This is a genomic window from Streptomyces sp. NRRL F-525, from assembly GCF_000716605.1.
In the GTDB taxonomy this organism is placed as follows: Bacteria; Actinomycetota; Actinomycetes; order Streptomycetales; family Streptomycetaceae; genus Streptomyces.
Map to the genome: position 1 here is coordinate 1 of NZ_JNXE01000048.1, position 56,125 is coordinate 56,125.

At 70.9% G+C, this 56,125-nt stretch carries 56 protein-coding genes (1 of these 56 cut by a window edge); 33 read left to right on the forward strand and 23 right to left on the reverse strand.

From position 1 onward, the window contains the following. Positions 1-460 precede the first annotated feature (460 nt). Together OO69_RS42710 and OO69_RS42715 are read left to right on the forward strand one after the other, a co-directional pair. Entirely contained in the window at positions 461-1,588 is a 1,128-nt protein-coding gene (locus OO69_RS42710; protein WP_033286374.1) for an alpha/beta hydrolase family protein, read from the forward strand. Positions 1,589-1,851: 263 nt separating this feature from the next. Then, positions 1,852-3,261 carry a hypothetical protein gene (locus OO69_RS42715; protein ID WP_078652825.1) on the forward strand — a complete coding sequence of 470 codons (1,410 nt, stop codon included), beginning with the start codon at positions 1,852-1,854 and terminating at the stop codon, positions 3,259-3,261. A 6-nt stretch (positions 3,262-3,267) separates the two neighbouring features. On the opposite strand, the gene OO69_RS42720 is transcribed toward OO69_RS42715, so the two are convergent. Together OO69_RS42720 and OO69_RS42725 are read right to left on the reverse strand one after the other, a co-directional pair. Then, positions 3,268-3,699 carry a VOC family protein gene (locus OO69_RS42720; protein WP_033286376.1) on the reverse strand — a complete coding sequence of 144 codons (432 nt, stop codon included), beginning with the start codon at positions 3,697-3,699 and terminating at the stop codon, positions 3,268-3,270. Between the two features lie 155 nt (positions 3,700-3,854). After that, positions 3,855-4,745 carry a neutral zinc metallopeptidase gene (locus OO69_RS42725; protein ID WP_033286377.1) on the reverse strand — a complete coding sequence of 297 codons (891 nt, stop codon included), beginning with the start codon at positions 4,743-4,745 and terminating at the stop codon, positions 3,855-3,857. 402 nt (positions 4,746-5,147) lie between these two features. Here OO69_RS42725 and OO69_RS42730 point away from each other — a divergent pair, with 402 nt between their 5' ends. The 3 genes from OO69_RS42730 (at position 5,148) to OO69_RS42740 (ending at position 8,263) form a co-directional block, all read left to right on the forward strand. Beyond that, positions 5,148-6,746, forward strand: coding sequence for an ABC-F family ATP-binding cassette domain-containing protein (locus tag OO69_RS42730; RefSeq protein ID WP_033286378.1), 1,599 nt, complete (start codon positions 5,148-5,150; stop codon positions 6,744-6,746). 368 nt (positions 6,747-7,114) lie between these two features. Continuing rightward, positions 7,115-7,333, forward strand: a complete 219-nt coding sequence (locus OO69_RS42735) for a helix-turn-helix domain-containing protein (protein WP_019060653.1) — start codon at positions 7,115-7,117, stop codon at positions 7,331-7,333. Between the two features lie 117 nt (positions 7,334-7,450). Beyond that, positions 7,451-8,263 carry an enoyl-CoA hydratase/isomerase family protein gene (locus OO69_RS42740; RefSeq protein WP_033286379.1) on the forward strand — a complete coding sequence of 271 codons (813 nt, stop codon included), beginning with the start codon at positions 7,451-7,453 and terminating at the stop codon, positions 8,261-8,263. Between the two features lie 21 nt (positions 8,264-8,284). On the opposite strand, the gene OO69_RS42745 is transcribed toward OO69_RS42740, so the two are convergent. Next, positions 8,285-9,079, reverse strand: coding sequence for a hypothetical protein (locus tag OO69_RS42745; RefSeq protein ID WP_033286380.1), 795 nt, complete (start codon positions 9,077-9,079; stop codon positions 8,285-8,287). An 87-nt stretch (positions 9,080-9,166) separates the two neighbouring features. Here OO69_RS42745 and OO69_RS42750 point away from each other — a divergent pair, with 87 nt between their 5' ends. From OO69_RS42750 to amaP, 5 genes are read left to right on the forward strand one after another with little or no spacing between them, the layout of a single operon-like run. Beyond that, on the forward strand, positions 9,167-9,652 hold the full coding sequence (locus OO69_RS42750; protein WP_033286381.1) for an Asp23/Gls24 family envelope stress response protein: 486 nt from the start codon (positions 9,167-9,169) through the stop codon (positions 9,650-9,652). A 55-nt stretch (positions 9,653-9,707) separates the two neighbouring features. Then, positions 9,708-9,893, forward strand: a complete 186-nt coding sequence (locus tag OO69_RS42755; RefSeq protein ID WP_019060657.1) for a hypothetical protein — start codon at positions 9,708-9,710, stop codon at positions 9,891-9,893. Continuing rightward, positions 9,890-10,276 (forward strand): Asp23/Gls24 family envelope stress response protein, encoded by a 387-nt coding sequence (locus tag OO69_RS42760; RefSeq protein ID WP_033286382.1) that lies wholly within the window; start codon positions 9,890-9,892, stop codon positions 10,274-10,276. The genes OO69_RS42755 and OO69_RS42760 overlap by 4 nt, the downstream gene beginning before the upstream one ends. Continuing rightward, positions 10,273-10,950 (forward strand): DUF6286 domain-containing protein, encoded by a 678-nt coding sequence (locus OO69_RS42765; protein WP_033286383.1) that lies wholly within the window; start codon positions 10,273-10,275, stop codon positions 10,948-10,950. The genes OO69_RS42760 and OO69_RS42765 overlap by 4 nt, the downstream gene beginning before the upstream one ends. Before the next feature lie 5 nt (positions 10,951-10,955). Further along, positions 10,956-11,534, forward strand: a complete 579-nt coding sequence (gene amaP / locus OO69_RS42770; protein ID WP_033286384.1) for an alkaline shock response membrane anchor protein AmaP — start codon at positions 10,956-10,958, stop codon at positions 11,532-11,534. A 62-nt stretch (positions 11,535-11,596) separates the two neighbouring features. Here the strand turns inward: amaP and OO69_RS42775 are convergent, their stop codons facing one another. The 5 genes from OO69_RS42775 to OO69_RS42795 form a co-directional block, all read right to left on the reverse strand. After that, on the reverse strand, positions 11,597-12,352 hold the full coding sequence (locus OO69_RS42775) for an SDR family oxidoreductase (RefSeq protein ID WP_033286385.1): 756 nt from the start codon (positions 12,350-12,352) through the stop codon (positions 11,597-11,599). Positions 12,353-12,357: 5 nt separating this feature from the next. Next, positions 12,358-14,145 (reverse strand): glycoside hydrolase family 15 protein, encoded by a 1,788-nt coding sequence (locus tag OO69_RS42780; protein WP_033286386.1) that lies wholly within the window; start codon positions 14,143-14,145, stop codon positions 12,358-12,360. A 71-nt stretch (positions 14,146-14,216) separates the two neighbouring features. Then, positions 14,217-15,011 carry an SURF1 family protein gene (locus OO69_RS42785; protein ID WP_324604584.1) on the reverse strand — a complete coding sequence of 265 codons (795 nt, stop codon included), beginning with the start codon at positions 15,009-15,011 and terminating at the stop codon, positions 14,217-14,219. A gap of 84 nt (positions 15,012-15,095) precedes the next feature. Next, on the reverse strand, positions 15,096-15,329 hold the full coding sequence (locus tag OO69_RS42790) for a hypothetical protein (RefSeq protein WP_033286388.1): 234 nt from the start codon (positions 15,327-15,329) through the stop codon (positions 15,096-15,098). A 93-nt stretch (positions 15,330-15,422) separates the two neighbouring features. After that, positions 15,423-16,406: a DEDDh family exonuclease gene (locus tag OO69_RS42795; RefSeq protein WP_033286389.1), complete on the reverse strand. Its 984-nt coding sequence runs from the start codon at positions 16,404-16,406 to the stop codon at positions 15,423-15,425. A 172-nt stretch (positions 16,407-16,578) separates the two neighbouring features. Between OO69_RS42795 and OO69_RS42800 the strand changes: the two genes are divergently transcribed. The 8 genes from OO69_RS42800 (at position 16,579) to OO69_RS42835 (ending at position 24,350) form a co-directional block, all read left to right on the forward strand. Continuing rightward, the gene (locus tag OO69_RS42800) at positions 16,579-17,376 is read left to right on the forward strand and encodes an acetoacetate decarboxylase family protein (RefSeq protein WP_033286390.1); all 798 of its coding nucleotides are present in this window, start codon (positions 16,579-16,581) and stop codon (positions 17,374-17,376) included. Further along, positions 17,376-18,260, forward strand: a complete 885-nt coding sequence (locus tag OO69_RS42805; protein WP_033286391.1) for an SDR family NAD(P)-dependent oxidoreductase — start codon at positions 17,376-17,378, stop codon at positions 18,258-18,260. Before OO69_RS42800 ends, OO69_RS42805 begins: the two co-directional genes overlap by 1 nt. Before the next feature lie 10 nt (positions 18,261-18,270). Further along, a complete protein-coding gene (locus OO69_RS42810; RefSeq protein ID WP_033286392.1) occupies positions 18,271-19,554 on the forward strand; it encodes an amidohydrolase family protein in 1,284 nt (427 codons plus the stop codon). Further along, on the forward strand, positions 19,551-20,798 hold the full coding sequence (locus OO69_RS42815) for an amidohydrolase family protein (RefSeq protein WP_033286393.1): 1,248 nt from the start codon (positions 19,551-19,553) through the stop codon (positions 20,796-20,798). The genes OO69_RS42810 and OO69_RS42815 overlap by 4 nt, the downstream gene beginning before the upstream one ends. A 25-nt stretch (positions 20,799-20,823) precedes the next feature. Further along, a complete protein-coding gene (locus tag OO69_RS42820; protein WP_033286394.1) occupies positions 20,824-21,558 on the forward strand; it encodes a VIT1/CCC1 transporter family protein in 735 nt (244 codons plus the stop codon). 125 nt (positions 21,559-21,683) lie between these two features. After that, the gene (locus tag OO69_RS42825; RefSeq protein ID WP_033286395.1) at positions 21,684-22,562 is read left to right on the forward strand and encodes a sterol desaturase family protein; all 879 of its coding nucleotides are present in this window, start codon (positions 21,684-21,686) and stop codon (positions 22,560-22,562) included. After that, entirely contained in the window at positions 22,559-23,266 is a 708-nt protein-coding gene (locus OO69_RS42830) for a lysoplasmalogenase (protein WP_033286396.1), read from the forward strand. Before OO69_RS42825 ends, OO69_RS42830 begins: the two co-directional genes overlap by 4 nt. A 37-nt stretch (positions 23,267-23,303) precedes the next feature. After that, positions 23,304-24,350, forward strand: coding sequence for a zinc-dependent alcohol dehydrogenase family protein (locus OO69_RS42835; protein WP_033286397.1), 1,047 nt, complete (start codon positions 23,304-23,306; stop codon positions 24,348-24,350). 56 nt (positions 24,351-24,406) lie between these two features. Here the strand turns inward: OO69_RS42835 and OO69_RS42840 are convergent, their stop codons facing one another. The 3 genes from OO69_RS42840 to OO69_RS42850 form a co-directional block, all read right to left on the reverse strand. Next, positions 24,407-25,417: a CopD family protein gene (locus OO69_RS42840; protein ID WP_033286398.1), complete on the reverse strand. Its 1,011-nt coding sequence runs from the start codon at positions 25,415-25,417 to the stop codon at positions 24,407-24,409. Positions 25,418-25,517: 100 nt separating this feature from the next. Continuing rightward, positions 25,518-26,972: a CoA transferase gene (locus OO69_RS42845; RefSeq protein ID WP_033286399.1), complete on the reverse strand. Its 1,455-nt coding sequence runs from the start codon at positions 26,970-26,972 to the stop codon at positions 25,518-25,520. 109 nt (positions 26,973-27,081) lie between these two features. After that, entirely contained in the window at positions 27,082-28,620 is a 1,539-nt protein-coding gene (locus tag OO69_RS42850; protein ID WP_033286400.1) for a S8 family serine peptidase, read from the reverse strand. A 242-nt stretch (positions 28,621-28,862) separates the two neighbouring features. On the opposite strand from OO69_RS42850, the gene OO69_RS42855 reads away from it, so the two are divergent. The 3 genes from OO69_RS42855 (at position 28,863) to moaA (ending at position 32,006) form a co-directional block, all read left to right on the forward strand. Then, complete coding sequence (locus tag OO69_RS42855) at positions 28,863-29,219, forward strand: DUF485 domain-containing protein (RefSeq protein ID WP_033286401.1); 357 nt, start codon at positions 28,863-28,865, stop codon at positions 29,217-29,219. Further along, on the forward strand, positions 29,216-30,835 hold the full coding sequence (locus OO69_RS42860; RefSeq protein WP_033286402.1) for a cation acetate symporter: 1,620 nt from the start codon (positions 29,216-29,218) through the stop codon (positions 30,833-30,835). Before OO69_RS42855 ends, OO69_RS42860 begins: the two co-directional genes overlap by 4 nt. Before the next feature lie 181 nt (positions 30,836-31,016). Next, the gene (gene moaA / locus OO69_RS42865) at positions 31,017-32,006 is read left to right on the forward strand and encodes a GTP 3',8-cyclase MoaA (RefSeq protein ID WP_033286403.1); all 990 of its coding nucleotides are present in this window, start codon (positions 31,017-31,019) and stop codon (positions 32,004-32,006) included. Between the two features lie 24 nt (positions 32,007-32,030). Here moaA and OO69_RS42870 read toward each other — a convergent pair whose 3' ends face one another. The 3 genes from OO69_RS42870 to OO69_RS42880 form a co-directional block, all read right to left on the reverse strand. After that, positions 32,031-32,270 carry a hypothetical protein gene (locus OO69_RS42870; RefSeq protein ID WP_033286404.1) on the reverse strand — a complete coding sequence of 80 codons (240 nt, stop codon included), beginning with the start codon at positions 32,268-32,270 and terminating at the stop codon, positions 32,031-32,033. Between the two features lie 10 nt (positions 32,271-32,280). After that, positions 32,281-32,511, reverse strand: a complete 231-nt coding sequence (locus tag OO69_RS42875; RefSeq protein ID WP_033286405.1) for a hypothetical protein — start codon at positions 32,509-32,511, stop codon at positions 32,281-32,283. 257 nt (positions 32,512-32,768) lie between these two features. After that, positions 32,769-33,167: a DUF3099 domain-containing protein gene (locus OO69_RS42880; protein ID WP_033286406.1), complete on the reverse strand. Its 399-nt coding sequence runs from the start codon at positions 33,165-33,167 to the stop codon at positions 32,769-32,771. Positions 33,168-33,421: 254 nt separating this feature from the next. On the opposite strand from OO69_RS42880, the gene OO69_RS42885 reads away from it, so the two are divergent. Beyond that, on the forward strand, positions 33,422-33,700 hold the full coding sequence (locus OO69_RS42885; protein ID WP_033286407.1) for a GlsB/YeaQ/YmgE family stress response membrane protein: 279 nt from the start codon (positions 33,422-33,424) through the stop codon (positions 33,698-33,700). A gap of 88 nt (positions 33,701-33,788) precedes the next feature. Here the strand turns inward: OO69_RS42885 and tyrS are convergent, their stop codons facing one another. The 3 genes from tyrS to OO69_RS42900 are packed head-to-tail and all read right to left on the reverse strand — an operon-like array spanning position 33,789 to position 38,017. Then, entirely contained in the window at positions 33,789-35,057 is a 1,269-nt protein-coding gene (gene tyrS, locus OO69_RS42890) for a tyrosine--tRNA ligase (protein WP_033286408.1), read from the reverse strand. Between the two features lie 45 nt (positions 35,058-35,102). Further along, the gene (locus OO69_RS42895; RefSeq protein WP_033286409.1) at positions 35,103-36,497 is read right to left on the reverse strand and encodes a TldD/PmbA family protein; all 1,395 of its coding nucleotides are present in this window, start codon (positions 36,495-36,497) and stop codon (positions 35,103-35,105) included. Beyond that, entirely contained in the window at positions 36,494-38,017 is a 1,524-nt protein-coding gene (locus OO69_RS42900; protein WP_033286410.1) for a TldD/PmbA family protein, read from the reverse strand. Before OO69_RS42900 ends, OO69_RS42895 begins: the two co-directional genes overlap by 4 nt. A 240-nt stretch (positions 38,018-38,257) precedes the next feature. Between OO69_RS42900 and fabG the strand changes: the two genes are divergently transcribed. The 3 genes from fabG (at position 38,258) to OO69_RS42915 (ending at position 40,263) form a co-directional block, all read left to right on the forward strand. Further along, the gene (gene fabG / locus OO69_RS42905) at positions 38,258-38,962 is read left to right on the forward strand and encodes a 3-oxoacyl-[acyl-carrier-protein] reductase (protein WP_033286434.1); all 705 of its coding nucleotides are present in this window, start codon (positions 38,258-38,260) and stop codon (positions 38,960-38,962) included. Positions 38,963-38,967: 5 nt separating this feature from the next. Further along, positions 38,968-39,735, forward strand: a complete 768-nt coding sequence (gene fabI / locus OO69_RS42910; protein WP_033286411.1) for an enoyl-ACP reductase FabI — start codon at positions 38,968-38,970, stop codon at positions 39,733-39,735. 174 nt (positions 39,736-39,909) lie between these two features. Continuing rightward, a complete protein-coding gene (locus tag OO69_RS42915; RefSeq protein WP_033286412.1) occupies positions 39,910-40,263 on the forward strand; it encodes a hypothetical protein in 354 nt (117 codons plus the stop codon). Here the strand turns inward: OO69_RS42915 and OO69_RS42920 are convergent. Then, a complete protein-coding gene (locus OO69_RS42920) occupies positions 40,238-40,933 on the reverse strand; it encodes a FadR/GntR family transcriptional regulator (RefSeq protein WP_033286413.1) in 696 nt (231 codons plus the stop codon). The two genes, OO69_RS42915 and OO69_RS42920, sit on opposite strands and share 26 nt — an antisense overlap. 82 nt (positions 40,934-41,015) lie before the next feature. On the opposite strand from OO69_RS42920, the gene OO69_RS42925 reads away from it, so the two are divergent. The 4 genes from OO69_RS42925 to OO69_RS42935 all read left to right on the forward strand — a co-directional run bounded on the left by OO69_RS42925 (position 41,016) and on the right by OO69_RS42935 (position 43,542). Then, entirely contained in the window at positions 41,016-42,329 is a 1,314-nt protein-coding gene (locus tag OO69_RS42925) for a CynX/NimT family MFS transporter (RefSeq protein WP_420707957.1), read from the forward strand. A 48-nt stretch (positions 42,330-42,377) separates the two neighbouring features. Continuing rightward, the gene (locus OO69_RS53655; RefSeq protein WP_019060691.1) at positions 42,378-42,494 is read left to right on the forward strand and encodes an SGM_5486 family transporter-associated protein; all 117 of its coding nucleotides are present in this window, start codon (positions 42,378-42,380) and stop codon (positions 42,492-42,494) included. A 185-nt stretch (positions 42,495-42,679) separates the two neighbouring features. After that, positions 42,680-42,886 carry a hypothetical protein gene (locus OO69_RS42930; protein ID WP_033286415.1) on the forward strand — a complete coding sequence of 69 codons (207 nt, stop codon included), beginning with the start codon at positions 42,680-42,682 and terminating at the stop codon, positions 42,884-42,886. A 77-nt stretch (positions 42,887-42,963) separates the two neighbouring features. Beyond that, on the forward strand, positions 42,964-43,542 hold the full coding sequence (locus OO69_RS42935; protein ID WP_033286416.1) for a SixA phosphatase family protein: 579 nt from the start codon (positions 42,964-42,966) through the stop codon (positions 43,540-43,542). Between the two features lie 103 nt (positions 43,543-43,645). Here OO69_RS42935 and serB read toward each other — a convergent pair whose 3' ends face one another. Both serB and OO69_RS50910 read right to left on the reverse strand, forming a co-directional pair. Next, positions 43,646-44,854, reverse strand: coding sequence for a phosphoserine phosphatase SerB (serB, locus tag OO69_RS42940; RefSeq protein ID WP_033286417.1), 1,209 nt, complete (start codon positions 44,852-44,854; stop codon positions 43,646-43,648). Positions 44,855-45,394: 540 nt separating this feature from the next. Further along, the gene (locus OO69_RS50910) at positions 45,395-47,740 is read right to left on the reverse strand and encodes a streptophobe family protein (protein WP_078652829.1); all 2,346 of its coding nucleotides are present in this window, start codon (positions 47,738-47,740) and stop codon (positions 45,395-45,397) included. 240 nt (positions 47,741-47,980) lie between these two features. Here OO69_RS50910 and OO69_RS42950 point away from each other — a divergent pair, with 240 nt between their 5' ends. Next, entirely contained in the window at positions 47,981-50,503 is a 2,523-nt protein-coding gene (locus OO69_RS42950) for an FHA domain-containing protein (RefSeq protein WP_033286419.1), read from the forward strand. Positions 50,504-50,622: 119 nt separating this feature from the next. On the opposite strand, the gene OO69_RS42955 is transcribed toward OO69_RS42950, so the two are convergent. The 3 genes from OO69_RS42955 to OO69_RS42965 form a co-directional block, all read right to left on the reverse strand. Continuing rightward, a complete protein-coding gene (locus tag OO69_RS42955) occupies positions 50,623-51,375 on the reverse strand; it encodes a transglycosylase SLT domain-containing protein (RefSeq protein WP_033286420.1) in 753 nt (250 codons plus the stop codon). A 299-nt stretch (positions 51,376-51,674) separates the two neighbouring features. Then, positions 51,675-53,069 (reverse strand): S-adenosylmethionine:tRNA ribosyltransferase-isomerase, encoded by a 1,395-nt coding sequence (locus tag OO69_RS50915; RefSeq protein WP_033286421.1) that lies wholly within the window; start codon positions 53,067-53,069, stop codon positions 51,675-51,677. Then, entirely contained in the window at positions 53,066-53,761 is a 696-nt protein-coding gene (locus OO69_RS42965) for an SDR family NAD(P)-dependent oxidoreductase (RefSeq protein ID WP_033286435.1), read from the reverse strand. Before OO69_RS42965 ends, OO69_RS50915 begins: the two co-directional genes overlap by 4 nt. A 183-nt stretch (positions 53,762-53,944) precedes the next feature. On the opposite strand from OO69_RS42965, the gene OO69_RS42970 reads away from it, so the two are divergent. The 3 genes from OO69_RS42970 to OO69_RS42980 form a co-directional block, all read left to right on the forward strand. Continuing rightward, complete coding sequence (locus OO69_RS42970) at positions 53,945-55,090, forward strand: GAF domain-containing sensor histidine kinase (RefSeq protein WP_033286422.1); 1,146 nt, start codon at positions 53,945-53,947, stop codon at positions 55,088-55,090. Next, positions 55,083-55,724, forward strand: coding sequence for a response regulator (locus OO69_RS42975; RefSeq protein WP_033286423.1), 642 nt, complete (start codon positions 55,083-55,085; stop codon positions 55,722-55,724). Before OO69_RS42970 ends, OO69_RS42975 begins: the two co-directional genes overlap by 8 nt. A 166-nt stretch (positions 55,725-55,890) precedes the next feature. Then, a protein-coding gene (locus OO69_RS42980; RefSeq protein ID WP_033286424.1) for a chaplin crosses the window boundary here: on the forward strand, positions 55,891-56,125 show its 5' portion. 5 nt of this gene lie beyond the right edge of the window; 235 of the gene's 240 nt are visible here — the first part of the coding sequence; it begins with the start codon at positions 55,891-55,893; the stop codon falls past the right edge of the window.

Below are 56,125 nucleotides of genomic sequence, written 5' to 3' on the forward strand. Positions count from 1 at the left end.
CGGAGATGTGTATAAGAGACAGGGGTGACGGAGAGGGGGCGGGGTGGCTGGGGTGAGGGTGACGGAGAGGGGGCGAGGTTGGCTGGGGTGAGGGTGACGGGGTGAGCGGATCGGATGGCGAGGGTGAGCGCGGTGAGGGTCGGGCGGGCGCTGTCGCCGACTCGCTTCCTTCGGGTCCTGCCGGGGTGTGTCTCCGGCGAAGCCCCTTCCGACGGCGCCGAACTGCCTCGCACCACCCGGATCACCTGCACGGCATCGAGCCGGCGGCCCGCCTCGCGTCGCCCTCGCGCTTCTCGCCACCGCTCCGTCTCCAACGCCATCACCGAGGCATCCCGGCCCGTGCATACCTCCTCCCCCATGCAGCGGCCGCCCTGCCGGCACCGCCACCGAGACACCCCGCCCGCGATACCCCCCGCCGCTCCGGCTGGCCGCCACCCCCTTCCCCCGGGACACTGGACCCGTGCGCACAGTCAAAGCGACGGCCGCGGCCGTCTCCGTGGCCCTCGCGGCCGGTGTCGCCGGTGTTGCCGCCGGGCGGTATGCCAGTGACGCCGCGCTGAAGGCGCCGCCCGGGCGTCCCCTGCCGACCGAACCCCGGCTCACGGTGCACTCCACCGCCGCCGGGCAGATCGCGCTCACCCGGGACCTCGCCTCCCTGCGCCCCGGCACCTACGGCCTCGCAGGCGACGGCTCCCACGCGGTCGTCGGGCCTGTCGTCGAGACCGCGTCCACCTCGGCCGACGCCGTCGTACGCCGCCTCGAACGTGTCACCCACGGCACCCTCCGCCCCGGCGACAAGGTGTGGCTCACCCCGAACGTCCACGTCGGCAACCCGAGCGCCGCCCTCGGCCTGGACCACGCCGACATCGACATCCCCGGTGAACTCGGCTCCCTTCCCGCGTGGTTCGTGCCCGGAGCGCGCAGCACCTGGGTGATTGCGGTGCACGGACTGGCGGCGACCCGCGAACTCCCCCTGAACGTCATGGAGTTCCTGCACCGCAACAGCTTCCCGGTGCTCGCCCTCGCCTACCGCGGCGACCTGGGCGCACCCCGCAACCCCGACGGCCTGAACCACCTCGGCGAGACCGAGTGGCGCGACCTGGACGCGGCGATCCGCTACGCCGTGCGCTACGGCGCCGAGCACGTCGTCCTGTACGGCTGGTCCACCGGCGCCACCATGGCGCTGCGCGCCGCCGCCCACTCCGCGCTGCGCGACCGCGTCTCAGGCCTGGTGCTGGACTCCCCGGTGCTGGACTGGGAGACGACGCTGCGCGCCCTCGCCACCGCCCGCCACACCCCGGGCGCGCTGCTGCCGCTGGCGGTCCGCGCCGCCCAGGGCCGCACCGGTCTGCACGGCGACCGCATCGCCGAGGCCGCCGACCCGACCCGGCTCCGGGTCCCGACCCTGATCTTCCACGGTCCGGACGACACCGTGGCCCCCTGGACCCTCTCCCGCCGCTTCGCCGCGCACCGCCCCGACCTGATCACCCTCCAGCCGGTCGCCCACGCCCCGCACAGCGCGATGTGGAACGCCGACCCGGCCGGCTACGAGGAGATCCTGCGCCGCTTCCTGACGCCGCTGATGTGATCCCGCCTGCCGCCGGTGTGGTCCGCACCCCGCCGATGCCATTCGCTCACCGCCGATGTGATCCACCGGCCCGTACCGGACGCCCCTCTTCACCACCCCGGCCTTCCACCCCCGCCACACCCCGCCGACCTTCCGTTTAGCCCTGTACCACTGGCCTGATCCCGGTCCCCAGCTGCCCGCGGGACCCCGTGCCTTGGCCCTCCCCGTCGCCCGCCGTGACATTCCGTTTGGGTTTTCGGACCGTCAACCGGAAGACTGCACCCGTGACGTCCCGTATCCCGCGCGACTCCAGGCTTCGACTCGTCCGCCCGCGACCCCTGGCCGCCGCCCCCCGAGCGATGAACCAGCGGCGCTCGCGCCGCCCCGCACCCCGCCCTCCGGAGGGCACACCGGCCCCCGCGGAACTGGCCAGAATGGCTCGCTCCGGCCTGGCCGGAGCAGCCCGCGTCGCCCACTGGGCCGACGCCGCACTACGCCCCGGCCGTGACAGCGCGAGCCCCGACGGCAAGGGCACCCTCTCCGACGCGACCGCCGAACTCGCGGCCGAGGATCTGGGCCTGACCCCGGCTCAGGTCCGCGCCGACTGGGACACCGCCCGCCTCGCCGGCCTCGTCGAGGTGCACGGCGACGAGGCCCGCCCCGGCTGGCGGCTGCGCGCCTGGGACCGCGACGACAGCGCCGTACTGCGCGGCTGGGTCGCCCTCTTCGACGCCTGGTCGCTCGCCCACCCGGAACCCCGGGAGCACGAGCCCTCAGCCGTCGCCGAGGTCGTCTCGGCCATGCCCCAGGTGCTCTCCTTCCTCCAGCTGTCCGCCGGGCCCGTCCCCGTCGAACAGCTCCTCGACCTCCTCGGCCAACGGGTCACCGAACTGCGCACCGAGCGCTGCGAGATCCCCTACGGTCCCCAGCCCGAACCCGTCCAGCAGCCTCCGGCCGCCGACACCCTCGACACTCCCCTCGACCCCCTTCTCGACTGGGCCCTGCACGCCCTCGCCTCCGTCGGCGCCCTCACCTACGGCGATGCCCAGGCCACCCTCACCCCGCTCGGCAGCTGGGCGGTCTGGGTCAAGCTGGAGCAGATCTGCGTGGCCGCGCAGAGCCCCGCCGGGAACATCGAGCAGTCCGCCGAGGACATGCTCCGCGGCTGCTCCCAGCTCCGCCCGAACGCCGCCCGCGCCGAGTACCGCGCCTGGCTCGCCGCCCGCACCGTGGGCACCGCCGTCGGCCAGCTGATCGACGCAGCCCGCGGCGAGGACGCCCTGCTGCGCGGCCTCGCCTTCGAGGCGCTGCGCGTCGTAGGCGCCCCGGCAGAGCCCGACGTCCGCGCCGTCGCCGACGAGGCGACCCTGCGGCCGTACGCCCTGCTGTGGCTCGCGGAGCACGACGGGATCGACCCGGAGGACGCCCACGAGGTGCTCACCCGCGAAGAGGCCACCTGGTTGTGGGTCGACAGCGCCGCCGCCGTCGCCGACCACGGGGAGGCCCCGCTGCTGGTGCGGCACCTGGAGTCCGCGATCCAGCCGACCGTCCCGATGCTCCTCGACGAGGTGCGCGCCGTGGGTCATCCCCGCACCGTGCAGGTCCTCGTCGCGCTCGCCGCCGCCCACCCGGACCCGGCCCTCGCCAAGGCCGTACGCCGGGCGGCATTCCAGGTGCACACGGGGGGAAGCTAGGCGCGGTCAGGTCCCTGTCTTCGGTATCTCCGGCAGCTCCGGAGCGTACGTACCGAAGCTCCAGATGTTGCCCTCGGCGTCCCGGGCCATGTAGTCCCGCGAGCCGTACTCCTGGTCCGTCGGGGGCATCAGGATCTCCGCGCCGTGCTCCACGGCCCGCCGGTGATGGGCGTCGACGTCGTCCACGACGATGTACACACCGGTGGGACCCGCGCTCTTCATCGCCTCGTCGAAACGGCCGCCGTGGCCCTTCGAGCCGAGCATCACCGCGCCGTTGCCCTGCACCAGCTCCGCGTGCATGACCGAGCCGTCCTCGCCCTCGTACACCGCCAGCTCGGTGAAGCCGAAGGCCTCCGTGAGCTGCCGGATCGCCGCCTTCGCGTCCGCGTACAGCAGGGACGGGTAGATGCTCGGACGCCCGCTGTCCTTGTCTGCCATGCCGATCACTTCCTTGTGCATCGGGTGTTTGAGCCCGTCGGGTGTTCTGTGATGTACCCATCGGGTGTTTTTCGATGGTCTGAGCGCTTTCGACGAGTCTTGCACCCGCCACTGACAACGCCCCCCGAACCGGGCACAGCGGCCGCCGGCCACGGTCAGCGGAAGGTGTTGCACTGCGCCATGTCCCCGGTCCGGTAGCCCGTGTAGAACCACTGCTGCCGCTGCGCCGCCGACCCGTGCGTCCAGCTCTCCGGCGTCACCCGGCCCTGGAACCGCTCCTGGATCCGGTCGTCGCCCACGGCCGCCGCCGCGTCCAGTCCGTCGCGGATGTCGGCGTCCGTGAGGCTGGTGATCAACGGCCGCCCGGTCGACTCGTCCTTCGTGGTGGTCGCGTGGTGCGCCCAGACCCCGGCGTAGCAGTCGGCCTGCAGCTCCACCTTCACCGCGTTGCTATTCGCGCCGGTCCGCCCGTCCTGCGACCTGCCGAGCGTGCCCATCAGGTCCTGCACGTGGTGCCCGTACTCGTGCGCCACGACATACGCCTGCGCGAACGGCCCGCCGCTGGAGCCGAACTTCGTCCGCAGCTCGTCGAAGAACCCCAGGTCCAGATAGACCTTCCGGTCCCCGGGACAGTAGAACGGCCCCACCGCCGAGGTCGCCGTCCCGCACGCGGTGGCGACCTGCCCGCCGAAGAAAACGGTGGGCGACCGCGTGTACGTACCGCTGCGCCGCCGGAACTCCTGCGCCCAGAAGTCCTGCACGCTGTTGACCACCGCGACGATGCGGCAGTCCTCCTTGGTGTTCGCGTCCTGCCCGGTACGGCAGGTCGACTGCACCTGGGCCAGCGAGGACGCGGTCGCCGCCGGTGAGTCGCTGCCCGACGACAACCCCAGGTTGTCGGGACCGACACCGAAGAAGAGCCCGAGCAGCAGCGCGATCAGCCCCGCGAGGCCACCGCCCACGGTCGCCCGGCCACCGGGAATCCGGCTGCCGCGCACGTCCTGCACTTCGGAGGTGTCCAGATTCGCGTCGTCGTCGAACTGCATGGCGTCATCCTCGCCCGCCGTTCCCGGCGGGGCGCCGGACGAGGGGCCGAACGGGGGACGTCCTCCGACCCTGCCCGTCGAGCCACGCGCGCGTGTGCCGTGCTGAAGGGGATCGCGGAGGCACCGGTCGTCCTACCCAGCCTGCACACGCACGTGCAGTACGTCACGCGCGTGTGCCGCCCGTTCTCCAGGCACCGGCCCGGACCGCCCAGCTCATGGCTGTGGACGACCGGTACCGGATCACCCCGGGCCGCCCGCCCCAGGGCGATGACCCGCCGCGCACAGGAAAAGCGCTTGCATGTCCCCGTTAGACTTGGCCCATGGCCATTCTCCTCGCGCATTAGACGGCGGGAACGTCCTCAGCCGCCCCTTCCGCCTACGACCCCGCTCTGGAGTCTGACCGTGATCTCCGCCTCCGGTATCGAGCTGCGCGCCGGTGCCCGCGTCCTCATCGAGTCCGCCACCTTCCGTGTCGCCAAGGGCGACCGCATCGGTCTGGTCGGGCGCAACGGCGCCGGCAAGACCACCCTGACCAAGGTCCTGGCCGGCGAGGGCCAGCCCGCCGCCGGCACCGTCACCCGCTCCGGCGAGGTCGGCTACCTCCCGCAGGACCCCCGCACCGGCGACCTGGACGTGCTCGCCAGCGACCGCATCCTCTCCGCGCGCGGCCTGGACACCCTGATCCGCAAGATGCGCGAGAACGAGCAGCGCATCGCCAACGGCAGCGGCGCCACCCGCGACAAGGCCATGCGGCAGTACGAGCGCCAGGAGACGGAGTTCCTCACCAAGGGCGGCTACTCCGCCGAGGCCGAGGCCGCCACCATCGCCGCCGCGCTGAACCTCCCGGACCGCGTGCTCGGCCAGCCGCTCCATACGCTCTCCGGCGGTCAGCGCCGCCGTATCGAGCTGGCCCGCATCCTGTTCTCGGACGCGGACACGCTGCTCCTGGACGAGCCCACGAACCACCTCGACGCCGACTCGATCGTCTGGCTGCGCGACTACCTGAAGACGTACCGCGGCGGCTTCATCGTGATCTCCCACGACACCGACCTCGTCGAGACGGTCGTCAACAAGGTGTTCTATCTGGACGCCAACCGCTCCCAGATCGACTACTACAACATGGGCTGGAAGCTCTACCAGCAGCAGCGCGAGGCCGACGAGAAGCGCCGCAAGCGCGAGCGGCAGAACGCCGAGAAGAAGGCCGCTGCCCTGCACTCGCAGGCCGACAAGATGCGCGCCAAGGCCACCAAGACGGTCGCCGCGCAGAACATGGCCAAGCGCGCCGACCGCCTGCTCGCCGGGCTCGACGCGGTCCGAGTCTCCGACAAGGTCGCCAAGCTGCGCTTCCCGGAGCCCTCGCCCTGCGGCAAGACGCCGCTCATGGCGGAGGGCCTGTCGAAGTCGTACGGCTCCCTGGAGATCTTCACCGACGTCGATCTGGCCATCGACAAGGGTTCGCGCGTCGTCATCCTCGGCCTGAACGGCGCGGGCAAGACGACCCTCCTGAAGCTCCTCGGCGGTGCCGAGAAGCCGGACACCGGGGAGGTCATCGAGGGCCACGGCCTCAAGCTCGGCTACTACGCGCAGGAGCACGAGACCCTCGACCCGGAGCGCACGGTCCTGGAGAACATGCGCTCCGCCGCCCCCGACCTGGACCTGGTCGAGGTCCGCAAGACGCTCGGCTCGTTCCTGTTCTCCGGGGACGACGTCGACAAGCCGGCCGGGGTCCTCTCCGGCGGCGAGAAGACCCGCCTCGCGCTCGCCACCCTGGTCGTGTCGTCCGCGAACGTCCTCCTCCTGGATGAGCCGACGAACAACCTGGACCCCGCCAGCCGCGAGGAGATCCTCGGCGCACTGCGCACCTACAAGGGCGCCGTCGTTCTCGTCACCCACGACGAGGGCGCCGTGGAAGCGCTCCAGCCGGAGCGCATCATCCTGCTGCCGGACGGCGTCGAGGACCTGTGGGGCGCGGACTACGCGGATCTCGTCGCGCTCGCCTGACAGACGGCTGCCTGACGGTCAGCGCCGCGTGACCGAATGCTTGATCCACGGCGTATGGATCATTCGGCCTACCGGTGATCCACCATCTGTGTGAGATCTCCTCGTACCGAGGTGTGTCGTACACCGATTTCCCGGCCGAGCCCTTTATCGACAAGGGCTCGGCCGTCCTGCGTCTCTGACCAGGTACTTCACGGAACAACTCGTTCGGCCGTACGGACACACCCCTCAGGAATTCCACATTCCACTTGTGGGGACGCGCTCCTGTCGTCAAAACCTTGTCTTACGGACCTTGCCGAATGGGTGGCCATGAACGCTTGGAGGGGTGATCATGAGGAGACCAAGAGCGCACTTCCCATGAGGAGGCACGGGTGGCCGAGACTCTGAAGAAGGGCAGCCGGGTAACCGGCGCCGCGCGCGACAAGCTCGCGGCAGACCTGAAGAAGAAGTACGACTCCGGTGCGAGCATCCGAGCGCTGGCCGAGGAGACCGGCCGCTCGTATGGCTTCGTCCACCGGATGCTCAGTGAGTCGGGCGTCACGCTTCGTGGGCGTGGCGGGGCGACGCGGGGCAAGAAGGCTTCGGCCTGACCCCGGGTGGCTCATCGGCTTCGATGGTGGCCACCCGGTCGGACGACTGACCGACCGGGTGGTTACTGTGCAGTCACTTAGCTCTGCTCTGCTGACCGCACACATCGGAGGCGCCCCATGGCTTCGCCCGAACAGGACGACAAGGACCTCGGTCCCGTACTCGACAAGGACGGCGTACGGCTCACCGTCGACGACGCGATCGCCACGGTGACGCTGACCAACCCGGCCAAACGCAACGCTCAAAGTCCTGCTCTCTGGCGGGCGTTGGCGGAGGCCGGACGGTCGTTGCCGGGCTCCGTCCGTGTCGTGGTGCTGCGCGCCGAGGGCAAGTCCTTCTCGGCCGGACTCGACCGGCAGGCGTTCACGCCCGAGGGCTTCGACGGCGAACCGTCGTTCATCGACCTCGCGCACAGCAGTGACGCCGTGCTGGACGGGACCATCGCCGAGTACCAGGCGGGCTTCACCTGGTGGCGACGCAGCGACATCGTGTCCATCGCCGCCGTCCAGGGGCATGCCATCGGGGCCGGGTTCCAACTCGCCCTCGCCTGTGACCTGCGCGTCGTCGCCGACGATGTGCAGTTCGCCATGCGCGAGACCAGCCTCGGACTGGTGCCCGACCTGACCGGCACGCATCCCCTGGTGGGCCTCGTCGGCTACGCCCGCGCGCTGGAGATCTGCGCGACCGGGCGCTCCGTCCTGGCCGAGGAAGCCGTCAGCACCGGCCTCGCGAACATCGCCGTACCCGCCGACCAGCTCGAGGACGCCGTACGCGACCTGACCGGCGCGTTGCTGGCCGCCCCGCGCGACGCCGTCATCGAGACCAAGGCGCTGCTCCAGGGCGTCCAGGGCCGCGCCTACGACGACCAGCGCGCCGCCGAGCGTGCCGCCCAGGCGCGACGCCTGCGGGACCTGGCCGGCGTCGGCGAATAGGACCGTCAGCCCACCTCGCCGTCAGTCCACCTTGGTGACCAGTACGGCCACGGTCGGGTGACCGGGCAGCGCCTCGCCGACCCCCGCGCGGACCTCCCGGGCCACATCCAGGGCCCGGCGGTCCGCGCGCACCGCGAGCTCCACGCGCGCGTGCAGACGCGGCAGCGCCCCTTCGCCGGTGACCTCCTCGAGGTGCACCGCCCGGCCGAGCCCGCCCAGCGCACCGGTCAGCCGGGCCACTCCCGGGACGGCGAGCGCGGTCGCGGCGACCAGGGACTCGCTGTCGCCGCCGTCAACACGGTCAACATGGTCCACACGATCAATGTCATCAACATGGTCAATGTCGGCAGCGGGATCGTGATCCGCACCGTCCACACGGTCGACATCGTCAATGACATCAATGTCGTCAACGTCGTCCATATGGTCCAGCAGGACCGTCACCTGTAGATCAACCTCGTCCACCACCAGACCGAGCCGCTCCACCGCGGCCGTCGCCAGTGCCGTACGCAGCCGGGACGCCGCCTCCGGCAGGGGTTCGGTCGCCACGGCGGCGAAGTCGGCCGTGATCCGCAGCGGCCCGGGCGGCAGCGCACCCGGCGGAGGCGGTACGGCGGGCTCGTGTGTGTCCTCGGGATCGGCGAGCGCGATCCGCAGCGCCCCCAGTCGCACGCCCCGCACCTGATCCGCCGCGGCCCGCAGCACTCCCTCCGCCGCCCGCTCGGCGATCCACGCGCCGTCGCGCCGATCACCCAGGGGCAGCAGCCTGCCGAGCCGCAGTTGATGCCGTACCGCTCGCGTCCACGCGTCCGCCGTCATTCCTCCAGCCTGCCGCATGTCCAGCGCGGGACCGAGCAACCGCAACTACCGTGGTCGAAGGACGACGACCGAAAGGGATGTACGGCGATGACCGACATGACGGAGCGGAACCGGACACAGGACCCCGACGGTGAGCGGGAGTCCGTACAGACCCGCAAACCCCCCACCAAACGCGGCGGCGGCGACCCCGCGTCCCGGGGGCGGACGACCATCGCCGACGGCGTGGTGGAGAAGATCGCCGGGCTGGCCGCCCGGGACGTCCTGGGCGTGCACGCCATGGGCAGCGGGCTGTCCCGCACCTTCGGGGCCGTGCGCGACCGGGTGCCCGGCGGCACGAAGTCGGTGTCCCGGGGTGTGAAGGCCGAGGTCGGCGAGGTGCAGACCGCGCTCGACCTGGAGATCGTCGTCGACTACGGGGTGTCGATCGCGGATGTCGCCCGGGCCGTACGGGAGAACGTCATCGCGGCCGTGGAGCGGATGACCGGACTTGAGGTCGTCGAGGTCAACATCGCGGTCAGCGACGTGAAGCTGCCGGACGAAGAGGACGACGAACCGGAGCCCCGACTCCAGTGACCGAACCGGCGAACGAACCCATGAGCGGGCCGACGAACGAGCTGAGGAGCGCAGGATGAGCAGGGCCGTGGTCGGCATGATCGCCGGAATGGCACTGGGCTTCGCCGGATACTTCGGCGGGTTCGGGGCCTTCCTGCTGGTGGCGGCCCTGGGCGCCATCGGGTTCGTCGTCGGCCGGTTCCTGGAGGGGGACCTGGAACTCGGCGACTTCTTCCGCTCGCGCGACGACCGGCGGCGATGACCCGCGTGAGCGGCGGGGACGGCGCGGTCGACGAGCGCGGCAGACCCCTGGCCGTCATCGCGCCCGGTGAGCGGGGCGCCACCCGCATCGCCGACCGGGTCGTGGCGAAGATCGCCGCGCAGGCCGCGCGAGAGGCGCTCGGACCGCTGCACCCGGACGCCGCGTCGCCGCATGCCACCGTGGTCGTACACCACGACACGGTACGCGTGCGCGTGCACCTCGAACTCGACTATCCGTGCGACATCGGCGCGCGCTGTTTTCAGGTGCGTCGACAGGTGGTTCAGCGGGTACGCGCGTTGGTGGGCATGGAGGTGCCCGAGGTCGCCGTCCAAGTGGAACGGCTCCATCCGGCACATGGCGCGGCACAGGGGAGGACGCGATGAGCGAGCCCCAGGGCTCCGACGGCACGACCCAACGACTACCGGTCATCGAGAAGGAGACCGACCCCGGACCCGGCGGATACACCGCCGCGTCCGACTACGACCCCGTTCCCGTCGTCCACGACGGCGACGGCAAGGGCGGCCGCTTCTGGTCGGCGCGCCGCGTCCCCGCGGCCGTCGTCGCCGTCCTGCTGCTCGTCGGCGCCGGCGCCCTGCTTTACGACGTCACCGCCGTGCGCGCGGAGCGGCCCGCCGCGCACTGGCGCCGGGAACTGGCCCGGCAACTCGCCGAACGGCCCCTGGACGACACCTGGGTGCTCGTCGGCGCCGGTATCGCCGCCGCCCTCGGCCTCTGGCTGATCGTGCTCGCGGTGACACCCGGCCTGCGCCAGGTGCTGCCGATGCGCCGCACCCACGCGGACGTCCGGGCCGGCCTGCAGCGCGCCGCCGCCGCGATGGTGCTGCGCGACCGGGCCATGGAGGTCTCGGGCGTGCAGTCGGTCCGCGTGCGCACCAGCCGCACGAAAGCCGACGTCCGCGCGGTGTCGCATTTCCGTGAACTCGACGATGTACGGGCCGACTTGGACGCCGTCCTCGGCGACGCGATCACCGGGCTCGGACTCGCCCGGCCGCCCGCGCTGTCGGTACACGTCGGCCGCTCCGGCCGGAAGGGATGAGGCCGATGCTCAGGATCGTCAACCGCGCGGTGATCGGCGTCGTAGGCCTCGTCCTGCTCGTGCTGGGCGGCTCCGTCCTGGCCGTCGGCCTCGGCGTGAAGCCGCCCTCCTGGTGGATCTACGACGGGCGTCACGACGTCCTGCTGAGCGACGCCCGGCGGACCCGCTGGCGGGGCGACGGCTGGTGGTGGCCGACGGTCCTCGCCGTGCTCGCCGTCCTCGTCCTGCTCGCCCTGTGGTGGCTCGTCGCGGTGCTACGGCGCCGTCGGCTCACCGAGGTCGCCGTCAGCACCGGCGACGGCGAGGGTGCGTTGCTGCGGGGCCGGGCCCTGGAGGGCGTCCTCGCCACCGACGCCGGCTCCCTGGACGGCGTGGCCCACGCGCACGTGCGGCTCGCCGGCACCCGCACGGCACCCGAGGCCCGCGTCCAGCTCAGCCTGGAACCGCACGTGGACCCCGGAGTCGCCCTCGACCACCTGACGGCCAACGCCCTTGCCCACGCCCGCGATTCGGCGGGCCTGGAGACGCTGCCGACGGAGGTCCGCCTGACGGGAGTCAAGCACCGCGCGGAAAGGGTGAGTTGAGCGCCCCAAAGGGGCGCGGGGAACTGCGCGACCAGCCACAGACGGCCCGCAGCCATACGACTTCAGAACCCATGCCGCATCCCACCGTCGACAGGCACCATGATCCCCGTCAGATAGGACGCGGCCGGCGACAGCAGAAACGCCGCCACCCGCCCGAACTCGTCCGAAGTCCCGTACCGCCGCAACGGAATCCGCGACTCGTTGGCCGCACGCGTGGCCTCCGGGTCCGCGGACAACCCGTCCAGCTCGCGCACGCGGTCCGTGTCGATGCGGGCCGGAAGCAGCCCCACGACGCGGATGCCGCGCGGCCCCAGCTCGTCTGCGAGGGACTTGGCGAAACCGGCCAGACCGGGCCGCAGCGCGTTCGAGATCGTCAGCCCGGGGATCGGCTCGTGCACCGAACCGGACAACACGAACCCGATGACACCGCCCGCCTCCAGCTCCTCGGCCGCCGCACGGGCGAGCCGTACCGCGCCCAGGAACACCGACTCGAATGACGACTGCCACTGCTCGTCGGTGGTGTCGCCGACGAACCCGGGCGGCGGCCCGCCGACGCTCACGAGGATGCCGTCGAAGCCCCCGAAGTGCTCGCGCGCGGCGGCGATCAGCCGGACCGGCGCCTCCGCGTCGGCGTTGTCGACGGCCACGCCGACCGCGTTCGGCCCCAGCTCGGCCGCCGCGTCGGCGGCGCGCTTCTCGTCGCGCCCGGTGACGACCACCTTCGCGCCGTCGGCCAGCAGCTCGCGCGCGGTGGCGTTGCCCAGTCCGCGGGTGGCTCCGGTGACGACGTACACCCGGTCCTTCAGTCCAAGATCCATGGTCCCTATCCTGCCTCCTCGTCCCCGAACAGGGTGAGGGCGGTGTTCACCAGGCCGATGTGGCTGAACGCCTGCGGGAAGTTGCCCAGCAGCCGGCCGGCCACGGGGTCGTACTCCTCCGCGAGCAGCCCCACGTCGTTCGCGAGGCCCACCAGGCGCTCGAACAGCACCCGGGCCTCCTTCTTGCGGCCCGTCATCTGGAGCGCGTCCACGAGCCAGAAGGAGCACGCCAGGAAGGCGCCCTCGTCGCCGGGGAGTCCGTCGACGGGGGTGTCGGCGGCGGTGTCGTAGCGGCGTACGAAGCCGTCGTGGCCCAGGGCCTCGCGGACCGCGTCGACCGTGCCGACGACCCGCGGATCGTCGGGCGGGAGGAAACCGAAGCGGGGGATGAGCAGCAAGGCGGCGTCGAGTTCCTGCGAGCCGTAGTACTGCGTGAACGTGTTGCGCTCCGGGTCGTAGCCCTTCTCGCACACGTCCCGGTGCACCGCGTCGCGCAGTTCGCGCCAGCCTTCTAGGTCGCCGGGCAGGTCGGCGTACTCCTCCAGGGTGCGGACGGCGCGGTCGGCGGCCACCCAGACCATGACCTTGGAGTGCACGAAGTGCCGGCGTCCGCCGCGCACCTCCCACAGGCCCTCGTCCGGCTGCTGCCACTGCGCGCGCAGCCACTCCAGGAGGACGGCCTGGAGCGACCACATGTGCGGCTTGGGGGACAGGCCCGCGCGGCGGGCCAGCCACAGGGAGTCCAGCACCTCTCCGTAGACGTCGAGTTGGAGCTGGTTGACGGCGCCGTTGCCGATCCGGACGGGCGCCGACCCGCCGAAGCCGGAGAGGTGCGGCAGCTCGAATTCGGGGAGCCGTCGTTCGCCCGCCACGCCGTACATGATCTGCAGGTCCGCCGGGTCGCCCGCGACCGCGCGCAGCAGCCAGTCGCGCCAGGCCTCGGCCTCCTTGTGGTAGCCCGCGGCGACCAGGGCGCCCAGGGTGAGGCTGGAGTCGCGCAGCCAGCAGTAGCGGTAGTCCCAGTTGCGGACGCCGCCCATCTCCTCGGGGAGCGACGTGGTGGCCGCGGCGACGATGCCACCGGTCGGGCGGTAGGTGAGCGCCTTGAGGGTGATCAGGGAGCGTACGACCGCGTCCCTGTAGGGGCCGTCGTAGCGGCAGCGGGCCGCCCAGCGCCTCCAGTCCGCGACGCTGGTGTGCAGCGACTTGTACGGGTCCACGAGCGCCGGACGGGGCTCGTGCGAGGGATGCCAGGTGAGGACGAAGGCGACCTTCTCGCCGGCCTCGACGGTGAACTCCGAGAGGGTGCTGAAGTCCTCGCCCCAGGTGCGTACTTCGGGCTCGCTGCGCAGCCACACCGAGTCGGGACCGGCGACGGCCACCCGGTGCCCGTCGGACCTGCGCACCCACGGCACGACCGAGCCGTAGTCGAAGCGCAGGCGGAGCCTGCTGTGCACGGTGACCTTGCCGCTGACGCCCTCCACGATGCGTACGACGTCGGGGGCGCGGTGGCGCTGGGGCATCAGGTCGGTGACGCGGATCGTGCCCTCGTCGGTCTCCCACTCCGTGTCCAGGACCAGGGTGTCGGGGCGGTAGGCGCGGCGGGTGCAGCGGTCGGCGCCCTTGGGGGCGATGCGCCAGTGGCCGTTGTCCTCGTCGCCGAGCATTCTGGCGAAGCAGGCGGCCGAGTCGAAGCGCGGCAGGCACAGCCAGTCGACCGAGCCGTCCATGCCGACCAGGGCCGCGGTCTGTTCGTCGCCGATGAGGGCGTAGTCCTCGATACGTGGGTGCACGGGGTGCGGGTTCCCTGCCTGTCGGTGAGGCAATCAAGGTTCGGGGCCGGGCGGGTGAAGAAAGGCCCGGGTCACACGGTCGCGGGCTCGGCCTCCGCCGTCTCCTCCTGCTTCGCCGCGGCCTCCCGGCGGTCGCGGGCCTCGCGGCGGGCGAGGACTACGTAGCCGACGGGCACGGCCGCCGCGAACAGCCACCACTGGATCATGTACGCGTAGTTCAGCGGGGCGTCTTCCTTGCCCGGGTCGGAGATCTGCTCGGGCGTGTCGCCCTTCGGCTCCGGCGCGGTCTGCTCGACATAACCGCCGAGCACCGTGGCGTGCAGGCGCCGTGCCTGCTCCTCGCTGTTGATCAACATGATCTGCCGGTCGGGCAGGCCCTTGATGTCCTTGATGCCGCTCGCCGCGGTCGTCTCGTCGGCCATCAGACGCCCCGTGATGGTCGTTCTGCCGCTCGGCGGGGCGGGGATCTTCGGGAAGGCCGTCTGCACCCCGGTGGCCGGGATCCATCCACGGTTGATCAACACGACCTTGCCGTCCGTCAGCACGAACGGGGTGAGGACGTGGAAGCCGACCTCGTCGTCGTCATTGGTACGACGCCGGACGACGACTTCTTTAGAGGTCTCGAAGGTGCCGGTCGCGGTGACGGTGCGGTACTTCTCGGTACGGGTCACCGCGTGCCCCGGGGTGCTGATCGTCTCCACGGGGACCGGCTTCGCGTGCAGCGCGTTCGTGACCAACTGGTTCCGGGCGCTGCGCATCTCGTAGCGGTGCATCTGCCAGATGCCCAGCCTGATCATCGTGGGGATCAGGAGGAGGGTGATCAACGCGAGGATCACCCACTGCCGGGACATCAGGAAGCGGTACACCCCACGACCGTACAACTCGGTCGTGGGGCGCATTCAGGGGGGTACCGGAAGGGTACGGGCCGCGGCTTCCGGAAGGCCGGCGGCTCACACCTTGTCGATGATCCCCACCATCCCCTCCGCCCGCGCGCAGTGGCCCCCGCAGAACCAGCGCCCCTCGACCTCCACGCCCTGGCCGATGATCTGCACCCGGCAGTGCTCGCAGATCGGGGCCATGCGGTGGATCGCGCAGGAGAAGCAGTCGAAGACGTGCACCGCGCCCTGCGCGTGCACCTCGAAGCTCATGCCGTAGTCATTGCCGCACACTTCACATCTCGCCATGCGCCACAGGGTGGGCCGTCCACCCGGCACGGGCGAGCGCGCGCGGGGCGAGTCGTACGACAATCACCCGTCCGTACGGTCACCGGGGCGCCGTCAGTCCGCCGCCTCGACGTCCCGCAGCAGCTGGCCGAACGCGGCCTCGTCGACCACAGGCGTGCCGAACTGCTTGGCCTTGACCACCTTCGAGGTGCCCGAGTCAGGGTCGTTCGTGACGAGGAGGCTGGTCAGCCGGGACAGGCTCGTCGCGACGTGCAGGCCTGCCTCCACGGCCCGGTCCTCCAGCAGCTCGCGCTCGATGGACGTGTCCCCGGAGAACGCGATCCGCATCCCCTGCTTGAGCGGCCGGCCGTCCTCGAAGCGCCCCGGGTTGGGATAGGGGCACGCGGGCCGCTTGCGCGCGGGACGCCAACTGCCCGCCCCGAAGCCGCCGTAGCCCCCTGCCTGCTGGCCGATCCGGGGTGCGGGCTGGGCCCACTCGGTGAGCGGCCGGCACTCGTGCAGGGGCAGTCGTACGCCGCCCTGGGCCGCCGCCCGCAGGCTCGGCCGGAACGCCTCGGCGAGCACGCGCGCGTCGTCCAGCGCGTGGTGCGCGCGCTGCTGGACGACGCCGAAGTGCGCTGCCAGGGACTCCAGTTTGTGGTTGGGCAGCGGCAGGCTCAGCTCCTTGGAGAGCGCGATGGTGCACAGGCGCTGACGGACCGGCGGCTCGATCTCCACGCGCGCGTACTCCCGCGCGATCATCTGCCAGTCGAAGACCGCGTTGTGCGCGACCAGCACCCGGCCCTCCAGGCGGGTCGCGAACTCCTCGGCGATGTCCTTGAAGAGGGGCGCGCCCTCCAGGACGTCACTCGTCAGACCGTGGATCCACACGGGGCCGGGATCGCGCTCCGGGTTGACCATCGTGTACCAGTGGTCCTCGACCTCGCCGAGGGCGTCCAGACGGTAGACGGCCGCGGAGATTATCCGGTCGTCCCGGGCCAGGCCGGTGGTCTCCACGTCAACTACCGCGTACCCCTGGGGATATGCGGCCGGCCACGGAGTGGCTGCGGACACTGTCGGCGAGTGGTCTTCGAGCATGGTCACTGAGGATACGGGCCGCCACTGACAGTCCTGTCCCTCAGGTCGCCCGCCCCGCCCGCCCGTTCGGGTCCGCCGAATGCACGTGCGCGTGGCTATGGACCTTTTGCCCGCCCGGTGCGACCGTGCTGCCCGCCTGACGGATGACGGCCTACGAAGGGCGGTACGGCGTATGGCACGCGTACGGTACGGCGCACGGACCGAGGCGGAGATCGCCGCCGCACGCACGGCGAGCTCCAGGCTCCCCGACATCTGGTCCACCGGTGTGGTGGCGGTCTGGGAGAGCGACCCGGACGCGGTCGCGGCGGTCCTGCCGCCGCCCCTCAAGCCCACCGGGCGGCCCCTGGTCCGGGTGAACATCAGCAAGGTCGAACTGACCGGATACCCCCTGGGCGCGGGCTCGTTGGCGGTCGCCGCCGCGCACGACGGCGTCGAGGGCTGGTACCCCCTGGTGATGCCGATGACCCACGAACGGGCCCTCATCGGCGGCCGCGAGGTCTTCGGGGAGCCCAAGAAACTCGGCGAGGTGACCGTCGAGCGCGTGGGCCTCGTCGTGCACGCGTCCCTCGCCCGGCACGGCATCGCCTTCGTCGAGGTCCGCGGCGCGATCAGCGAGGAACTGCCCCTCCTCGGACCGACGCAGAAGACCGACTTCTACTTCAAGTTCCTTCCCGCGGTGGACGGTTCGGGCTTCGACGCCGACCCCGTGCTCGTGCACTGCGTGCGCAACGAGAAGGTCCGCCGACTGGAACGCGTCACCGGGGACGTCGTCCTGCGCGAGTCCATGTACGACCCGGTAGCCGACCTCCCTGTACGCACCCTGGTGGACATCACCATCGGCGAGAAGACCAGCGACCAGCGCGGCAAGGTCGTCGAACGGGTCGACGCGCAAGCCCTGTTGCCGTACATCCACCAGCGCTACGACGACCCGCTCCAGATCCACGACGGGCCCCCTGAGGGGAGCGTCTGATGGAGCTGACGGAGGGTCAGGTCGCCGTCGTCACCGGGGCGGCGAGCGGGATCGGGCTCGCGATGGCACGGCGGTTCGCAGCCGACGGGCTCAAGGTGGTCCTCGCCGACGTCGAACAGGGCGCCCTCGACAAGGCCGCCGCCGACCTGCGCGCCGACGGTGCCGACGTGCACGCGTGCGTAGTTGACGTCGGCGTACGCCAACAGGTCCTGGATCTCGCCGAGTCGGCCTACGACACGTACGGCGCCGTCCACGTGCTGTGCAACAACGCCGGGGTCGGCTCCGGCGCCGAGGGCCGGATGTGGGAGCACGAACCCAACGACTGGCAGTGGGCGTTCGCCGTCAACGTGTGGGGCGTCTTCCACGGCATCCAGGCGTTCGTCCCAAGGATGATCAAGTCCGGTCAACCCGGTCATGTCGTCAACACGTCCTCCGGGGACGGCGGTATCGCCCCGCTGCCCACCGCCTCCGTGTACGCCGTCACCAAGGCGGCCGTCGTGACGATGACCGAGTCCCTGTACGCCCACTTGAAGGCGGAGCACGCGCGCGTGGGCGCCTCGGTGCTGTTCCCGGGGCCGCACATGCTGCGCACGGGGTTGTGGGAGTCGCACCGCAACCGGCCCGACCGGTACGCGAAGGAGCGCCCCCGTAGAACGCCGTACCGCAGTCTCGACCAGTGGGAGACCGCGATGAAGGCGGCGGGCAAGGAGGTCGCCTTCACGCCGGTGGAAGAGGTCGCCGACCTCGTCGTGGACGGCATCCGCGCGGACCGCTTCTGGCTGCTGCCGGAGAGCGAGCACAGTGACGCGCAGATCCGGGCACGGGCTGACTCGATGCTCGACCGGGCGAACCCGTCGTACCTAGAGAGCTTCATCCTGGACTGAGGGGGCTGTTGTGACCGACCAGGAGCCGTACCTGATCATCTCCTCCGACTGCCACGCCGGGCTGCCCACCGAGGAGTACCGGCCCTATCTGGACGCCCGGTTCCACCGGGACTTCGACGAGTTCCTCGCCGGACGCGACCGGCGCCGCGAGGAGATGACCCGGCTCGGCATCCGTAACGAGGCGTTCGCGGCGAAGTGGTTCCAGGACAACGAGGAGGGCCTGCGCGGGGGTTGGGACACCGCGCAGCGCCTCAAGGAGCTGGACGGGGACGGGGTGGCCGCCGAGGTGGTCTTCCCGGACGCGGATGCCGTGGACAGCCAGACGGCCGCGCCCTTCGGAGTCGGCCTTGGTCTCTCCGGGGACCAGGACCCGGAGTTGGGCATGGCGGGCGCCCAGGCCCACAACCGCTGGCTCGCCGACTTCGTCTCCGAGAACCCCGAACGGCATTGCGGAGTCGCCCTGTTGCCCGTGACGGCTCCTACGGAGAAGGTCGTCGCGGAGATCCACCGCGCCAAGGAGTCGGGCCTCGGCGCCCTGATGATCCCCTCCATGTGGGTCGACAAGGAGCCCTACCACGACCGGCGTTACGACCCCGTGTGGGCGGCCGCCGCCGAGTGCGGAATGCCCGTGCTTACGCACTCCGGGGCGGCCCCTCGCCACGAGTACGGCGACCATCTGGGCATCTATGTGAGCGAGGTGACCTGGTGGCCCGCCCGGCCGCTCTGGTTCCTGCTCTGGTCCGGGGTCTTCGAACGTCACCCGGGTCTCAAGTTCGGTGTGGCGGAGTCGGGTTGCTGGTGGCTGCCGAACCAGCTGTGGTTCATGGACCGCCTCTACCTGGGTGCCCACGGCGGCAAGAAGCTGTCGCCGTTCGCGGAGTTGAAGCGGCCGCCGAGCGAGTACCTCGACCGGCAGGTCTTCATCTGCGCCACCAACACCAAGCGCCGTGAACTGGCCCAGCGCTACGAGATCGGCGTCGACAACATCCTCTGGGGCAGCGACTTCCCGCACCCCGAGGGCACGTGGCCCGACACGCGCGCGTGGCTGAAGCGCACCTTCCACGACATCCCGGTGGACGAGACCCGCCGCATGCTGGGCCTGGCGGCGGCGGACGCGTTCGGCTTCGACGTGGCGGCCCTGGAGCCCCTGGCCCGCCGGATCGGCCCGACCCCCGCCGAACTCGGCCAGCAGGACGACCAGGAGGCCGTGACGGCGTCCTGGGCGCGCTCGCGTGAGGTGGGGCGGCACTGGCTGACCAACCACGACTTCCCGGTCCTGGGGGCGACGCCATGAGCTCCATGAAGGCCACGAGTGAGGACCGGTACACGGTCATCTCCGCGGACTGCCACGCGGGCGCCGATCTCCTGGACTACCGGCCCTACTTGGAGCAGCGGTACCACGACGAGTTCGACGCGTGGGCGGCCACGTACGTCAACCCGTACGAGGACCTGGTCGCCGACACGGCCGACAAGAACTGGAACTCCGGGCGGCGGATCGCGGAGCTGGAGGAGGACGGGATCGTCGCGGAGGTCGTCTTCCCGAACACCATCCCGCCGTTCTTCCCGTCCGGCTCCCTGATGGCCCCCGCGCCCACGGCCGAGGAGTTCCGGCGCCGCTGGGCCGGCCTGCGCACCCACAACCGCTGGCTGGCGGACTTCTGCGCGGCCGCGCCGGGCCGGCGGGCGGGTGTCTTCCAGATCCTCCTCAACGACGTCCAGGAGGCCGTCCAGGAGATCCGGTGGGCGGTCGGGGCGGGCCTCCGGGGCGGGTTGCTGCTGCCCGGCACCCCGCCGGGCTCGGGGCTGCCCGAGCTGTACTCGGCGACGTACGACCCGATCTGGGCCGTGTGCGCGGAACTCGGCGTGCCCGTCAACCACCACGCGGGCTCGGCCTCCCCGCCCCTGGGCGACGAACCGGCCGCCCGCGCGGTGTACATGGTCGAGACGACCTGGTTCTCGCACCGCGCCCTGTGGCACCTGATCTTCGGCGGCGCGTTCCGCCGTCACCCGGACCTGAGACTGGTCCTCACCGAGCAGGGCTCCGGCTGGATACCCGGGGTGCTCGACATGCTGGACTACTACCACGGGCGCCTGGTCGCGGCGGCCACGAAGGCATCGACCGCGGAGTCCAAGTTCGGCGCGGGGCTCGCCACTTCGATGGGCAAGGGTCCCTCGGAGGTATGGCGCGACAACTGCTTCGTGGGCGCCAGTTTCATGCGCCCCCACGAGGTGCCCCTGCGCGAGCGCATCGGCATCGAGAAGATCATGTGGGGGAGCGACTACCCGCACGACGAGGGGACGTACCCGTACTCCAGGGAGGGCCTCCGCTTCGCCTTCGCGCGCGTGCCGCGCGACGAGGTCGCCGCCATGCTCGGCGGCAACGCGGCTCGCGTCTACGGCTTCGACCTCGACACCCTGGACCCGATCGCGGCGAAGGTAGGTCCCCTGGTGAGCGAGATCGCGGAGCCCCTCGCCGAACCGCCGGCGGGCGCGACGAGCCCGGTGTTCGCACGGGGAGCGTCGGTACGGGTGTGGTGAGGGCGGGGGTGCGATCCTTCGCGGTGTGACGGAACCGACCAACGACGAGGCCCACGGCGAGAACCATGACGAGGCCCATGACGGCTCCCTGGGCTCGCGGCTGAACTGGCTGCGGGCCGCGGTCCTGGGAGCCAACGACGGCATCGTGTCCACCGCCGGTCTCGTCGTCGGCGTCGCGGGTGCCACGGACGACCGCTCGGCCCTGCTGACGGCAGGCCTCGCGGGCCTCCTCGCCGGCTCCATGTCGATGGCGGCGGGGGAGTACGTGTCCGTCTCCACCCAGCGCGACTCGGAGAAGGCCGCCCTGGCCCTGGAGAAGCGCGAGCTGAAGGAGCAACCGGAGGCGGAACTGGAGGAGTTGACCGAGCTCCTCCAGGACCGGGGCCTGACCCGTGAGGTGGCCATGGAGGCGGCGGCCCAGCTCACGGAACGCGACGCGCTGCGTGCCCACGCGCGCGTGGAGCTCAACATCGACCCCGACGACCTCACCAACCCCTGGCACGCGGCCTGGGCGAGCTTCCTGTCCTTCACGGTCGGCGCCCTGCTGCCCCTCCTGGCGATCGTCCTGCCCCCGGCCGACTGGCGGCTCAGCGTCACCGTGGTGTCGTCCCTGGCCGCGCTGGTCCTGACGGGCTGGAGCAGCGCCCGGCTCGGAACGGCGGACACGAGACCGGCGATGCTGCGGAACGTGGCGGGCGGGGCGCTGGCGATGGGGGTCACCTATGCGGCGGGCGCGTTGCTGGGGGCGGCCGGGGTGTAGTGACCCACAGCCGGGACACAGCGGGCCTATTGGCGGAGATCGCCAACAAGCAAGCGCGTACCCCCGGTAATACTTGTCGGTAACAACGTCTAGTCGCGGCCGACCAGCGGTCCTACGGTTCACCCATGCCGAACCTGCCCGATGCCGTGCTCTGGTCGATACCCGCCTTCGTGCTGCTCACCGTGATCGAGATGATCAGCGTGCGCGTCCATCCCGACGAGGACGCGGCGGGCTACGAGACGAAGGACGCCGTCACCAGCGTCGGCATGGGGCTCGGGAGCCTCGTCTTCGACTTCCTCTGGAAGATCCCGATCGTCGCGGTCTACACGGCGATCTACGAACTCACCCCGCTGCGCGTGCCCGTCCTGTGGTGGACGATCCCGCTGATGCTGCTCGGGCAGGACTTCTTCTACTACTGGTCCCACCGCGGCCACCACGTCATCCGCATCCTGTGGGCCTGCCACGTCGTCCACCACTCCAGCCGCAGGTTCAACCTCACCACGGCCCTGCGCCAGCCCTGGACGACCCTCACGGTGTGGCCGTTCTACGTCCCGCTCATCGCCCTGGGCGTGCATCCCGCCGCCCTGGCCTTCTGCTCCTCGGCGAACCTCGTCTACCAGTTCTGGATCCACACCGAGCGGATCGACCGGATGCCCCGCTGGTTCGAATTCGTCTTCAACACTCCCTCCCACCACCGGGTCCACCACGCCTCCCAGGGCGGCTACCTGGACCGCAACTTCGGCGGCATCCTCATCGTCTGGGACCGGCTCTTCGGGTCCTTCGTGCCGGAGGTTGAGCGCCCTGTCTATGGGTTGACGAAGAACATCAACACGTTCAACCCGATCAAGGTGGCCACCCATGAGTACGTCGCCATCGCCAAGGACCTGAAGGCGGCGACCAGTTGGCGCGAGCGCGCGGGACGCGTGTTCCGGGGACCGGGCTGGCAGCCGGTGCCCGTCCCGGAGCGGAACGTCCCGGCCGCCGAGGAGACCGCGGCCGCGTGAACCCACGTACCGCCCACCCGGCCGTCTCGCGCGCGCTCCTGACCGTCTTCGGACTGGCAGCCCTCCTGGACCTGCTCTCGCTCGCCGTCGGCTACGACCCCGGCCACACCGTCACCAAGCCCCTCCTGATGCCGCTGCTCGCCGCGTACGCCGCCCTGCGCGGCGCACCCCGGCTCCTCGTCGCCGCGCTCCTCTTCGGCTGGGGCGGCGACACCCTGCTGCTCTCCGACGCCGACCCCGCCTTCCTCGCCGGCATGGCCTGCTTCGCGGCGGGCCACCTCTGCTACCTCGCCCTCTTCAGGGCGTACGGCGGCCTGAACAGTGTTCCACGCGTGCGTGCCGGTCTTCTCGCCCTCGGGTATGCCGCCGCGCTGGCCGTCACCGTCACGCTGCTGTGGCCGGATCTCCCGGCGGACCTGCGCGTCCCCGTGGCCGGCTACAGCGCGCTCCTGACGGCCATGGCCTGCGCGGCGGCCACCCGGCTCGGCCTCGTCGCCGGGCTCGGCGGGGCGCTCTTCATGGTCTCCGACACCCTCATCGCGACCGGGGTCGCCGACTGGCCGCAGCCGCCCAGGCCCGACTTCTGGATCATGCTGACGTACGTCGCGGCACAGTTCCTGCTGGTCCAGGGCGTGCTCGGCACCCTCGCCGAGCGCCGCGCACCGGCGGCGGCGTACCGTGAAGTGCGCTCGACCACCCCCTGAGCGCACCAGCACACCAGCGACGAGAAGGACCCTCGCCATGCGCGCCACCACCATCCACGCCCCGTTCGACATGCGCGTGGAGGACGTGCCCGAGCCCCTGGTCCAGCTGCCCACCGACGCCGTCGTCCGGGTGCTGCGCGCCTGTATCTGCGGCAGCGACCTGTGGGCGTACCGCGGCGAGTCGGCCCGGCAGCCCGGGCAGCGCATCGGACACGAGTTCCTCGGGATCGTGGAGGAGACCGGCTCCGAGGTGAGCGGCGTCAGGACCGGCGATCTCGTGGTCGCGCCCTTCGTGTGGTCCGACGGCGTCTGCGACTACTGCCGCGAAGGTCTCACCACGTCCTGCGTGCACGGCGGCTTCTGGGGCGCCGTGGGCTACGACGGCGGCCAGGGCGAGGCCGTACGTGTGCCCTTCGCCGACGGCACCCTCGTACGGCTGCCGAAGGAGGCGGCCTCCGACGACCATCTGCTGTCCGCGTTGCTGACCCTGTCGGACGTCATGGGCACCGGCCACCATGCCGCTCTCGGCGCGGGCGTCCGCAAGGGCGCCACCGTCGCCGTCGTGGGCGACGGAGCGGTCGGCCTGTGCGCCGTGCTCGCCGCCAAGCGCCTCGGCGCCGAGCGGATCATCGCGCTCGGCCGCCACGAGATGCGCACGGACATCGCCCGCCGTTTCGGGGCCACCGACGTCGTCGCCGCACGCGGTGAGGACGCCGTCGCGGCCGTCCGCGAACTCACCCGCGGCCAGGGCGCGCACGCCGTCGTCGAGGCCGTAGGCACCGAGCAGTCCATGCGGACGGCCGTCGGCATCGCGCGCGACGGCGGCGCGATCGGCTTCGTCGGCGTGCCGCACGGCAGCGGCACCGGACTCGACCTCGGGGTCATGTTCGACCGGAACGTCGCGCTGCGCGGCGGGGTCGCGCCGGTCCGCACGTACATCCCGGAGCTGCTGCCCGACATCCTGGACGGCACCATCGACCCCTCGCCCGTCTTCGACCTGACGGTCGGCCTGGAGGGCGTGCCCGACGGCTACAAGGCGATGGACGAGCGCACGGCCCTGAAGGTCCTGGTCACGAACGGTTGATCAACTATTGACGGCGGACATTGACTGGTCGGATGTCCGGTTGAGCGACTGGTTGATCAATGCCAGCGGATCGGCACCGGCAAGGCCGTCAACAGTCCGGAGACCATGACCACCACCCCCAGGGCGACGACCTCGGCCCGCGCGGGTGAGCAGGCGGTCAGCGGATCGGCGGCCCGCCGCAGCCGGGACCGCGCCCACAGCGCGAGGACGGCGACGGCGGCGACGAGGATCACCTTGGCAAGCAGGGTGCGCCCGTACGCCGTCGTCGTCAGCTGGTCCAGGATCGTGCCGGCCGGCATCCGGCGCAGCGAACTCCACACACCCGTGGCGGTGATCGCGGCGAGCAGTACGGCCGCCACGCGCGCGTAGAGCCCCAACAGCGCGGCCCCCGCCTCGGTACCGCGCCACCGCCGCAACGTCCGCAGCACGTGCAGCAGACCGCCCACCCACAGTGCCGCGCACGTCAGGTGCACGAGGGTCAGTTCGGAGCCGACCAGGGGGCTGTGCTCGCTCGCCGGGTGCACGCGCAGCGCCTCCGCGACGACCACGGCGGCCAGGGGCCACACTTGGAGGCCGGGCCTGCGCGACCGGGCGCACAGGGCCGCCACGGCGAACGCGTTGACCTCCAGGAGCGCCAACTTGCCGTCCCGGGACTGGTAGAGGCCGCCGACGTCGATCTGGGCGAGGCTGCGCGGCACCAGGTTGCCCGTCGCCACGACCGACGCGAGCCCCAGCGCGGCGACGAAACCGGCACCGGCCGCGTACGGGGCCCAGCTGCGGGGGCCGTTCGGGGGAGCGCCGGGCACGGTACGCGCCAGCCGGTTCACGAACAGCTCACCCAGGGGGACGCACAGCGCGCCGAACAGCACCGCCCGCAGCAGCGCGATGCCGCCGACCCCGGGAGCGGCGGCCTCCCCGGTGTCGTGCAGCGCGGCGGACGGGCCGAGCAGGGGTATCAGCGCGGCGAGCACCACCAGGGCCAGTACGGCGACGGCCCGACGCGTACCGGGGCGCCGCCCGGAGCCGCTCGTGCCGGCCACTTCGACAGTCGGTCGTATCAAGGTCACCCCAAGATCTTCACCAGCCGCCACAGAACCGGGCAAGTGCAACAAAACGACCGGCGGAACGGCATTCCGCTCATAGGTACGTTTCCGCCCGACCTCCGCATCAAGCCCAACGAGCCGGGTCCGTACCCCAACACCCCGGCGGCCGCGCCCAGTTCGAGGGCCCACCGACGAACGACACCGGCGACAGAGCATGCCGTAGCCGCCCGATACGGCTGTCCGTCTCGACGAGCCAGGCGTCGGGCCGGTTGTACGCCGTCCCGCGTTTCTCGTGTGCGGTTCCGCCAGGCGCGTGCGCAACCCGGCCGTGCTCGCTCCCGTTCGCCGCCCCGCTGGCAGCCACCCCTACCCACTCACCCCCGTCCGCCATCAACCACGCCGCAGTCCCCGCAAGCGCCAACCGCAGGGCGATTCCGTGACCCTGCTCCGCCTGTTCCGTCACCGCCCGCAGCACCGCCCCCGCCAGCAGGTACCCGGTCCCGTGATCGAGGGCCTGCGCGGGCAGCGCCCCGGGCTGCCCCGGTGACCCCTCGATCGCCGCGATGCCCGTGGCGACCTGCACCAGGCTGTCGAACCCCCGCCGGTCACCCCAGGGCCCGTACGCACCCCACGCCGACAGCTGAGCCACGATCAGCCCGGGCCGACGGTCGGCCAGGGCCTCGGGGGCGAGCCCGAACCGATCCAGGGCGCCTGGCCGGTACCCGGTGACGACCACGTCCGCCCGCGCGAGCAGCTCCTCGAAGGTCCGCCGGTCGGCCGCCAGGCCGAGGTCCAGCCGGGTCGACCGCTTGCCGAAACCGGTGTCCGCGTGCGCGTCCGGGTCCTCGGGCAACTGCGGGGCGTCAACGCGCAGCACGTCCGCGCCCAGCAGCGCGAGCGTCCGCGTGGCGATCGGGCCCGCGATGACCCGGGTCAGGTCGAGTACGCGCAGCCCGGCGGCGGGCAGCAACGGGTCGCCGTCGAGCGGCGGGAGCGCACGCGCGCGTGCCGTGTCTAGTCGTTCGCGCTCGACGAGTGGTCGCCGGGCCACCGCGACCCCCTGTGCGTGCGCGGCCCACTCCTCCGCCGTCCGGAGTGCGATCGCGAGGCCCCCGGCGCCGTACACCGTGTCCTCGACCTCCAGAGCGGACCGCTCGGCGAGCACCGCGGCCACGTCCTCCACCGACGCGCCCTCCGGTAGCTTCAACGTGTCCAGGAGTCGTGCCCGGTGGTGCGGATAGTTCGCGTGGGTGCGGACCCAGCCGTCAGCCGTCCGCCAGAACCGTGAGAGCGGCGCGAAGCTGACCGGCGCCCGCCCGTCGATCAACAGATGGCGCTCACTGACGAACGCCGTCGCGACGGCCCCGTCGTCCACCCGCACCCCGGGTACCTCCGCGAGCCCGGCCCGCCGCGCCCCCAGCTCTGCGGCGGCCAGTGCGCACGCTCCCACACAGGCCCGCGCCAACTCCCGTACGGGAAGCCGCGCTTCGAGCGCCCCTGGGCGCGCGGCGGTCGAGATGCGCGAGACCAGGGCGGGATCGCCGCCCAGAGCAGCCCATGCCATCTTGATGTCAGTCATGATTTCACTATGCAGTATTGATTCAATCAATACTGAAAGAGCTGCCATGCAGACATGAACGGGCCGGGCGGAGAGATCCGCCCGGCCCGTGAAACAGGTGCGGTGTCGGCTACTTCACCGCCCGCAGCGCGTTGACGATGCCGAACCCGTAGAAGCCGTTGACCCGCTTGCCGCCCACGCAGGTCGCGTCCACGACACCGTCGCCGTTGGTGTCGTAGGGCTCGGTCGGGCAGCCCGGGTTGTCCGCCTCGGCCTTCAGCAGCGCCTGCAGCTGGGCCGGACTGGCGTGCGGGTGCGTCGACTTGAGCAGCGCGGCCACGGCGGCGACGTGCGGGGTCGCCATCGAGGTGCCCTGGAGGTAGCCGTACGAGTTGTTCGGCAGCGTGGAGAGGATGCGGCCGTTCTTCGACGGGGTGTCCGGGATCTGGAGGGCGTCCCCGCCGGGCGCCGCCACGTCGATGACGCCCTTGCCGTAGCTGGAGAAGTACGACTTGGCCTTCTTGACGCCGACCGAGCTCACCGTGACGACACCCGGCAGCTGGGTCGGTACGTCGAAGCACTCGTGCGGGTCGACCGTGCGGGTCGTCGCGGTCGAGTCGTCGGGGCTGGAGTCGTCGACGAGGGCGTCGGAGTCGAGGTCGTCGTTGGAGTTGCCGGCCGCCGCGACATTGAGCGTGCCCTTGCTCTGGGCGTACAGCTGGGCCCTGTTGACCGCGTCAACAATGGCACGTTGATCGGGGTCGTCCATGCAGTTGTACAGCCAAGGATCAACGTAGTAGCTGTTGTTGGTGATCTCCACGCCGTGGTCCGCGGCGAACGCGAACGCGCAGACCACGCTCTCCGGGTAGAACAGCTGCGTCGAGTCCGGCTCGGCCACCGTGATCCCGGCGACCTTCACACCCGGTGCGACACCTGCCACACCGATGCCGTTGCGGGCGGCGGCGATCTCACCCGCGACATGCGTGCCGTGGTAGTGGGCGGAGTCCACGGGACGCCAGGAGCCGTACGTGGTGTCCGCCTTGCCGCCCACGCAGTTGGCCGACTGCGAGGCGGAGAAGTTCGGGGCGATGTCCGGGTGGGTGTCGTCCACGCCGACGTCGATGACGGCGACCGTCACGCTCTTGCTGCCCGGGTTGATCTTCGCGGCCTTGTCGGCGCCGATCGCGGGCAGGTCCCACTGGTCGGCCTCGAGGGGCTCGCTGTCACCGGCTGCCGCGGAGGCCTTGGCCGTCTTCGCGGCCTGGTCCTTGGAGAGGTACTGCACCGCGCCCTCGTCGGTCGTCGAGGCGAGGCTCAGCGGCGCGGTACGCGTGGCACCGGCCGACTGCACACCGCGCACCGCACGGATCCGCGCGCCGAAGTCGGGGTTCGCCGAGTGCACGACGATCACACCGATCTTCTCGTACGTCACCACGATGGTGCCGCCGGCCGCATTGATCGCCTTCTTGACCGAGTTGATCGTCCGGTGGTCCAACCGGGTGTTGACCACATACGCAAGATTCGGTGCGTCGGCGGCCTGTGCCGTGGTCCCGGTCTCCGTGATCGGGAGCGCCGAGGCCGCCGACGGGAGGAAACCGAGCGAGGCGGTCAGCGACAGGACGACCGGTACGGCGAGGGCGAGCCGGTGTCTGGGGCGCAGATGAGCCATGGGATCTCCACATCATCCGGAAATGAAACGGCCCGAGACGTGGTGGCGCGCTCGGGCAGGTACATGACGAGTGGTGCAGACCTGAAGTTATCTCCCGCGGCACCTGGCCAGCAATGATTTCCCAAAGACGACTACCGAAAGAAGTCAAAGGAGTTGAACCGGTCGACGCGCGGCGCCGTGCCCTTGGACAGGAAGCGCCGAGCCAGACCAGAACCCGCAGGTCCGTAACGCGAGGAGACACCGTGGCCACCGAGACACCACCCCCCTCGAAAGCCGAACACCAACTCCCCAGTACCGAGGAGTTCGAACAGGTCCAGGAGAGCGCGGAGTTCGCCGAACTGCGCCGCGCCCACCGCTCCTTCGCCTTCCCGGTGACCGTCGCCTTCATCGTCTGGTACCTGCTGTACGTGCTGCTGTGCAACTACGCGGACGACTTCATGGACACCAAGGTCGTCGGCAACATCAACGTCGCGCTGGTCCTGGGCCTCGCCCAGTTCCTCACCACGTTCCTCATCGCCTGGTGGTACGCGCGGTACTCCGCCGCGAAGCTCGACCCCAAGGCGGCAGCCATCAAGTCCCGGATGGAGGGCGGCGCATGAGCCCCGCGATCACCCTGGCCGCAGGCGAGGCGAGCCAGCACCGGCCGCTGATCATCACCCTGTTCGCGATCTTCGTCGCCGCCACGCTCGTCATCACCGTATGGGCGGGCCGCCAGACCAAGAGCGCCGCCGACTTCTACGCGGGCGGCCGCCAGTTCACCGCCTTCCAGAACGGCCTCGCCGTCTCCGGCGACTACATGTCCGCCGCGTCCTTCCTCGGCATCGCGGGCGCGATCGCCCTCTTCGGGTACGACGGCTTCCTGTACTCCATCGGCTTCCTGGTCGCCTGGCTGGTCGCCCTGCTCCTGGTGGCCGAACCGCTGCGCAACTCGGGCCGCTACACCATGGGCGACGTCCTCGCGTACCGCATGCGCCAGCGCCCGGTCCGCACCGCGGCCGGCACCTCCACCATCGTGGTGTCGATCTTCTACCTGCTGGCCCAGATGGCCGGTGCGGGCGTCCTGGTCTCGCTGCTCCTCGGCATCACCACCGACGCGGGCAAGATCGGCATCGTCGCCCTGGTCGGCGTCCTGATGATCGTGTACGTCACCATCGGCGGCATGAAGGGCACCACCTGGGTCCAGATGGTCAAGGCCTGCCTGCTCATCGCCGGCGCCCTGCTGCTGACCTTCCTGGTGCTGCTGAAGTTCAACTTCAACGTCTCCGACCTGCTCGGCAAGGCCGCCTCCAACAGCGGCAAGGGTTCCGCCTTCCTGAACCCCGGCCTCAAGTACGGCGCCACCGGCACGACCAAGCTGGACTTCATCTCCCTGGGCCTCGCCCTGGTCCTCGGCACCGCGGGCCTGCCGCACATCCTGATCCGCTTCTACACGGTGCCCACCGCCAAGGCCGCCCGTAAGTCGGTCATCTGGGCGATCGGCCTGATCGGCGCCTTCTACCTGATGACCCTGGCCCTCGGTTTCGGCGCCGCGGCGCTGATCAAACCCGACGAGATCATCGCCTCGAACAAGGCGGGCAACACGGCCGCCCCTCTCCTGGCGCTGCATCTGGGCGGAGTCGACTCCAACTGGGGCGCCATCCTCCTGGCCACGATCTCGGCGGTCGCCTTCGCCACGATCCTCGCGGTCGTCGCCGGCCTGACCCTGGCCTCGTCCTCCTCGTTCGCCCACGACATCTACGCGAACGTCATCAAGCGCGGCCAGGCCACGGAGAAGCAAGAGATGGCCGCCGCCCGGTACGCCACGGTCGGCATCGGCGCGGTCTCCATCCTCCTCGGCGCCCTCGCCCGCGACCTGAACGTCGCCGGCCTGGTCGCCCTCGCCTTCGCGGTCGCCGCCTCCGCCAACCTCCCGACGATCCTCTACAGCCTCTTCTGGAAGCGCTTCACCACCCAGGGCGCCCTGTGGTCGATCTACGGCGGACTGGTCGCGGCGGTCGGCCTGGTCCTGTTCTCGCCGGTCGTCTCCGGCAAGGAGACGTCGATGTTCCCCCACGTCGACTTCCACTGGTTCCCGCTGGAGAACCCCGGCATCATCTCCATCCCCGTCGGCTTCCTGCTGGGCTGGCTCGGCACGATCCTCTCCAAGGAGGAGCCGGACACCGGCAAGTTCGCGGAGCTGGAGGTACGGTCCCTGACCGGCACCGGAGCCCACTGAGCCTCCTCCCGGTCCCACCGAGTCCCCACACTCGGTCCCCCCACGTCGACGGCCGCGTCGTAGATCCCTACGACGCGGCCGTGCCGTACCTGTGGGATCGGGCCGCTCTCGTTGTCAGAGGTGTCGCGTAGGCTCGCAGGTGTCGGAAAACATGCGATCCGAAACGAGGGAGGGGGCACACGTGCTCATCGACACCTATGGCCGAGTAGCCACCGACCTGCGGGTTTCGCTGACCGACCGGTGCAATCTCCGGTGTACGTACTGCATGCCCGAGGAGGGCCTGCAGTGGCTGGCGAAGCCCGACCTCCTCACGGACGACGAGATCGTCCGCCTGATAGACATCGCGGTCACCTCACTCGGCATCGAGGAGGTCCGCTTCACCGGAGGCGAGCCCCTGCTCCGCCCCGGCCTGGTCGGCATCGTCGAGCGGGTCGCGGCCCTGGAGCCCCGCCCCCAGATGTCCCTGACCACCAACGGCATCGGCCTCAAGCGCACGGCGGCCGCCCTGAAGAAGGCGGGCCTGGACCGGGTCAACGTCTCCTTGGACACCCTGCGCCCCGACGTCTTCAAGACCCTCACCCGCCGCGACCGCCTCAAGGACGTCCTCGCGGGCCTGGAAGCCGCCCACGACGCGGGCCTGACCCCGGTGAAGATCAACTCGGTGCTGATGCCCGGGCTCAACGCCGACGAGGCCCCGGACCTGCTGGCCTGGGCCGTGGAGCACGACTACGAACTGCGCTTCATCGAGCAGATGCCCCTGGACGCCCAGCACGGCTGGACACGCGAGGGCATGGTCACGGCGGGCGACATCCTCACCTCCCTCCGCACCCGCTTCGAGCTGACCCCTGAAGGCTCCGGCGAGCGCGGCTCGGCCCCGGCCGAGCGCTGGACCGTGGACGGCGGCCCGCACCGCGTCGGCGTCATCGCGTCGGTCACCCGCCCGTTCTGCGCGGCCTGCGACCGCACCCGCCTCACCGCCGACGGACAGATACGCAACTGCCTGTTCGCCCGCGAGGAGACCAGCCTCCGCAGTGCCCTGCGCTCCGACGCCCCGGACGAGGAGATCGCCCGCATCTGGCGCCAGGCGATGTGGGGCAAGAAGGCGGGCTCGGGCCTGGACGACCCGTCGTTCCTCCAGCCGGACCGGCCGATGTCGGCGATCGGCGGCTGAGCAGCCGTCGTAGGCGAAGGGGCCCTACGGGGTCTCGGGTTCTTCCCAGTCCTCGAAGCTGACGACGTCCTTCAAGAAGCCCCGTACGCCGAGGAATTGGGACAGGTGCTCGCGGTGCTCCTCGCACGCGAGCCAGGTCTTGCGCCGCTCCGGTGTGTGCAGTTTCGGGTTGTTCCAGGCCAGCACCCACACGGCAGCGGCACGGCACCCCTTGGCGGAGCAGATCGGGGAGGCGGGATCGGAGCCGGCGGCGTTCAGAATCACGCGCCCGACCCTAACCGAGCCCGCGCGTCAGCCGTTCCCCGCGGTCACCCGGCGGCCGGACACCAACCACCTCGACGACCTGCCGGAGGATCCCCATCGCCCGGAACGCGCTCGCGTGACGCGACGGGGGCAGCACCAGCACGGCCGGCCCGAGGACCAGCAGGATGAGGCAGACGAACGCCAGCGGGACCAGGACCGTCAGGGCGGTGGCAAACCTGACATTTTGCCAGACGGCGAGCATGCGAACCCTCCTGGCTTGACCGGCGGAGAGGTGCGGGGCCGGTTCCGGAGGGTGCTGCCGGGGGCCTCAAATGGCGACGCCGAGCAGCCACGGGGGGAGCTGCCCGGCGTCGGTCCGTCGCTCCGACGGGGGATGCGGAGCGCGTACGAAGTATGTCACGGGTGACCGCTCGCCCGGCACCGGAACAACATGATTGATCTGAGCTTTTCTTGAGCTTGGTGCGGAGCCGACGTCCGGTTCTGGCGCGTTCGCCATGGTCACGACCGGTCGTGCCGTTCGCCTCCCACGCGGGGTGCCGGCTCGGGCGCGACCTCTTCCGGGACGGGTTCCGCGAACGTCCCGTCGGCCCTCGGCGGCGCGATCATCGGCCGCAGCGGCGCGGTGACGAACGTGGACGGAAGCCCCGGCGCGTTCTCCCGCCCGGCGTTCGCGATCACGACGGCGACGTAGGGGAGCAGCACACCGAGCACCAACGCGACGATCGCGACGTGCCGTTCGACGTTCCACAGCGCGCAGGCGAGGATCACCGACACCGTACGGATCGACATCGAGATGACGTACCGGCGCTGGCGGCCGCGGATGTCCTCCGCGAGTCCCGTCCGGGCTCCGGTGATCCGGAACACCTGGGCGTTGCCTTCGCCGTGCAGCTTCCGCATCACATTCCACCATCCGCCCGCATCGGACTCTCCCCGGCCCGCAGCCCCGGTCAGCACCCGATCCGGGAACCGGGCCCCGACACGTCCTACGTTACGCCGCGCCTCCGTCGCCTTCGAGACCGGGGGACCTCCGGCCTGGGCGAACGAACTGCGCCGTAGCGCGTATGGCCGTACCCGACATGCGCCGTACGGCGACCACACCCACACTTGGCGTAATGCTCACGTCCGACGTCGAGCCGTACAAGGAGGCAGCCATGGGCTGGTTGTGGGCGATCATCGTGGGATTCGTGCTGGGACTGATCGCGAAGGCGATCATCCCGGGCAAGCAGCACAGTCCGCTCTGGCTGACCACCATCTGCGGCATTCTCGGCGCCATCGTCGGCAACGCGATCGCACGGGCGGCCGGCGTCGACGCGACCAGCGGCATCGACTGGAGCCGCCACGCGTTCCAGCTCGTCGCCGCGATCATCATCGTCTTCGTGGTCGACATGGCGTACATGGCAACAATCGGCAAGAACAAACAACGAGCCTGACTGCAGCGCCCCGTCAGGGGCGCGGGGAACTGCGCGACCAGCCACAGCGAGCCGGCAGACCGCGCACCACCCGCGCCCCCTGCGGCGCTTACGCTCCAGTCACCTCAACCGCGGCAAGGTTCTTCTTGCCCCGCCGCAGCACCAGCCACCGCCCGTGCAGCAGATCTTCCTTCGCCGGCACGGCATCCTCGGCGGCGACCTTCACGTTGTTCACGTACGCCCCGCCCTCCTTCACGGTCCGCCGCGCGGCGGACTTGCTCGCTACGAGGCCGACCTCGGCGAACAGGTCGACGACGGGACCGAGTTCGGCAACTTGGACGTGCGGCACCTCGGAGAGCGACGCGGCCAGTGTCTTCTCGTCGAGCTCCGCCAACTCACCCTGCCCGAAGAGGGCCTTGGACGCGGCGGTCACCGCGGCCGTCTGCTCGGCGCCGTGCACCAGCGTCGTCAGCTCCTCGGCCAGCGCGCGCTGGGCGGCACGGGCCTGGGGGCGCTCCTCGGTCTGCTTCTCCAACTCCTCAAGTTCCTCGCGGGACTTGAAGGACAGCATGCGCGCGTAGGTGGAGATGTCCCGGTCGTCCGTGTTCAGCCAGAACTGGTAGAACGCGTACGGCGTGGTCATCTCCGGGTCGAGCCAGATGGCGGTGCCCTCGGACTTGCTGAACTTCGTGCCGTCGGCCTTGGTCATCAGCGGTGTGCCGTAGGCGTGCACCGTGGCGTCCGGCTCCAGGCGGTGGATCAGGTCCAGGCCCGCCGTGAGGTTGCCCCACTGGTCGCTGCCGCCCTGCTGGAGCGTGCAGCCGTACCTCCGGTAGAGCTGGAGGAAGTCCATGCCCTGGAGGATCTGGTAGCTGAACTCCGTGTAGCTGATGCCCTGGTCGGAGTCCAGACGCTTGGCGACCGAGTCCTTCGCCAGCATCTTGTTGACGCGGAAGTGCTTGCCGATGTCCCGGAGGAACTCGATCGCGGAGAGGTTCGCCGTCCAGTCGAGGTTGTTGACCATGACCGCGGCGTTCTCGCCCTCGAAGGACAGGAACGGCTCGATCTGGCGGCGCAGCTTCTGGACCCAGCCGGCGACCGTCTCCGGGTCGTTCAGCGTGCGCTCCGCCGTCGGGCGCGGGTCGCCGATCTGGCCCGTGGCCCCGCCGACCAGCGCCAGCGGCCGGTGTCCTGCCTGCTGGAGCCGGCGGACGGTGAGCACCTGCACCAGGTGACCCAGGTGGAGCGACGGCGCCGTCGGGTCGAAGCCGCAATAGAACGTGACGGGACCGTCCGCGAGCGCCTTGCGCAAAGCATCTTCGTCGGTGGACAGGGCGAACAGGCCCCGCCACTTCAGCTCGTCGACGATGTCCGTCACGGTTCTCGTATCTCCTTGGGATGGTCTCGTGGATCAGGTACGAGGTTATACGCCCTGACTGACAGAGCTCATATTGAAGTCGGGCACCCGCAGCGCGGGCATCGCAGCCCTAGTGAACCAGTCGCTCCATTCCCTCGGCAGCGTCTTTTCCGTCCGCCCCGCCTCGGTGGCCCGCCTCAGCAGATCCACCGGCGACTCGTTGAACCGGAAGTTGTTCACCTCGCCCGCCACCTCGCCGTTCTCCACGAGGTAGACGCCGTCCCGGGTCAGCCCGGTGAGCAGCAGCGTCGCCGGGTCGACCTCGCGGATGTACCAGAGGCAGGTCAGCAGCAGCCCGCGCTCGGTGTTCGCGACCATCTCCTCCAGGGAGCGGTCCTCGCCCCCGCTCAGGATCAGGTTGTCGATCGACGGCGCCACCGGCAGCCCGGTCAGACCCGCGCTGTGCCGACTGGTCAGCAGGTGCTGCAGCTCGCCCTCGCGCACCCAGTCGGTGGCGGTCAGCGGCAGCCCGTTGTCGAACACCGACTGGTCGCCCCCGGAGGTGTGCGCGAGCACGAACGGGGCGGATTCCAGGCCCGGTTCGTTCGGGTCGCTGCGCAGCGTCAGCGGCAGCTCGGTGAGCCGCTCGCCCACGCGCGTACCGCCGCCGGGCTTGGAGAACACCGTGCGGCCCTCGACCGCGTCCCGGCCCGACGCCGACCACATCTGGTAGATCAGCAGGTCCGCGACCGCGGTCGGCGGCAGCAGCGTCTCGTACCGGCCCGCGGGCAGCTGGATCTTCCGCTCCGCCCAGCCCAGCCGTACGGCCAACTCGGCGTCCAGCGCGGCCGGGTCGACGTCCTTGAAGTCCCGGGTCGAGCGGCCGGCCCACGCCGAGCGCGTACGGTCCGGGGACTTGGCGTTCAGCTCCAGCGTGCCGTTGGGCTGGTCGTGGCGCAGGCGCAGGCCCGTCGACGTACCCAGGTAGCTGGTGACCAGCTCGTGGTTGGCGAAGCCGTACAGCTCGCGACCGCCCGCACGCGCGCGTGCGAACGATTCGCCGAGCGCCGGCGCGAAGTCGGTGAACACGGAGGACGAGGTCTCGGCGGGCCCGTCCGTGAAGTCGGGCGACTGCGGTACGCCGGTGACCAGCGGCTGTGCGTCCTCGGCGGGCGCGGCACCGCGCGCGGCGGCCTCGGCGGCCCGCACCAGCGGCTCCAGCTCCTCCGGGGTGACGGCCGACCGGGACACGACCCCCGAGGCCGTGCCCTCCTTGCCGTCGACGGTCGCGATGACGGTGAGCGTGCGCCCGCGCGTGACGCCGTTCGTGGTCAGCGCGTTGCCCGCCCAGCGGAGGTTGGCGGTCGACTGCTCGTCGGCGATGACGACACAGCCGTCGGCCCGCGACAGTTCGAGGGCGCGCTCGACGATCTCGTGCGGCTTGTTCGTACGAGGACTCATCGACCGGCCTCCTGCGTGGTGTTGAGGATGTTGACGCCCGTGAAGAGGGCCGACGGGCAGCCGTGCGAGACCGAGGCGACCTGGCCCGGCTGGGCCTTGCCGCAGTTGAAGGCGCCGCCCAGGACGTACGTCTGCGGACCGCCGACGGCCGCCATGGACCCCCAGAAGTCGGTGGTCGTCGCCTGGTACGCGACGTCCCGCAGCTGTCCGGTGATCCGCCCGTTCTCGATCTTGAAGAACCGCTGCCCGGTGAACTGGAAGTTGTAGCGCTGCATGTCGATCGACCACGACCGGTCGCCGACCACGTAGATCCCGCGGTCGACCCCGCCGATCAGATCCTCCGTGGACAGCCCCGCCGGGTCGGGCTGGAGCGACACGTTGGCCATGCGCTGCACCGGCACATGGCCGGGGGAGTCGGCGTACGCGCAGCCGTTCGAGCGCTCGAAGCCGGTCAACTTGGCGATGCGCCGGTCGAGTTGGTAGCCGACCAGGGTGCCGTCCTTGACGAGGTCCCAGGACTGGCCCTCGACGCCCTCGTCGTCGTAGCCGATGGTCGCGAGGCCGTGCTCGGCGGTGCGGTCGCCGGTGACGTTCATCCGCTCGGAGCCGTACTTGAGCTTGTTGAGCTTGTCGAAGGTGGCGAAGGAGGTGCCGGCGTAGGCGGCCTCGTAGCCGAGCGCGCGGTCCAGTTCGGTGGCGTGGCCGATGGACTCGTGGATCGTCAGCCAGAGGTTGGACGGGTCTACGACGAGGTCGTACAGGCCCGCCTCGACGCTCGGCGCCCGCATCTTCTCGGCGAGCAGCTCGGGGATCCGCGCCAGTTCCTCGTCCCAGTCCCAGCCGGTGCCCGTGAGGTACTCCCAGCCGCGGCCCACGGGCGGCGCGATCGTGCGCATGGAGTCGAACTCACCGCTCGACTCGTCGACCGACACGGCGTTCAACTGCGGGTGCAGCCGGACCCGTTGCTGTGTGGTCACCGTCCCGGCGGTGTCGGCGTAGAACTTGTTCTCGTGCACGGTGAGCAGCGACGCGTCCACGTGGTTGACACCGTCCGCCGCGAGCAGCCGGGCGCTCCAGTCCGCCAGCAGCCCCGCCTTCTCCTCGTCGGGCACCGAGAAGGGATCGATCTCGTACGACGAGATCCACGTCCGCTCCTCGTGCACGGGCTCGGCGGCCAGCTCGACGCGCTCGTCCGACCCGGCCGCCTTGATCACCTGGGCGGAGAGCTTCGCCATCGCCACCGCCTGCGAGGCGACCTTGGCGGCGGCGTCCAGGCTCAGGTCCACGCCGGACGCGAACCCCCAGGTGCCGCCGTGCACGACCCGCACCGCGTACCCGAGGTCGGTGGTGTCCGACGTACCGGCCGGGCGGGCGTCCCGCAGCCGCCAGGACGCGCTGCGCACCCGCTCGAACCGGAAGTCCGCGTGCTCGGCGCCGAGCGCACGCGCGCGTGCCAGCGCGGCGTCGGCCAGGGCGCGTAGCGGAAGTGCCGTGAAGGCTTCGTCGATGGAATGGGGCACGGAGGTCTCCCTGCTGTCGTGGCCTGTCGGGTCCGATCATGTCGCGCGAGCGGGTGCGGGGACCACACGTTTCCGCGCCGCGTCGGCCCTTTCTGTAGGGACCCGACAGCGAGCCCCCTGAGCCACTGTCGGTGCCCGATTGTCCGCCGGACGGGGCGGACCGATAGGTTTTCGATAAAGCCGCCTGTCAACCAGGTGTACCGGGCAGGCGTGCAGGACCGCTATCGAAAGGGTGATCCGTTGAGCCGCTCGGTTCTCGTCACCGGAGGCAACCGGGGCATCGGCCTCGCCATCGCCCGTGCGTTCGCCGACGCCGGCGACAAGGTCGCCATCACGTACCGCTCGGGAGAGCCGCCGGCCGGCTTCCTGGCCGTGAAGTGCGACATCACCGACACCGAGCAGGTGGAGCAGGCCTACAAGGAGATCGAGGCCACGCACGGCCCGGTCGAGGTCCTGATCGCCAACGCCGGCGTCACCAAGGACCAGCTCCTGATGCGTATGTCCGAGGAGGACTTCACCTCGGTCATCGACACGAACCTCACCGGCACCTTCCGCGTCGTCAAGCGCGCCAACCGCGCCATGCTGCGCGCCAAGAAGGGCCGCGTCATCCTGATCTCGTCGGTCGTCGGCCTGATGGGCGGCCCCGGCCAGGCGAACTACGCCGCCTCCAAGGCCGCCCTGGTCGGCTTCGCGCGCTCCCTCGCCCGTGAACTGGGCTCGCGCAACATCACCTTCAACGTCGTCGCGCCCGGCTTCGTCGACACCGACATGACCAAGGTGCTCACCGACGAGCAGCGTGAGGGCATCGTCAAGCAGGTGCCGCTCGGCCGTTACGCGCAGCCCGAGGAGGTCGCCGCGACGGTGCGGTTCCTCGCCTCGGACGACGCCTCGTACATCACTGGAGCCGTCATCCCCGTAGACGGCGGACTGGGAATGGGTCACTGATCACCATGAGCGGAATTCTCGAGGGCAAGCGCGTCCTGATCTCCGGTGTGCTGCTGGAGTCCTCCATCGCCTTCCACGCCGCCAAGCAGGCCCAGGAGCAGGGCGCCGAGATCATCCTGACCGCGTTCCCGCGGCCCACGCTGACCGAGCGCATCGCCAAGAAGCTCCCCAAGCCCACCAAGGTCATCGAGCTCGACGTGACGAACAGCGAGCACCTCGCGCGTGTCGCCGACGTCGTCGGTGAGGAGCTGGGCGGCCTCGACGGTGTCGTGCACTCCATCGGGTTCGCGCCCGCGGACGCGCTCGGCGGCAACTTCCTGAACACGCCGTTCGAGTCCGTCGCCACGGCGATGCACGTCTCGGCGTTCTCCCTGAAGTCGCTGACCATGGCCTGCCTGCCGCTGATGCAGAACGGCGGCTCGGTCGTCGGCCTCACCTTCGACGCGTCCTTCGCGTGGCCGCAGTACGACTGGATGGGCCCGGCGAAGGCCGCCCTGGAGGCCACCAGCCGCTACCTCGCCCGCGACCTGGGCAAGCAGAACATCCGCTGCAACCTCGTCTCCGCGGGCCCGCTCGGCTCGATGGCCGCCAAGTCCATCCCGGGCTTCAGCGAGCTGGCCTCCGTGTGGGACAACCGCTCCCCCCTGGAGTGGGACCTGAACGACCCGGAGCCGGCCGGCAAGGCCATCGTCGCCCTCCTGAGCGACTGGTTCCCGAAGACCACCGGCGAGATCGTCCACGTGGACGGCGGCCTGCACGCCATCGGAGCCTGACCTCCCGGTCGGCCTCTCCTACGGCGTCGACGCCCCGTTTCCCGCACCGCGCGGGGAGCGGGGCGTCACCCGTTCGGCCCCTCCGGCCGGGCGGGGGCAGGGCACAACCGCGCACCCTGGATTACGCGTTCACCACGCGATTCCCTCCCCAGCACCGCCGAGGAGGTTTCCCTTGTGCGCCTGTCCCGCAGCCTGGCCTCAGTGACCGTCGCCGTAGCGCTCGTCATCTCCCTGGCGTACGAGGCGATGCCCCACGCACGCGTGGAGGTACGAAAACTGGCCGCACCCCAGCTGTTCGGCGCCGACTGCCGCACCGCCGTCCACGGCTCGCACGTGATCGCGTACTGCCACAACCCGTACCCCCGGACCGACCGTGTCAGCCTGCACATCGAGTGCGACCGCTGGTGGGACATCGACAGCGACGGCATCGCGACCGACGCCGGCCCGGCGCAGACCGTACGGCTCACCGGACGCTGCTGGGAGGACGTCCGCGCGGTGTGGGTCAGCCACCAGAAGCGGGCGAGCTGAGCCTCCCCGGGCGGCACACGAACGGATAGCCCGCGGCTTCCTTGGCGGCCGCCTGCGCGTCACCCGCGCGGATCGCGTCCACCAGCCGCGTGTGGTCCATGTACGTCTCCGGAGTCAGCGCCTCGCCGACGTCCGCGCGCAGCCACTCCCGCAGCACCTCGCCCAGGTCGGCGTACATCGCCGTCATGACGTCGTTGTGGGAGGCCGCCACCACGGCCATGTGCAGGGTCGCGTCGGCCGTCACGAAGGCCTCCGTGTCGCCCGATGCCCAGGCCTCCTCCCGTCGTACGAGGAGGGCGTCCAGCTGCTTGAGGTCCTTCTCGGTACGCCGCTCGGCCGCCAGCTGCGCCGCCGACGACTCCAGCGTGGAGCGCAGTTCGGCGATGTGCCGGGGGTCGGCGTCCGCGAAGCGGCGGTGCATCACGCCGGCCAGCTCGCTGGTCGCCACGACGTACGTGCCGGAGCCCTGGCGGATGTCCAGCAGGCCGTTGTGCGCGAGGGCGCGGACGGCCTCGCGGACGGTGTTGCGGGCGACCCCGAGCTGCTCGACCAGCTCCGGCTCGGTCGGGATCCGGGAGCCGACCGGCCACTCGCCCGAGGTGATCTGGTTCCGCAGTGAGGCGATGACCTGCTCGGACAGCGCCGAACGACGGGGATGGCTCAGGGGCATGGCACACCTTCGCATGGGCGGGGCGGGAGCGGGCCACCCGGGGATGGACAACCAATCATCCCATCATTCTATGATGGGCAGCATGGCAAGCGAGGAAACCCGGACACTGAAGTCCACGACGAACGTCAGCAACTCCGCTCCGGCCGACTCCCCGGAGTCCACCGGAGCCACCCCCACGCGCGCGTGGACCAAACGTTTGTTCGTCGTCGGCATCGTGCTCGCCGCGCTGAACCTCCGCCCCGCCATCACCAGCCTCGGTGCCCTCCTCGAAGAGGTCCGCGACGGGCTCGGCATGAGCGGCAGCGTCGCCGGACTGCTCACCTCCGTACCCCCGCTGTGCTTCGCCCTCTTCGGCGTCATGGCCCCGCGCCTCGCCCGCCGCTTCGGCCCGGCCGCGGTGGTCTGCGCGGGCATGGTCCTCATCACCGCGGGCCTGCTCGTACGTCCCTACATAGGCGGCACGACCGGCTTCCTGGTCGGCAGCGCGCTCGCGCTCATGGGCATCGCGGTCAGCAACGTCCTGATGCCGGTGATCGTCAAGCGCTGGTTCCCCGACCGGGTCGGCTCCATGACCGGCCTCTACTCGATGGCCCTGGCCCTCGGCACGGCGTCCGCCGCCGCGGTCACCGTGCCCATCACCGATGCCCTGGGCGGCAGTTGGCGCTCCGGCCTCGCCGTGTGGGCAGCGCTGGCCGCCGCGGCCGTACTGCCGTGGATCGCTCTCGTACGACACCGGGAGGCGCCCTCCGGACCGGAGGCGGCCGGGGAGCGGCCCTCCCGCGCGCGGGACGCCGAGCAGGCTCAGCCGGTGCTGCGGATCACCCGTAGCCGTACCGCGTGGGCGCTCGCCGTGTTCTTCGGGCTCCAGGCCACCGCCGCGTACATCACGATGGGGTGGATGGCGCAGATCTTCCGGGACGCGGGGGTCTCCGCGGGCACCGCAGGACTGCTCCTCGCCGTCACGATGGTGATGGGCGTGCCCCTGGCCTTCGTCATTCCGCGGCTGGCCACCCGGCTGCCCCGGCAGGGCCCGATCGTGATCGCCCTCGGTGTCTGTGGCCTGGTCGGATACGCGGGCCTGTACCTCGCGCCGGCCACTGGCGCGTGGGCCTGGGCGGTCCTGCTCGGCATCGCCAACTGCTCCTTCCCGCTGGCCCTGACGATGGTCGGGATGCGGGCCAGGACCGGTGCGGGCGTCGCCCAGTTGTCGGCCTTCGCGCAGAGCACCGGGTATCTGATCTCCATCCCGGGGCCGCTCCTGGTCGGCGTGCTCTACCAGCACAGCGGCGGCTGGGGGCTGCCGATCGCCCTCATGGCCGGCCTGATGATCCCGCAGATGGCCGTGGGCGTCCTCGCGGGCCGCAACCGCACGGTGGAGGACGAGGCGGCCCGCTGAGCCGGACCCGGCGGACACGGCACGGCCGGCGGGTGCGAGACTTGCCGTATGCCAGTGCTCGATCCGAACCCCCAGAACGGCCAGCGGAAGATGCTCATCGTCTTCGGCTCGTTCTTCGCCATCTTCATCGTGATCGCCATCATCGCGACGATCGCGTCGCCGTGACCGCGAGCCCCTGAACGTGCCTCCGCGGGCCGATGGTGGGGTTGTCCCCACCATCCCCTAGGGGGTGAGGCTCAGGGTCAAGTGGGTGGATCTCCGGATGGGTTGGGGGCCGAGTCTTCCGTAACTTCGATGGTGTGACCGCGAGAAGCGGATCGCGGACCAGTCGGAGACCAGCGGAGGCATCCATGTCGGCCCCTACGCACACCCGGCCCCACCCGGCGACCACGGGCGGCGTCGACATCAGGTTGCCGTGGTGGGCCCTCGCCCTGCCGGCGCTCGCGTTCGTCGTGCTGCTCGTGATGATGCTCAACCCGACGGACGCGCAAGCGGCTGCCTCGGACCCGGTGATCACCCATCTGTTCGAGCGCGTGCAGCAGCTCATAGCCCGCTGAGCACCGGCGGAGCACTCGCGAGGCCGCCCCGTCAACTCCCTGCGCCCCATGGCCTGTTTCATGCGAAGCTGGATCCCATGAGCGTCGCAGAACCCCGCAGGATCGTCCTCTTCCGGCATGCGAAAGCCGACTGGCCCCAGGTGACCGATCACGAGCGGCCGCTCGCTGAGCGGGGCCGCCTGGACGCGGCCACCGCCGGAAGCAGGCTGGCCGACACCGGCATCCCCTTCGATCTGGCCCTCTGCTCCACCGCGGTCCGGACCCGGGAGACCTGGAAGCTCGCCGTCCACGAACTCGCGCACCGGCCGAAAACCGTCTACGAGGAGCGGCTCTACGAGGCCTCTCCCGGCGAGCTGATCGCGGTGCTGAACGAGACGCCGGACGACGCGCGGAACGTGATCCTCGTCGGCCACAACCCGAGCGTGCAGGGGCTGGCGGAGATCCTCCCCGGAGCGGACACCGGTGCGGACGCCGGTGCCGAGACCGGTTCGGGCAGTGGAGCGGACGCCGGTGCGGGCAGCGCCGAGGCTCGCGAATGGCTGAAGCAGCGGGGGTTCGCGGCGGCCGGTTTCGCCGTGCTGTCCTTCACGGGTTCCTGGAAGTCGCTGGAGCCGGGTGTGGCCACGCTGGACGACTATTGGGCGCCGTCCGAGTAACCGCAGTATCCGCAGCGCCGGATCAGTCGGATCGACCGTGCACGACAAGGGGCCCGGCACCGTGTGGTGCCGGGCCCCCGAAGGTAGTGAAAGGTGTCCGGGATCAGTCCTCGTCGTGCGTGTCCGCGGCCTCGACCTCTTCGCGGGTGACACCCAGCAGATACAGCACGGTGTCGAGGAACGGCACGTTCACCGCGGTGTGCGCGGCCTGTCGTACGACCGGCTTGGCGTTGAAGGCTACTCCGAGACCGGCCGCGTTGAGCATGTCCAGGTCGTTGGCGCCGTCGCCGATCGCCACGGTCTGCGCGAGCGGTACGCCGGCCTCGGCGGCGAAGCGGCGCAGGAGCCGTGCCTTGCCCGCGCGGTCGACGATCTCGCCGGTGACCTTGCCGGTCAGCTTGCCGTCGACGATCTCCAGGGTGTTGGCCTGGGCGAAGTCGAGCCCGAGCCGGTCCTTGAGGTCGTCGGTGACCTGGGTGAACCCGCCTGATACGACGCCGACTTGGTAGCCGAGGCGCTTGAGCGTGCGGATGAGGGTGCGGGCGCCCGGCGTCAGGCGCACCTCGCTGCGCACCTTGTCGACGACCGAGGCGTCCAGCCCTTCCAGCAGGGCCACGCGCGCGTGCAGCGACTGCTCGAAGTCCAGTTCCCCGCGCATCGCGGCGGCGGTGACCTCGGCGACCTCGTCCTCGCAGCCGGCGTGCGCGGCGAAGAGTTCGATGACCTCGTCCTGGATGAGCGTGGAGTCGACGTCCATGACGACGAGCCGCTGGGCCCGCCGGTGCAGCCCCGCCGCCACCACGGCGATGTCGACGCCGAACGTCGCCGCGTGCGTGACGAGGGCGGTGCGCAGCGGCTCGGTCTCCACGCCGGACACCGCGAACTCGACTGCTGTCACTGGGTACTTGGCGAGCCGGAAGATACGGTCGATGTTGCCGCCGGCCTTGGTGATACGGGCGGCGATCGCGGCGGTGGACTCCGCGGTTAGGGGGTGACCGAGCACGGTCACGAGTGAACGGCCGAGCCCACGCGGCCGGTTGTCGCCGAGGCCGGAGATGATCTCGGCCTGCATCTTCATCGACTCGGCCCAGCTGTGCACGGTGGCCCGCAGATCCCCTTCGAGCCCGGCGGGCGGTGGCGTCACGAGTGCGCACAGCACCATCCGGCCACGCGTGACGACCTGCTCGATGTCGACCACGTCGACGGAGTAGGCGGCGAGGGTGTCGAAGAGTCCGGCCGTGATGCCCGGCCTGTCCTTGCCGAAGATCTTGACGAGGAGAGTGGGGACGTCAGAGGTCTGCGAAGCGCTCATGGTGTACCCACCGTATCCGGCACGGAGTGCCTTATGCCGCAGAGGTCCGCCCAGCGGACACGGAACAGTGGGTGTCGGGTCGGTGGCGCGAATCTTACGGGGCGATCACGGAGGGGCGGGGTGGTGGTCAGGAGTGGGGCACGGGTGGTCGGGAGTGGGCTGAGGGGCGGTCAGGAGGTGTGTTGATGTGATCGCGGTGGGGTGCCGGTCCGGAAGTGGCTGGTCGTTGGGCGGGGGCGAGTGGTGTGGGGCCGGATGCGGGGGATACGTCCGGGCGGGTGGGACGCCGGGTATGGGGCCGTTGGTCCGCGGGGAGCCGCTGCTCGCACGCTGGCCGTTGGCCGATGGGCGCGCGGCTACCCGCACGCTGCTCGGTGCCGCCCGGGGCGCACCGGGCGCAGGGCAGGGGCCGCCGGTATCTGGGCCGTTGGCGTATGAGGGCGCCCCTGCTCGCACACTGCCCGGCGCCACCTACGGCTCACCCGGTGCGGGGCAGGCTGCGCCGGGCGCCGAAGAGGGCTCACTCGACACGGACGTGGATCACCGGCGGCCCTTGGGCTTCCCCGGAGGGGGCGGCGCCGGTGGCGGGGGAGGAGGTTGCTGCCCACCGTCCGAGTCGTCCTCCGGCCAGTCCGGCGAACCTGCCCCGGGCCGACGCCAACGCGATCGGGACGGCGGCTCGTAGGACTGGGCCATGGTCGGAGCGCCGTACATGTCGGCGGGCGGCGGAGGGATACCGGGCGACTGCGGTCCGTCGTGAGGGCGAGTGCCGTCGTCCGGCGGGACAACTCCAGGCGGCTGCGAACTCCCGGAGTACGGACCGACTCCACCGGCCCCTACGGCTCCGGGCGCGGGATCGGCCCCGAACTGCCCTGCGTTTCCCGGAGGTTGAGGGGCACCGCCGGGCCGCGAGCCTCCGCCAGGCGGCCGGCCACCTTCCTGCGGCGACTGCGCACCCGGCGGCCATGCGACCTCGGTCGGCGATCCGGCGTCCGGTGGCCAGGCTGGTCCGCGGAACCGAGCCCCACCACCCGCCCCTGCACTGCCTGTCCCCGAACCACCCGGCCCCGCCCCACCAGATCCCGCCCCCCTAGATCCCGCCCCACCTCCCTGCCCCGGCGCCTCCCCACCAGGCCAAGCCCTGCCACGCCGTGACGGCCGACCATCCTCCGGTTGCCGTAGCTCATCCGGCAGTTGCAGATACGGGTTGGTCGCAGGATTCGGGGCGCGGTATGGCGAACTCGGCACGTAGGGCCCTGGGTCCCCGGCGCTCTCCGGATGCCCTGCCTGTCCCGCACCCCCCGCAGCTTGCGCATGTTCCGGATACCCCGGCCGCCCCGGCACCCAGGCACCTGACCCCGACCCCGAACCCGAACCGGACCCTGACCCCGACCCCACCCCCGGATCCCGACCCGCCACCCCCAAGTCACCCCGTGCCAACCGCGAAGCCTGCCTCCCCGCCGCCCCGGTCGCGTACGCGAGCAACCCCCCGACAAACCCCGCCCCCGCACCCCACACCGCACCCAGCACCAACGCCATACCCAGATGCCCGTGCAACTCGATCCCCGCGCCGAACGCGTCGAACCCCAGCACCGACAGGGACGCGTCCACCGACACATCCGTCAGCCAGGCCAGCAACGGCAGCGTCAGCGCGGTGACGACCCCCAGCCGTAGAGCACACCGCCCGGCAAAACCGAGAGCACTCCCGCGACCTCCCGTACCACCAGGCCCACCCGCACCACCACGATCAGAGCCACTCCCCGCCCCCACCCCCAAGGGCGTCCGCACCCCCGTCAACACCCCCGCCAGCAGCATCATCAGCGCCGCCGCAACCCCCAACAACCAAACCCGGCTGTCCAGTTCGGCCAGTCGCCCCAACGTCACAGGCTGGTCGGACTTGACGCTCAGGAGTTGGTCCAGGGGGTGGGGGAGGAGCTTCGCCAGTTCGCCCGTCGCCTTGCCGTCCCAGGGGACGAAGAGGCCGATGGGGATGCCGAGCCAGACCCCGTTGGGCGCGCCCAACAGCGCCGCGCCCGCGATGCGTTTCGGGTGGTCGTCGCCGATCGCCGCGTACGCCGCCGCCGCGAGCCCCGCCGCCACCGCGACCAGCAGCACCGTGACGAGCGCGGACGCGGCCGGGCGTACAACGCGGTGGACGGGCTCCCAGCCACGCGGCAGGGGAGTTCGGCGCGAGGCCAGCAGGGCGATCAGCAAAATGCCCGCCGACCAGCCCAGGCCGCCCAGCAGCGTCGGCGCCGTGTCGACCGTGAAGCCCACCGCCGCCTTCGCCTTGACCAGGTCGCTGATCTTGCCCGGGAGCAACCCGCCGATGTCACCGATGTCGCCGAGGCCGGGGATGCTCACCCCGCCGCCGTTCCCGCCCCCGCCACCCGTCAGCTTGTCCAGGCCCAACTTGCTTCCGTCGATGGTGATGACGTCATGGCCCGCCCACGCCAACCCACCCAGCATCGCCACGAAGAGCGCGATCACCGAGCCCGCGCGCGCGAGGAGTTCGGCCGGTGCGATCACAACTCCGGCCGCCCGCAAGGACCGTAGGAAGAAGTACGACAGCAGGAGGGCGCCCACCAGGCTCACGCCCAGGGGGGTGATCGTGACGGCCGTCGTGGCCTGGGCGCCGGTCAGGCCGAAGGCGGAGACGTCGCCGGTCGGGGTGACCGAACCGCCCGCGCCCAGGGCCACCACCGCCGCGGTCATCGGGCCGAGCGAACCCGTCGCGTCGGCGCCCAGCAGGTGCAGGCCGAGCGCGGCCGTGCCCGCCATGCCGATCAGCGCCCAGCTCACCGCCGCGATCGCGGACAGCAGGACGTCGGTCCAGGGCACCCTCGTGTCGTAGTTCGCCGTCCTGACACTCGTCGCTGAGCTCATGGCAGACCCCCCGATCCGCGGCACGGGACGGACACCGCACATGTCCCCCTCGCGTGGATTACCACTCTCCGGGTCGGTTTCAACCCCGTCAACGGAACCGGCGGAAGCGTAGGGACGTGGTCTTCACAAGGCCCGACTTTCGGTCAGGGGGTGCAGCCTGAAATAGTTCCCGACGATGTTCGCCATCCCTAGACTCCCTGTGATGGGGGTAACTCGGGGGACTACTCAGTGGGGCATGGAGTGCCGGAACTCGTACTGGAATTGAATGGACGGACCTGGACGCTCGACGCGTCCAGGCCCTACACCCTCGGACGTGATCCGCAGGGGGACGTCGTGGTCGACGACGCCAGGGTCTCCTGGCGGCACGCCACGATCAGCTGGGGCGGCCGGAGTTGGGTGATCGACGACCACGGCAGCACCAACGGCACGTTCGTGCAGGGCCAGCGCATCCATCAGATGGAGATCGGCCCGGGCTCGTCCGTGTACCTGGGCAACGCGACCGACGGCCCGCGCCTGAACCTCTCCGGCGCCGCGGCCGCCGTAGCGACTCCGCAGGCCCAGCCGCAGCAACAGCCGTACGCCGCACAGGGCGCGGGCCCTGGCTGGGCGCAGCAGGCACCCCCGCAGCAGGCCCCGGCGCAGACGCCTGAGCAGCAGCGTTACCAGCCGCCGGCGGCAGCCGCCGCGAACATTCCGCCGCAGCAGGGATCCGGCGTCGGCGCGGGGGCGCCGTCGGTCTACGGCGACCGCAGCCCGACCACGTTCCACCAGTTCTCGCTCGGCCGTGTGATGCGGATCGGCCGTGCGCTGGAGAACGAGTTGGTGGTCTCGGACCTCCAAGTCTCGCGCCACCACGCCGAGTTCCACGCGACGCCCGACGGCCGCTTCGAGATCCGTGACCTCGGCTCGCACAACGGCACGTACGTCAACGGCCAGCCGATCACCAAGGGCGGCTCCGCGCTGCTCGGCCCGAACGACATCGTCGGCGTCGGCCACTCCACGTTCCGGCTGGTCGGCGACCGGCTCGAAGAGTTCGTCGACACCGGTGAAGTCTCCTTCTCCGCCCGGCACTTGACCGTCGAGGTCGACGGCGGCAAGCAGATCCTCAAGGACGTCTCCTTCGGCGTACCGGAGAAGTCGCTGATCGCGGTCATCGGCCCGTCGGGCTCCGGCAAGTCGACCCTGCTCAAGGCGCTCACCGGCTACCGGCCCGCCAACCAGGGTGACGTCCTCTACGACAACCGGAACCTCTACAAGCAGTTCGCCGAGCTGCGCCAGCGCATCGGTCTGGTCCCGCAGGACGACATCCTGCACAAGGAACTGACCGTCAAGAAGGCCCTCAAGTACGCGGCCAAGCTGCGCTTCCCCGCCGATACCACCGGCGCCGAGCGCGAGGCCCGTATCGACGAGGTGCTGCGCGAGCTGAAGCTCGACATCCACAAAGAGAAGAAGATCACCTCCCTCTCCGGCGGTCAGCGCAAGCGCGTCTCGGTGGCCCTGGAGCTCCTCACCAAGCCCTCGCTGATCTTCCTGGACGAGCCCACCTCGGGCCTCGACCCGGGCATGGACCGCGACGTCATGCAGCTCCTGCGCGGCCTCGCCGACGACGGCCGCACGGTCCTCGTCGTAACCCACTCCGTGGCCGAACTGGCGATCTGCGACAAGCTGTTGGTGATGGCCCCGGGCGGCTCCGTCGCCTACTTCGGCCCGCCCGAGGAGGCGCTGAACTTCTTCGGCTACGACACCTGGGCCGACGTCTTCTCCGCCTTCGAGAACTACCGCGACTACGACTGGGCGGGCCGCTGGAAGGGCTCGCAGCACTACCAGATGTACGCCGCGGACATCGACGCGATCGCACCGCAGTCCGTACAGATGCCGCCGATGCAGGCGATGAAGCCGCCGAAGCCACAGGGCTGGATGTCGCAGTTCGTCACGCTGGTGCGCCGCTATGTCGCGGTGATCGCCTCCGACAAGGGCTTCCTGGCCCTGATGGTGATCCTGCCGGGCGTGCTGGGCGCGGTGAGCCTGCTCATCGACTCGGGCAACAGCCTGCTGCCCAACCCGGCCCGGGCGAACGGCACCATCATCCCGAACGGCACGGCCACCACGGTCCTGCTGATCCTCGCGGTCGGCGCCTGCTTCGCGGGTGCGGCCAACTCCGTCCGCGAGCTGATCAAGGAACGGGTCATCTACGAACGGGAGCGCGCGACCGGGCTGTCCCGTTCCGCGTACCTGATGTCCAAGGTGTTCGTGCTCGGTGTGATCACCGCGCTGCAGGGCCTGATGGTCGGTGTCATCGGCTTCGCCAGCCGCGAGATCCCCAAGCAGGGCCTGGTCCTCGGCAGCCAGACCATGTTCGAGCTCTGCATCCCGATCATGGGTCTCGGCTTCACCGCGATGATGTTCGGCCTGATCATCTCCTCGCTGGTGAAGACGGCCGAGAAGACCATGCCGCTGCTGGTCATGTTCGCGATCATCCAAGTCGTGTTCACCGGCTGCCTGTTCACCCTGAACGGCGCGGTCGGCGTCAACCAGTTCTCGTTCCTGATGCCCTCGCGCTGGGCGGTCGGCGCCGCGGGTGCCACGCTCGACTTCAACAAGATCAGCCCGCCCAAGCCCGGCGACAGCACCGACCCGCTGTGGGAGCACACCGTCGGCGCCTGGGGCATGGACATGGCCGCCCTGATCGCCCTCGGCGTGATCTGCGGCTTCTTCGTGGCCCGCTTCCTGCGCCGCCACGAGCCCGAGGTCATGCGGAAGTAGTTCTCACGGAAGCAGTTCTTCTGTGACGACGCCGAAGGGCGGCGCCCCTGGTGGGGGTGCCGCCCTTCGGCGTCGATACCGAGACCAAGAGGTCCGCCGGAGAGGCCTCGGTACGCGTCTCAGTACGCGCTGTTGACGTTGTCGATCGAGCCGTACCGGTCGGCCGCGTAGTTCGCCGCGGCGGTGATGTTGGCGACCGGGTCGTAGATGTTCGTCGAGGTACCGGAGACGTGGTACGCGTTGAACGTCGGCTGGATGACCTGGAGCAGGCCGATCGACGGGGTGCCGTTGACCGCGTTGACGTCCCAGCCGTTGATCGCGCTGGGGTTGCCCGAGGACTCCCGCATGATGTTCTTGTACAGGCCGTTGTACGACCCCGGGATGCCCTTCTGCTTCATGATCGCCAGGGCGTGGTTGATCCAGCCGTTGAGGTTGTTGGCGTAGGTCGTCGCGGCGACGGGCTGGATCTTGGGGCGCTCGGCCGAGCGGCTCGCGGCCTTGGCCTTGCGGGCGGCCTCCGCCTTCTTCTTGGCGGCGGCTTCGGCGGCGGCCTTCTTCTTCGCGGCGGCGTCCGCCTTGGCCTTCGCCGCCTTCGCCTTGGCGTCGGCCTTCGCCTGGATCGCCTCGGTCTTCACACCGGCGCCGGCGAGCTGGTCGGTGACGCTGGCCTTGACGCCCTTGATGGGCTCCGTGCTGTACGCGATCTTCGTCGAGGCCGCCGCGTCGCTCGTGGTCGTCCCCGCGTCGCCGGGCACCGCGGAGAAGGCGAGGGCGGCGGCGCCGAGCGTGGCGACACCGGCGAGCGCGATCTTGTGCTGCTTCGTCAGCTTGGTCAGGCGACTATGACCAGGAGTGTTCGAGTTCTTGGGCATGGCGGATGGACCTCTTCGAATTGCGCGGAGGTCGCTCACCGTCCGGCGGGGGACGCGGGTGCTTCCGGCACAAACGCCGCGGAGGAGATCCGCGGCGCTGAGCGACGGCTGCAATTCTTAGCGGCCGCAAAAACCCCTGGCAAAGGTGTGACGTACGATCCCGGGTAGTTGACCGGTCCAGGGCAAAACGGGACAGACGGGGTCGTCTGTCCCGCTCAAGTCGGGCGCCTATATCTCCTATGTCCGCTAGTACGTGATCTGCGCCCTATGTGCGGGCTCACATCGACCGCGCGCCACCCTCACCCGCAGTTGCGGGAGCAACGCGCCGCGTGAGGATCCTCCTCCGGGAGGATGAGATGCACGTCCCCGAACTCGTGCCACAGGTAGAGCCCCCGCAGCGCCTCCTCATAACTGCGGCCTACGGCGGCCCGCCCGGCGACCGCCTCCAGCATCAGCAGATGCGAGGCCTCCGGCTCGTGCAGCCCCGTCAGCAGCCCGTTCACGACCCGCACACCCCGCTCCGGGGTCACGACGAGGTCCGTCCACCCCGCACGCGCGCGTACGACCCCGTCGGCCCCGGCGGCGGACTCGACGGCCCGCACGGCGGTGGTCCCGACCGCGATGACCCGCCCGTCCCCGGCCCGGGCCGCGTTGATCAACCGGGCCGACGTCTCCGACACCGCGAACCGCTCCGGATACGGCGGCTCCTGCACCTCGGCCGACGCCACCCCGGTGTGCAGAGTGATCGGCGCGAACTGCACCCCCCGACTCACCAACTCCGCCACCAGCCGCGCGGTGAAGGGCCGAGCAGCACTCGGCATCTCCGCACTGCCCGTCCCGTCCTCCGTGGGCAGCGAGAACACCGTCTGGTAGACGGAGAGCGGCTGATCGCGCTCCGTGTAGGAGTAACGGATGGGCCGCCCGTGCTCGCGGAGCAGCGCGGGCACGCTGGACACCTGCCCTTCAGGCCCGGGTGTCCCGAAGTCCGGAGGCTCCGCCCCGGGCACGTCCGGCCCCACCACGTCTGCCCCCGCGGCACTGGTCCCGGGCACGGCCGGCCTTGGCGCTCCTCGTCCCGGGGGCACGCTTGACACCGGCCCTCCAGCCCCGGGCGTGCCGATGCCCGGCGACTCTGCTCCGGGTACCCGTGCCCCCGGCACGTCCGGACCCACCCCTTCTGGCTCCGCGGCACTCGTCCCGGACGCGGCTGCCCCCGGGCCTTCAGCCCTCGGCGCCCCAGGCTCCGGCGCTCCCGGGTCCGACACCCGCACCCCCGCCCACCACAACCGCTCACCCCGCCCGCTCAGCGGCTCCTCCAGGACCAGCCGCACACCCCCGGGCAGCCGCACCTCCACACCGGCCGGGCCGCCCGCACGCGCGCGTGTGGTGCCCTTGCCGTCCGGCTCGCGCAGTTCGACAGCCCACCGCCCGTCATCGCCCCGCGTGGAGAAGTGCACCACCACACGTGCGTGCCCGATCCACCCGTCCACCGCCGCGGCGAGCGTCGGCGACGTGTTCACGACCAGCAGATCCCCGGCCCGCAACAGCCGAGGCAGCTCCGCGAACGCGTGATGCGACACCTCGGTACCGCGCGACACGAGCAGTCGTACGGCGTCCCGGTCGAGCCCGGGCCCGCGCTGCTCGACGGGCACGCGCGCGGACAGCTCCTCCGGAACCCGCACCGCTACTGTCATCGCTCCTCCAGGAGGGCCGGTGCGCCGTACCGCCCGCTCGCGGGACGCTCGTCCAGCAGTCGTAGAAAGGCCGGCACCACGGATGTCGGCGACGGCCGGGGATCGTCGTCGTCCGGTACGGCCGCCGCGTACAGGTCCGTGCCCATGTCCCCGGGATCGACCGCCCAGACCCGCAGCCCGGGTTCCTCGGCGCCGAGCACGGCCGCGAGGTGGTCGAGGGCGGCCTTGGACGCCCCGTAGCCGCCCCACGTCTCGTACGCCTCGGCCGCCGCGTCCGAGCTGACCGCGATCACCGCACCCGCCCGCGAGGCCCGCAGCAGCGGCAGCGCCTCCTGGACCAGGCCCAGCGCGGCCACCACGTTCACCTCCAGCGCCCGCCGCAGCCCGTCCAGGGTCAGCTCCTCCAGGCGTACGAGCGGCTCGGCGCCCAGCGCGCTCGCGTTGCTGACGACCAGGTCGACGCCGCCCAGCTTTCCCGCCGCGGCCACCAGCTCGGCCCGGTGCGCGGCGTCCGTGACGTCCCCGGGAACGGCCTCCACGCGCGTGCCGTACGCGGCGACGGACACCGCGGCTTCCGTCAGCACCTCCTCGGTCCTGGCGTCGAGCACCAGGTCCCAGCCCCGCGCGGCCAGGGCCTCGGCGAGTGCCCGGCCCAGTCCCTTGGACGCCCCCGTGATGATCGCTACCGACATGACACACGTCCCCTCGTCCACTACGCCTCCGTCGGCGTGCCCCCAACGTAGGAACGGGACCGTCCCCGCCGCGTCGGACCCGGGCCGCATCCACAGGGGCCCTTCGCCCTAGGTCCACCGGACCAGAAGACGGCCGTCACCGGCCCGATCCGCACTGTCACACCCCGCCGGTACCGTGAGGACATGAGTCAAGGTCCACGGTCCGGCCTCGCGGCGGTGAGTTCCGCGCTGCTGGCCATGAGCAGGCATCTCGAGGTGCGCGACGTCCTCAAGACGATCGTCGCCTCGGCCCGCGAGCTGCTCGACGCGCAGTACGCGGCGCTCGGCGTGCCCGACGACCACGGCGGCTTCGCCCAGTTCGTGGTCGACGGCGTCAGCGACGCCCAGTGGAAGGCCATCGGCCCGCTCCCGCGCCAGCACGGCATCCTCGCCGCGATGCTGCACGAGGCGAAGGCCGAGCGCCTCGCCGACGTCCGCAAGGACCACCGCTTCGAGGGCTGGCCCTCGGCCCACCCCGACATGTCCGACTTCCTGGGCCTGCCCATCCGCGACGACGACGAGGTCATCGGCGCGCTCTTCCTCGCGAACAAGAACTGCCCGAAGCGGGACGGCAGTTGCGGCTTCACGGAGGAGGACGAGGAGTTGCTCTCGATCCTCGCCCAGCACGCGGCCATCGCCCTCACGAACGCCCGCCTGTACGAGCGCAGCCGCGAGCTGACCATCGCCGAGGAGCGCTCCCGCCTGGCCCACGAGCTGCACGACGCGGTGTCCCAGAAGCTGTTCTCGCTCCGCCTCACCGCACAGGCCGCCGCCACCCTCGTGGACCGCGACCCGTCCCGCGCCAAGGGCGAACTCCAGCAGGTGGCCGCGCTCGCCGCCGAGGCAGCCGACGAACTCCGGGCGGCAGTGGTCGAGTTGCGCCCCGCCGCCCTGGACGAGGACGGGCTGATCGCCACCCTGCGCACCCAGATCCAGGTCCTCGACCGCGCCCACACCGCGCGCGTGACGTTCACGGGCCGCGGCTTCCGCGCCCTGCCCGCCGCCCAGGAGGAGGCCATGCTCCGCGTCGCCCAGGAGGCCCTGCACAACGCGCTGCGGCACTCCGGCGCGGAGCACGTCGCCGTGACCCTGGCACGGCACGGCTGCGGAGCGGTCCTGCGGATCACCGACGACGGCACCGGCTTCGAACCCCAGTCGATCCGCCGCGCCGGACGCCACCTCGGCCTGGTCTCCATGCGGGACCGGACCAATGGCGTCGGCGGCACACTGACCGTGGAATCGGCGCCCGGAAAGGGCACCACGATCGAGATGGAGGTCCCCGGTGGCTGACGCAATCAAGGTGCTGATCGTCGACGACCACCAGGTCGTCCGCCGGGGCCTGCGCACCTTCCTGGAGGTGCAGGACGACATCGAGGTCGTCGGCGAGGCGGCCGACGGCGCCGAAGGGGTCGCCCGCACCGAGGAGTTGAAGCCCGACGTCGTCCTCATGGACGTCAAGATGCCGGGCATGGACGGCATCGAAGCGCTGCGCAGACTCCGCGAACTCGACCACCCCGCGCGCGTGTTGATCGTCACCAGCTTCACCGAACAGCGCACGGTGATCCCGGCCCTGCGCGCGGGCGCCGCCGGTTACGTCTACAAGGACGTGGACCCGGACGCCCTGGCCGGCGCCATCCGTTCCGTCCACGCGGGCCACATCCTGCTCCAACCCGAGGTCGCCGGCGTCCTGTTGTCCCAGGAGGAGTCCAACTCGGGGCAGGGGAGAGGCGGTTCGCTCACCGAGCGGGAGCGCGAGGTGCTCGGCCTGATCGCCGACGGCCGCTCCAACCGCGAGATAGCCCGCGCCCTGGTGCTCTCCGAGAAGACGGTCAAGACCCACGTCTCGAACATCCTGATGAAGCTCGACCTGGCGGACCGCACACAGGCGGCCCTGTTCGCCGTACGGCACGGTCTGACCAGGTGAGCGGTGTCGCCGGGGCGGCGTGACGGCAACACGGAGCGTCTCGTTCCGGGCTGAGATTCATACCGTCGTGGGAATGTCCCCCGAATGGCGCATCCTTCGTGGATCTCCACCGTTCTCCAGTGCGTGCCGCGGCGCCTGCCGCGGTGATCGCTAGGAGGGCTCAGAAGTGAAGAACCTGAAGAAGGCAGCGGCCGTGACGATGGTGGCCGGCGGGCTCGTGGCCGCCGGTGCCGGGCTGGCCTCCGCCGACGGTCTGGCGAACGGCCAGGCCGCCGGTTCGCCCGGCGTCGGCTCGGGCAACGTCATCCAGGTCCCGGTGCACGTCCCGGTCAACGCGGTCGGCAACAGCGTGAACGTCATCGGCGTCCTGAACCCCGCCTTCGGCAACCTGGGCGTCAACA

What these genes read in the sequence shown, in the direction of transcription:
- OO69_RS42720 (WP_033286376.1), bottom strand. Translation starts at nt 3,699, where the DNA reads ATGGCAGACAAGGACAGCGGGCGTCCGAGCATCTACCCGTCCCTGCTG.
- OO69_RS42725 (WP_033286377.1), bottom strand. Translation starts at nt 4,745, where the DNA reads ATGCAGTTCGACGACGACGCGAATCTGGACACCTCCGAAGTGCAGGAC.
- OO69_RS42740 (WP_033286379.1), top strand. Translation starts at nt 7,451, where the DNA reads ATGGCTTCGCCCGAACAGGACGACAAGGACCTCGGTCCCGTACTCGAC.
- OO69_RS42745 (WP_033286380.1), bottom strand. Translation starts at nt 9,079, where the DNA reads ATGACGGCGGACGCGTGGACGCGAGCGGTACGGCATCAACTGCGGCTC.
- OO69_RS42750 (WP_033286381.1), top strand. Translation starts at nt 9,167, where the DNA reads ATGACCGACATGACGGAGCGGAACCGGACACAGGACCCCGACGGTGAG.
- OO69_RS42755 (WP_019060657.1), top strand. Translation starts at nt 9,708, where the DNA reads ATGAGCAGGGCCGTGGTCGGCATGATCGCCGGAATGGCACTGGGCTTC.
- OO69_RS42760 (WP_033286382.1), top strand. Translation starts at nt 9,890, where the DNA reads ATGACCCGCGTGAGCGGCGGGGACGGCGCGGTCGACGAGCGCGGCAGA.
- OO69_RS42765 (WP_033286383.1), top strand. Translation starts at nt 10,273, where the DNA reads ATGAGCGAGCCCCAGGGCTCCGACGGCACGACCCAACGACTACCGGTC.
- amaP (WP_033286384.1), top strand. Translation starts at nt 10,956, where the DNA reads ATGCTCAGGATCGTCAACCGCGCGGTGATCGGCGTCGTAGGCCTCGTC.
- OO69_RS42775 (WP_033286385.1), bottom strand. Translation starts at nt 12,352, where the DNA reads ATGGATCTTGGACTGAAGGACCGGGTGTACGTCGTCACCGGAGCCACC.
- OO69_RS42790 (WP_033286388.1), bottom strand. Translation starts at nt 15,329, where the DNA reads ATGGCGAGATGTGAAGTGTGCGGCAATGACTACGGCATGAGCTTCGAG.
- OO69_RS42795 (WP_033286389.1), bottom strand. Translation starts at nt 16,406, where the DNA reads ATGCTCGAAGACCACTCGCCGACAGTGTCCGCAGCCACTCCGTGGCCG.
- OO69_RS42800 (WP_033286390.1), top strand. Translation starts at nt 16,579, where the DNA reads ATGGCACGCGTACGGTACGGCGCACGGACCGAGGCGGAGATCGCCGCC.
- OO69_RS42805 (WP_033286391.1), top strand. Translation starts at nt 17,376, where the DNA reads ATGGAGCTGACGGAGGGTCAGGTCGCCGTCGTCACCGGGGCGGCGAGC.
- OO69_RS42815 (WP_033286393.1), top strand. Translation starts at nt 19,551, where the DNA reads ATGAGCTCCATGAAGGCCACGAGTGAGGACCGGTACACGGTCATCTCC.
- OO69_RS42825 (WP_033286395.1), top strand. Translation starts at nt 21,684, where the DNA reads ATGCCGAACCTGCCCGATGCCGTGCTCTGGTCGATACCCGCCTTCGTG.
- OO69_RS42835 (WP_033286397.1), top strand. Translation starts at nt 23,304, where the DNA reads ATGCGCGCCACCACCATCCACGCCCCGTTCGACATGCGCGTGGAGGAC.
- OO69_RS42845 (WP_033286399.1), bottom strand. Translation starts at nt 26,972, where the DNA reads ATGACTGACATCAAGATGGCATGGGCTGCTCTGGGCGGCGATCCCGCC.
- OO69_RS42850 (WP_033286400.1), bottom strand. Translation starts at nt 28,620, where the DNA reads ATGGCTCATCTGCGCCCCAGACACCGGCTCGCCCTCGCCGTACCGGTC.
- OO69_RS42860 (WP_033286402.1), top strand. Translation starts at nt 29,216, where the DNA reads ATGAGCCCCGCGATCACCCTGGCCGCAGGCGAGGCGAGCCAGCACCGG.
- OO69_RS42875 (WP_033286405.1), bottom strand. Translation starts at nt 32,511, where the DNA reads ATGCTCGCCGTCTGGCAAAATGTCAGGTTTGCCACCGCCCTGACGGTC.
- OO69_RS42880 (WP_033286406.1), bottom strand. Translation starts at nt 33,167, where the DNA reads ATGCGGAAGCTGCACGGCGAAGGCAACGCCCAGGTGTTCCGGATCACC.
- OO69_RS42885 (WP_033286407.1), top strand. Translation starts at nt 33,422, where the DNA reads ATGGGCTGGTTGTGGGCGATCATCGTGGGATTCGTGCTGGGACTGATC.
- OO69_RS42895 (WP_033286409.1), bottom strand. Translation starts at nt 36,497, where the DNA reads ATGAGTCCTCGTACGAACAAGCCGCACGAGATCGTCGAGCGCGCCCTC.
- fabI (WP_033286411.1), top strand. Translation starts at nt 38,968, where the DNA reads ATGAGCGGAATTCTCGAGGGCAAGCGCGTCCTGATCTCCGGTGTGCTG.
- OO69_RS42920 (WP_033286413.1), bottom strand. Translation starts at nt 40,933, where the DNA reads ATGCCCCTGAGCCATCCCCGTCGTTCGGCGCTGTCCGAGCAGGTCATC.
- OO69_RS42925 (WP_420707957.1), top strand. Translation starts at nt 41,016, where the DNA reads ATGGCAAGCGAGGAAACCCGGACACTGAAGTCCACGACGAACGTCAGC.
- OO69_RS53655 (WP_019060691.1), top strand. Translation starts at nt 42,378, where the DNA reads ATGCCAGTGCTCGATCCGAACCCCCAGAACGGCCAGCGGAAGATGCTC.
- OO69_RS42930 (WP_033286415.1), top strand. Translation starts at nt 42,680, where the DNA reads ATGTCGGCCCCTACGCACACCCGGCCCCACCCGGCGACCACGGGCGGC.
- OO69_RS42935 (WP_033286416.1), top strand. Translation starts at nt 42,964, where the DNA reads ATGAGCGTCGCAGAACCCCGCAGGATCGTCCTCTTCCGGCATGCGAAA.
- serB (WP_033286417.1), bottom strand. Translation starts at nt 44,854, where the DNA reads ATGAGCGCTTCGCAGACCTCTGACGTCCCCACTCTCCTCGTCAAGATC.
- OO69_RS50910 (WP_078652829.1), bottom strand. Translation starts at nt 47,740, where the DNA reads ATGAGCTCAGCGACGAGTGTCAGGACGGCGAACTACGACACGAGGGTG.
- OO69_RS42955 (WP_033286420.1), bottom strand. Translation starts at nt 51,375, where the DNA reads ATGCCCAAGAACTCGAACACTCCTGGTCATAGTCGCCTGACCAAGCTG.
- OO69_RS50915 (WP_033286421.1), bottom strand. Translation starts at nt 53,069, where the DNA reads ATGACAGTAGCGGTGCGGGTTCCGGAGGAGCTGTCCGCGCGCGTGCCC.
- OO69_RS42965 (WP_033286435.1), bottom strand. Translation starts at nt 53,761, where the DNA reads ATGTCGGTAGCGATCATCACGGGGGCGTCCAAGGGACTGGGCCGGGCA.
- OO69_RS42970 (WP_033286422.1), top strand. Translation starts at nt 53,945, where the DNA reads ATGAGTCAAGGTCCACGGTCCGGCCTCGCGGCGGTGAGTTCCGCGCTG.